Source organism: Gemmata obscuriglobus (assembly GCF_008065095.1).
Lineage (GTDB): Bacteria > Planctomycetota > Planctomycetia > Gemmatales > Gemmataceae > Gemmata > Gemmata obscuriglobus.
In genome coordinates this window covers 111,612-169,282 of record NZ_CP042911.1, presented here as the reverse complement: position 1 = coordinate 169,282, position 57,671 = coordinate 111,612, and the positions used below count along the sequence as shown (strand labels likewise).

Genomic DNA, 57,671 nt, shown 5'->3' with positions numbered 1-57,671 from the left:
ACGGTGATCGTCTTCTGCACCGGGACGCGCTCGGTGACGCACCGGTTCTCGACCACGTTCTCGGTGACCAGCTTGTTGACGGTCACCTGGCAGGTGATCGTCTCCGGGACGCACTCCCACTTGTGCGCCGTGTAGGTCTCGGTCTTGGTGACCGGCTTCATCACGGTGACCGTCTCTTCGACGTACGTGGGCACCCACTCGGTGACCTTGACCTTCTGGGTAGTCGTGGCCGGGGCCGCCGGGCCGCAGCCGGGGGCCGCGCACGGGTCGGCCGCGGCCGTCGCGCACGGGTCGCAGGCGTCTTTCTTCTTGCCGAACAGTTTGCCGCCGAACGCGTGCGCGTCGCCGACGACCAGACCGATCAGGGCCGCACAGGTGGCGGTCATGACCCACGCCTTCAAACGCATAACGCTCATGGTGACCCTCTCTCGAACTCCGGGTTTCAGCCCACCGCTGCCGCCGTCACGACCATCCATTCGTCGCGGGTTCCGGCCGCTGCTCTCAGTGTGCCTGCGGTAGATATGACAGCGCCCCGCAACTTGGGAAAGCAAACCAAGCTCGGTAAGGCACGGAAACCCGTTAATTTGCGTGGCGATCTGCGGGCTGGCGAAAGAGGTACAATTGTGCCGACTCTGCGAGTCCGAGAAAGGCGCCTGATGGCACGGGTTTTAGATAGACAACACCGTCCCAAGAGCCGTCACCAATCGACACGACCCGCACAACCCGAGCCCGGCCGTTTCGGCCCAAATTCACCATGATTTGCGACCGGAATGGACCCCGCGAGCCGAAAAGTTCGCGGCGCGGGCCGAAGCACCCGGGGGCGTGCCGACAGGCGAGTTACACGCGCACCGACAGACGAGGCCGGGTTGTGCCGATTGTTCACTCTTCAGCGCGGACCGGCGGGCAGCGCGACACTCCGCATCAGCAGCGGAAGTTACCCGCTTGCGGCGCCCTACGACCGTGGGCCAACAGGGCGGCACCAGCGCGAGCGGACCGGGCCGCCGCGCAACTCGTGGCAACTCGTGAAACTTGCTACTTGGCCCGGACCGACACGTGGGTTAGCATCGCGGGTTCTCCCTCCTTGCGCGAATAAGGTCTTTCGATGCCTCTCGCCTACGTTCAGAACCTGGACCCGCTCGGGTTCAAGGTCCTCTCGACTGTTGTTGCCGCGTTGCCGGTGCTGGTGCTCTTTTACCTGCTCGTGGGCCGGCGGTGGCTCGCGAGTTGGGCCGGCGCCGCGGGGGCCGTCTTCGCGATCCTGCTCGCCTGGCTCGTTTACCGGATGCCGCTCGGCATGGCGGGCGCGTCGTTCGTGTACGGGGCCGCGTTCGGGCTGCTCCCGATCGGCTGGACCGTGTTCGCCGCGATGCTGCTGTACAACGTGACCGTTGAAACGGGGCAGTTCACCGTCATCCGCCGCTCGATCGGCGGGCTCAGCCGGGACGCGCGCGTTCAGGCGGTGCTCATCGGGTTCGCGTTCGGCGCGTTCATGGAAGGGGCCGCGGGCGCGGGGTCACCGGTCGCGATTTGCGGGGCGATGCTGGTGGGGCTCGGCGTGCCGCCGTTCCGCGCCGCGGTGATCTGCCTGATCGCGAACACGTCGCCGGTGTGCTACGGCGGCCTGGGGGTGCCGATTATGACGCTGGAAACGTCCAGCGGCGTGTCCGCGGACAAGATCAGCATCATGTGCGGGCACCAGTTGCCGCTGCTGTCGTGCCTGATCCCGTTCTACATGGTGAAGTGCATGTGTACGTGGCGACAAACGTTCGCCATTTGGCCCGCGCTCGCGGTCGGCGGCGGCTCGTTCGCCGCGTTCCAGTTCTTCTTCTCCACCGCGCACGCCTACGGGCTGCCCCCGATCTGGCAACTCACCGACATCGGCGGCGGACTGTTCTCGCTGCTCACGCTGGCGCTGTTCCTGAAGTTCGTGTGGAGGCCGCGCGACGAGTGGCGGTTCCCGGAAGAAGCGCCCGCTCCCGTACCCGCCGCACAAAAGCCGCACGACCCGCAAGCCGAGCACGCGAAGGAAGAGGTCGCGGCCCTGCTCGACGCGCCGAAAACGCCCGAAGCGGAGAAGCCGCTTACGGCCGGGCTGGTCGCTTGGGCGTGGATGCCGTGGCTCCTGATGGCCCTGTGCCTCGTTGTCAGCGGGTACATCAAACACCTGGAAAAGCAGAAGGGGGCGGCGCTCGACCTGGGCGGTATCCAGAGCTACTACGACGTCGAAATACCCGGGCTGCACAAGCAGGTCGAGCGGGCAAAGGAACTCATTCCCCCGAACACGCCGGACGAGAAGAAACTCGAAGCCGCGGTGTTTAAGTTCACCTGGCTGACGGCCCCCGGCACGCCCGTACTGACGGCCGCTCTGCTCTCAATGCTCTTGCTGAAAATGTCGGGGTTCCAAGTAATTACGGTGTTCCGCAAGACGGTCCACCAGATGCGCATCCCGATCCCGACCATCGCGTTCATGCTCGGGCTGAGTTACGTAACCAAGTACGCCGGAATGGACGCGACACTCGGCGTGGCGTTCGCGGCAACGGGTGTGTTGTACCCGTTCTTCGCAGCGATGCTCGGCTGGCTCGGCGTGTTTCTCACCGGCACCGACGCCGGCAGTAATGCGCTGTTCGGGGGCCTGCAAAAGATCACGGCGACCGAGGTGTGGACCGCGCACTCGGCCGGCGCGATGAGCAACTTGACGCTGGAGCAGGCTCAAACGCTGATCTGCACCGCCAACAGTACCGGCGGGGTGATGGGCAAGATGATCGACGCGCAGAGCATCTGCGTCGCGACCGCGGGCACGAACCAGGTGGGCAAGGAGGCCGACCTCTTCAAAGCCGTCATCTGGCACAGCATCCTGCTGGCCAGCATCGTCGGGCTGCTGACCGCGCTGCAAGCGTTCCTGCCGCCGTTCACGCTGATGGTGCCGAAGTAGCGAGCCCGCCCGCGAACCGGTCCAGCGCGGCGCGTTGGGCGCGGTTCAACCGAACCCCCGGGCGCAACCCGCGCAGGTGAGCAACCGCCTCCTTCGCGCTCGTCACCGTTCCGGTCGCGAGCAGATACGCCGCAGCCACCAAGGCGCTGCGCCCGTGCCCGAGGGCGCAGTGAACGTACACCGGGCCGTTCGCGGCGCGGTCCTTGACCCAGCCGACCGCCTCGCGCAGCACGGCCTGAGTCGGCGCGGTCGCGTCGAGCAGCGGCAGCGACCGGTAGTGAGGGGCGGCGCGCAGCACCGGCGGGTCGGTAAGCTCGCCGGCCAAATCGAGCACCGCCGGCCATCCACCCACCCGCCGCGCCTCTCGTTCCGTAAGGCGCCGGCCGAGGAACACGTTGGGCACGATCTGAACGAACGCGCCTTCACGCGAGCCACAAACCGCGAGCCGGTAGGACAGCGCGACGAGAACGAAGTACGGCCCGTGAACCGGCCACGCCCAGGCGCCCCGGCGGCCGCTCGCCCGTTTGCACAGGAGCCGCGGGCCGGCCCCGAAATACGCGACCGCGACGACGAGAAACGACACCGCTGCGGCGGCGCCTGCCACCTGAACGGGCCACGGCGCCGCGGCCGTCACAAGCGCCGCGCACGCAGCGAGGATCAAAAACACGAAGCCGTAGCCCGCCGACATCACTTCGTGCTCTTGAACGCTTCAAACGCCTCCGCAACCTTACCGGTCTTCACGTCGCCGGTGTGCGCGTAGACCGCGTATTTCAGTTTCATCTCACTGCCCTTGTCCAGTTTCAGCAGCGGGCCGGCGCCGTCCTTTTGCGACGGGAACCCGCTGTGCGCGCGGGCGAACGGGTTCGCCGCGTTCAGTCCGTAAGCGCGAACGTGCCAGTTCGATTTCGGGTTACTCGGGTGGTCGAACACCGCGACTCCGACTTCCTTACCGTCGAGCTTACCCGAGTAGTCGATCCACTGCGCCGGGTGCCCCCAGATCGACATGTTGTCCTTGACCGGCGGCGCCACCACCTTGCCCTCGGCGGTGGTCACGACCGCCCCGGTCTTTTCGGTCGGGCGCAGCCCGTCGTGAACCCGGATGCCGAACGAGCCCTCCTTGGTGTCGCCGAACGTGATCGGGCACACGGTGGCTTTCAGCGTGATGTCGAACGCGAACGTCCGGCCCTCAGCGCCTTCAAAGAAATGGATGACGCGCACCTCGTCCATGATCTTCACGCCGTCCGGGGTGAACCATTCGTTGTGCGTCTCGACGCTCGCGTGGTTCTTCGCGTGCTGCTTCGGCTCGCCGACCTTCACGCACTTGATCTTCCCGTGTCGCGGGCCGTCCTTGTCCCTCGCCTCGCTCCAAAAGTCCACCCCCTTGTCGGCCTTATTTACGGACTTGACCTTCAGTGCGATCCCCTCCGGAATCACATCGCCGTGGCAGAACCACACGGACTTCTGGTGAACGTGATCCGAGGTGGCCTCGCCCGGCAGCCCCTTCTCGACGGGCCACGCCCGGGTCACACCCACGCCGTTGGGTGCCAGGACCGGGTACAGGTACGGCTTCGCAACCGACTCCGCGGTGGCGTACCGGGCCACGACCTGCGTGCCGGCTTTGAACTCGACGGCGCTCTTGCCGACGGTGACGGAAACGTCGGCGGCGCGCGTGACCGCCGGCAGTATGAGCAAGACGAACAGTGGCAGCGTGCGGGGCATGGCTCACTCCGGAGAGGGGCAAAACGGTGGATGTAGTGTCGGCCGGCGCCGCGCGCGTGTCAACCGCCATCAACCCGGTCCCGCGCGCTGCGCAGCGGAACCACCCCCAACCGGTTAAGATGCCCCCATGAGCAAGAAGAAAAAGGTGCGCGTCGAACTCCGGAAGAACCGCGAGAAGCCGCCACGCGAGAACGACATCACCCGCGACTTCAAGGAAGGTGACGGCCGCGCCGACGACGCCCGAACCAACGAGCGGGTGCGCGCGAAGGGCGCGATTTCGCGCTACCGCACCGTCGTTCAGGACGAGGCCGCGAACGGCACCGCCATGCCCGCGGTGAACGTGGGCGAGTGCCTGCGCGGGCGCGTGCTGCGGGTCCACGGGCTCGCGTCGGTCGTGGAAACCGACGACGGCCGCGTCTTCCGCTGTGCCGTGCGCCGGCTGCTCAAAAGCCTCGCGACCGACGAGCGCAGCGTCGTAACCACCGGGGACGTGGTGTGGATCCGGCCCGCGGGCACGGGCACCAGCGGCCGGGCTCCCGCGCCCAGCCCGACCGACGACGCCGGAAACGGCGAGCCGGACGACGCCGCGCCGCAGCCGCCAACGAGCGACGGCCTGTCGGCACCTCAGGAAGGCATGATCGAGCGCGTCGAGCCGCGGCACGGGGTGCTCACCCGCGCCAGCCGGCGCCGCGAGCACGTGCTCGTCGCGAACGTCGATCAGCTCGTCATCGTGATGTCGCTGGTCGAGCCGAGCCTGAAGCCGCACCTGATCGACCGCTACCTCGCGGCGGCCCAGCAGGGCGGGCTGAAACCCGTACTGTGCCTGAACAAGGCCGACCTGCTCACCGACCCCACCGAACTTCAGCCGCTCATCGGGCTGTATGCCCAGATGGGCGTACCGGTCTACCTGTGCAGCGCCCGCACCGGCTACGGCATTCCCCGGTTACAGGAACAGTTGCGCGGCCGCTCGACCGTATTCTCCGGGCAATCGGGCGTGGGCAAGTCGTCGCTCCTCAACGCGGTGCAACCGGACTTGGCGCTGGCGGTCAAATCGGTCAGCGAGGTCAACCAAAAGGGGCGCCACACCACCACTTATTCGCAGCTCATCAAACTCAACTTCGGCGGGTGGGTCGTGGACACGCCAGGTGTGCGGCAGCTCCAGCTCTGGGACGCGCGGCCGGAAGAAATGGAAGGGTACTTTCCCGAGTTCCGACCCTTTGTACCGCTGTGCAGCTTCCCGGACTGCACCCACACGCACGAGCTAAATTGCGCGGTGAAGGACGCCGTAGCCCGGCGGCTTATTACCTCTCGTCGGTATCACAGCTACTTGGGTTTGTTCCACGGCAATGCGGACGAGTAGGCGCGGGGCCGCACAACCGTGCTCAACGATACACACGGATAGCCAGTCGACTCTGCCGGTCAGGAAGACGGATCGGTTTACGTGAAGTGGGTCATCTACATCTGCCGAAGCAAACGGGGTAATCGAAGCCGTTCGGAGATCCCGTTCCGCCCGTTCGCCCCCGGTCGCGCCGGGGATCGCAGGAGAAACAACTGATGACCCGCTCCGTCCGCATACTTGCGTTCCTGCTCGTCACCACCCTCGGCGCCTACGGGTGCATGAAAGCGCCGGATACCCCGAGCACGGCCGCAATCCAGAACACGAAGCTCGAAAAGCTGGAAGAAGAGTACCGCAGCGCGATCACCACACGCGAGCAACTGCGGCAAAAGCTGCTCGCGGCCGAACAGAACGTAGCCACACAAAAGAAGGCGCTGGCAGACGCCAACTCGGCCGCTGCGGCCGAGCGCGACGCACTCAAGGCAGAAGTGAAAGCCCGTACCGGCGAGCGGGACGCCCTTCAGGGGCAGTATGACACGTTCCGCAAAACGCTCCGCGACATGATCGGCACAGCGGACACCGCGGTGACCAAGCTGAACCTGCCGGCCCCCACAGAGTCGGCCGCCACGAGCCTCAGCAACCGAAACTGATCGACATCTCGATCAACGTAAAAACCGGCCCGCTGCGGTCGCGACTCCGAACTGCGGAGCCGCGACCGCAACGGGTCGGTGTGCTTTTACCTGGCCGGATCTTTGCCGTTCAGCCACGGCCCGGCCAGCGACTGATAGGACGGCGGCTGTACGACGCCACCGTCACCGCCGCTCCAACCGAAGATCTGATTCGGCTTCGCGCGCTGGCGGCTCCGCTGCTCTCCGCGCTCGGCCCAACTCGGGTCGGCCGGTACGATCTGCCGCTTCTCGTTGTCCCAGAACAGCGCCGAACCCGTCCGGTAGCTCTCCACCGCCATCGCCGCGGTCGTGACCGCAACCGCACCCAGATCCGGCGGGCAAAAGGTGCTTTGCCGCCGCGTCTGGATGCACTCCAGGAAATTGCCCCACATCGCTTCGGTGTCGTTGCGCGGCGGCTCGACGGCCACAAACGACGACGGTTCCGGTGCCGATTCCATCCGCGGCGGGAAGCTGGCGCCGCGGGTCGGGTCGTCGCGGAACACCTGGAACCCGCCCTTCACGAACTTGATCGCGCCCAGCCGCCCGCGGATCACATCTTCCATCGGGTAGCCGCTCAGGGTGGTGGCGGTCGCCACGAGCTGACAGCCTTCGTCGTAGTCGGCAACGACGGTACTCACATCGGGCACGTCCCGCCCGTCGGTTTCGAGGTACAGCCCGCCGCCCGCGGCCACCCGCGCCGGGAACCGCACGCCCATCGCGGCGTTCATGCGCGTGAGGTAATGCGAGAGCATGTCGGTGAACGGCCCGCCCGAAAACGGCCACTGGCACCGCCACTGGGCGAACGTGGCGCGGTCGAACGGCTGCTCCCGCGGAGTCGGCCCGACCCGCCGGCCGGCGCACTCGAACTGGTGTCCAAGGAACAGGTCCCAGTCCACGGTCTTGGGCGTCATCTGCTGCGCGAGCCGATAGAACCGCCATTGACCGCGCACGTCGTTACGGAAGAACCCTGTTTGCGCGTGCGCCACGTGCCCGATCGCGCCCGTCCGGATCGCGTCGAACGCCCGCATCCACACACCATCGGCCATCGACTGCGCGCCCACGGTCACCACCCGCCCGGTGTGGCGCCACGCGTCCACCACAGCGACCGCTTCCTCGGCGGTGCGGGTCATGGGCTTCTCGACGTACACGTCCTTGCCGGCGGAAAGCGCGTCGAGCGTCATGCGCCCGTGCCAGTGGTCCGGGGTCGTGATGCACACCGCGTCCACGTCGGCGCGGTCCAGCACGACCCGGTAGTCCTTCGTGACGTGCGACTTGTCCGCGCGATCCAGACCGCACTTTCGGGCGGACGGGTGGAGCCCCTGCGCGTACCGGCGCCGGGTGGCTTTCCCGCCGAAGTGAACCTCGTACTCGTCTTCCAGCCCGTCCCACACGTCGCACACCGCGACCGCCTGAACGGGCTTCCCCTCCGCCGCGAACTTGTTCACGAGGTCGATGTGCGCTTGCGCGCGCCCGCCGCACCCCAGGAAGCCGACCCGGACGCGCGCGTTGCTCCCCGCGACGTTCGCGTAACTCGCCGCCGACAGCGACAGGGCGGCGGCCGAACCGAAGAACTTGCGGCGGTCGAGTGGGGTCGGCATGGCTTCGCTCTTCACCGTTCCGGCCTTCCGGCGAGGGGCCGAGGGCCGTCGTTTCGACGTTCCGGGGGCGTGAATCGTTCCCGTTATGATATCCGATCGGTCGCCCCGTCCGTATCATTCATCTAGTTTGCGCCGCTTTACCTCTAGAGAGACGAATAGCAGCACATGCACGCGAAACTGGCTCTGGCGGACGGAACCGTGTTCACCGGTCGTGGGTTCGGCGCGACCGGCGAGACCCTCGGCGAGGTGGTGTTCAACACCTCCATGGCGGGCTACCAAGAGGTCCTCACCGACCCTTCGTACACCGGACAGATCGTCACGATGACGTACCCGCTCATCGGGAACTACGGCACCACCGCCGACGACGAGGAGTCGAACGCGGTCCGCGTCGCCGGGTTCATCGTCCGCGAGCTGACCCGCGTGCCAAGCAACTTCCGCTCCGACCGCGACCTGGACAGCTACCTCAAGGCCAGCAACGTCGTCGGCATTGAGGGCATCGACACGCGGGCGCTTGTGCGCCGGCTCCGCGTCCGCGGGTCGATGAACGGCATCCTGTCCACCGCCGACCTTGATGACGCCTCCCTGGTCGCGAAGGCGCGGGCCTTCCCCGGCATGGAGGGGCGTGATTTAGTTTCCGAAGTGGTACCAAAGCAGTCATTCAAGTGGGACAAGGGGTTCGGCGCGTTCGCGGACCACGTGCTCCCGCACCGCCCGGCCACCAAGAAGGTCGTGGCGATCGATTACGGGATGAAGTGGAACATCCTGCGCTGCCTCACACAGGTCGGGTGCGACGTGACCGTCGTCCCGGGGACCGCGAGCGCGGACGAAGTGCTCGCACACAACCCGGACGGGATCTTCCTCTCCAACGGCCCCGGCGACCCCGCCGCGGTGGGCTACGCCATCAACACGGTCAAGCAACTGATCCCGAAGAAGCCCCTTTTCGGAATCTGCCTCGGCCACCAACTCTTGGGCCTCGCGCTGGGCGCGAGCACCTTCAAACTGAAGTTCGGTCACCGCGGGGCGAACCAGCCGGTGCGGAACGAGCTCACGAAGCAGATCGAGATCACCACGCAGAATCACGGGTTCGCGGTGGACCCCACCACGCTCCCGAAAGACGTGCAACCGACGCACATCAACCTGAACGATAACACCCTGGAAGGGTTACGGCACACGACGCTGCCGGTGTTCAGCGTACAGTACCACCCCGAAGCGGCAGCCGGACCGCACGATTCGAGCTACCTGTTCGAGGAGTTCCGCAAGCTCATGGATTAACCGACGTGAACCGCCGGGACCGGGCGCGGTCGTGTGTCGCGCACCGGTTCCGGTACCCGACCGCGATCCCGTTTCGGGCGCTTTCCGTTCAGCAACACGCCGAGTCGCGTGTGCCGCACACCCAACTCGTAGCTCGCCAGTGACACCGCAAGTGTGAACACACACACAAGCAAGAACTCGGCGACCACCGGCAACGTGGTCGGGGCGAACCACACCTGAAACGCCGCCTGCACCGGGAACCCGATGAGGTAGCACCAGTACGACGCGTCCGCCAGGTACGCCCACCGCGGCCCGCCCGCGGCGAAGTACCGCTGAAACAGTCCGATCAACCCGCCGATCATCAGCCAGGTGTACAGCCCGCCGACGAATATCGCGACCGCCTTCCACACGGCCAAGCGTGCCGGGTCGGTGTCGCGTTCTTCTTCCGCCCAGTTACCTGTAACGGTCAGTTTCAGCATCAGCGGGAGCACCACGACGTTCGCAACAGCGAGCCGAACCGCCCACCGCCGACCGACGGTCGCGAGCATGTCCCGGTGCCGGTGGAGAAGCGCCCCAACAAAAAAGAACCCGAGGTAGTACGCCAGCACCGTGATGTCCGGCCCCCAGCCCTTCGGGGTGTCGATCCACCACGCCGGCATGTCCCACAGCACCGGAACCGCAATAGCGGCGACAGCAGGCACCTTCCACCGTGAAGCGAGTGCGCGCCGGGCTAACGCATCAAAGGCGCACACGATGCCAAACGGAAGGCGCAATCCGATGGAACGGATCGCGACCCACACCGCACAACACATCAGCAAGTAGTACAGAAACCACAAATGAAAGTTCGGGCCGACCCAGCCGCCGGCCCCGTCAGCGGCCCACGTGGCCCCGCGGGTGGCGGTGTGCGCAGCAAAAATCAGGTGCAGCGCCGGGCACAGAATCAGTACCGCGAGGGCCAGCGGCAGGGCGACACGCGCGAGCCGGTTCCGGACCAGTTCACTGGCCCCGCGCCGGGACGCCAGCGCGCACGCTCCGAACCCGGCCAACAAGAAAAACAGTTGCATACGAAAGTCGTGGACCGCGAAGAAGCACACGTCGGCGGCGGCGTGCCGGGTGTGATCGCGCACCGGAAACCCGATCAGACCGGTCGCGGTGTACGGCAGCACGCCGTGCGTCACCAGTCCGAGGAACATGGCGACAACGCGTAGATTGTCGAGGGCGGCAACTCGAGACGACGAGGTGTTCGGTTCGGCCATCATCCGTGCCGTTTCCGGGCGAGTCCTTTCACCGGAGGCGAGGGGTTGGGCGCCGAGCGGAGAATGTTACCGCCGGCGTCAAGTCCGTTGCAACCCCATCTGCCGACGCATTGCCGTTGCGGCCCCGGCGGCGAGCGGGTATGCCCCTGCCCTCCGACGAACTCGGACGGGGGCGCGAAGGACCGCGCCGCTCGTCGTTCGCTCTCACGGGTGCCAACGGATGTTGCGGCGCGTTTTGCTGGGCTGTGTGTGCGTGGTGTCAGCGGTCGGCGCGGTGTCGGCAGCCCCGCCGGGGTTGCAGCCGCGCCCACACGTCGAGGGGCGCGAAATCGACCCGGTGACCCGCGACCACTTCCTCCCCGAATCTCCCGCGGTCGTGAGCGAACCGCCCGCGTCGCCGGCACAGCCCCGCACCGAGGGCGACGCATTTTGGGCGCTATTGTTCGGCGCACATGAAGCGGTGCTGAACAAGTTCACGATGCCGTTGGGCACCGCGCGTTTCGGTGACATCTGATACCGAAGCGGTCACCGGGCGCCTCATTCACGGTCCGATTGCTGGCGCCCGTTTTTGGCTGATGTTTTTGTGACACGGACACTCCGGTCTATGCTGGGCGAAAAAGCCGCACAGATAGGAGTGTCCGTGTCACAAGAAACAGACACAATCAGCCCAGACCGTGGCGCCCAGTGTCCGCACTATTCCAACGTTTCCGGCACCGGGAACTGCGCATCTTTCGGCCGACGCACGTTCAACCACTTCGCAAAAATGCTCGCCATCGCTTGCGGCGTGGTCGGTTCCGTGCGAGCCCCGCCGCGAATCCCCGGACCGTACACCAGCAGAGGCGCATGCGTGTCGTAGTTGAACGGCGAACCGTGCGTTGTGCCTGTCGGGGTACTCCCGGGTAGCGCGTACGGCACCAGGACAATCGCCAAATCACCACAGCGCGATGGATAAAACGACCGCTTCATGCGGGTCGCGATCACGTCCGACTCCGGGACCGTACCCGACAGTTCTTCGGCGGTCAGGGTGCGCAGCACGTGCTTGTGCCCGCGGAGCGCCTTGGCGGTTTCGGCAACGACTTCGGACTTCGGGCGCCCGCTCGCCTTGACGACCCGCTCGCTCAGGTGGAGCCACGGGAACTGGATCGACTCCACCCACCGCGCGTCCTTGTCGGTCGCCGAGATCAGCGCAGGGTACTTTTTCGACAGGTGCGCGTTGACCAGTTTTGTAAGCTCCGTGGTACTCACCCGGGGGGCGCCGGTCCGCTCCGGGAGTGGGCAAACGCCGTGGTCCGCCGTGATCCCCATCAGGTACTGCCCCTTCCCGACTTTCTCATCCAGGAATTCGAGGAAGTCCGCCATGAGCGCGTCCGAGCGGAGTGTAACGTCGAGCACCTCCTGCGAGTCCGGCCCCCAGGTGTGCCCGATCAGGTCGTTCGACGAAAAGCTCACCACGAGCAGGTCAGGGGTGTCGTCGGTGCCGAGCCCCTCGGCGCTGATGCAGGACTTCGCGAACTCCAGCAACAGATCGTTGCCGTAGGGCGAGTTGGCAAGCGCTTCATAGTACTTCGCCCCGAGCACCGGCCGGCCGCCGGTCGTCGGGTGCGGGAACGCGCCCCCTTGCCCGACCCCGCCGCCCTCACCGCGAACGTCGTCCGGGCCGCTCCAGCGCACGTAATCCAGGGTCGGACGGGACCGCTCCCATGGGTGCCCGAACCACCGGTCGGCGACCTTCGAGGCGTTGAAATCCGCAACCCACTTGGGCACACGGTCGCCGTAGTAGGTCGAGGTGCCGAACGTGCCGTAGAACCAGAACGCGCCGTCCGGCCGTTTGCCGGTCGGGAGAATCGCCGACCGGTCCTTGAGCGACAGCCCGAACACTTTCGCCTTCGGCCCGTGCGCCTGTTTCAGCACGTCCGCGACCGTTTCGCTCAGCAAGCGCTCGGGCGTGCCGACCGCCTTCGGCTTGGGTTTGGCGGGCGGGTTCTTCGGTTTCTCGGTCGGATCGGCCGGGAACTTCGGCGCCGGGGGCACGAGATCGTACCGCTCGCTCCCGGCACAGTACACCTCCTGGCCCGACTCCAGCCACTCGTTGTTAACGATGCCGTGGGTGTCGCCGCACGTCCCGGTCAGTATCGAGGCGTGACCGGGGCCGGTCACCGTGACCCCATACGGATAATGGCAGCGGGTGAACCACGCCCCGTCGCGCTGGAGCCGGGCGAACCCGTTGGGGCCGAACAGCGGCCGCCAGCGTTCGAGAAAGTCCCCCCGCATCTGGTCGAACACGACCAGCACCGCAAATTTCACCGGTCGTGTCGGCGGCGCGGCCGGGGCGGCGTGGTCGACCGGTTTCGGCGCGACGAGCCACCCGATACTGCTAACGACGGCAAACAGTCCGACCAACGAGCCGAACGCGGAGAATGGGTTCATCGGCGATGAGTCGCAGAGGCTGGGGTGGGTGCAGAAGGTGGTTGTATCGCCCCACACGGAACGTTGCGATAAGTAACGTGTGAAAGATTCGTCACATCGGTGTGAAGAAAGCCGGAGCGGGCGAGCCGATTTGCGGAAGCGGTGCGGGTCCCGAACACGGAACGGGCCGAGCGTTTTCCGACCTACTCAGCGGCGGACACGTCCGAGTCGGGCACGGCAAATTTCTTGGCGTACTGCTCGATCGCGCGCTCCTGGTCGAGTGTTTCCACCGACCCGGGGCGCAGCTCCCGCACTTTGCGCAGCGCGTCGCGTGCGCTCAACCCGGTGCTCACGAAGTACGCGGCCAGGACGGTCCCGGTGCGCCCGAGCCCGGCGGCGCAGTGAATCGCCACCCCCATTTGCGAGTCGTGCGCCCGCTTTAAGGTAGCCAGAACGTGGTCGAACTGGCGCTGGCTCGGAGGCTCCATGTCGGGAACCGGCACCGACACCGCCAGAAGTCCGGCGTCGTTGAGCCAGTTCCGCGGCAGTGGGTTCTCCGTGAGCGACACCAGTACGTCGATCCCGTGGCGGCGCAGCCAGAGCAAATCGTCCGCCGACCGCGGGCGGGCCAGCGCCGCGAGTCGCGGTTGGTCGATCCAGGAAAAGCCCGGCGGCATCGAATCACCCGAGCGGAATGGTAGGGTGGCCGGCGCCCGAGGCGGGCGCCGGTCTTCACACACGATACACAACCACCGACGCGCGGCCCACCCGATTCCGTGAGCGGCACGACGCAACCGGCGCTCGCCTCACCGCAGGGCTTTGTGTCCGTGAGCGGTACGAAGCCGGTTCGCCTCCTGCCACACTTTCGGGTCGGTTTGCAGGAAGTCGATCAGGTTACCGGTCGAAACGCCGAGCAGAGTCGCGGCGTCCGCGGCGCGGGCCTCGACCGCCGCGAACACATCCAGCGCCACCCCGACCGCCAACCAAAACCGCGGGTTCTTTGCACTCAGGTTGAGGCGGCCGTCTGCGCTGCGTGCGTCAGTGTAGTCGGGGAGGGCCGCGATCTGTTCGGGCGTGGGTTCGGGTGGCAGGGGGTCGCGCAGCTCCAGAAACAGCGCGTGCCACAGCCGCTTCAGGGCTTTGGCTTTGTTCTCGTGCTGCGACCGGCTCTCCTCGGCGATCACAATGAGACCGGTCGGGGCGTGCCGCAACCGCACCGCGGAGCTGGTTTTGTTGCGCTTCTGGCCGCCCGGACCACTCGCCCGGTAGGTGTCCACCTCGCACTGCCGCAGAAGTTGGTCCTCGGTGAGGTGCGCCCACGTCGCTCGCGGCAGTCCGTTGGTTGAAGGCGTCGGGTGTGACACAGCAAGCTCTCGCGGCGCGAACGGGCATTCGACAGACACCAGCGGTCGGGGCGCGGTTCGGCAGAACACAGGCTCGTTTGCCTGCGGAATTTGTGGGTAGCACCCACCCAGCGAGTTGGTAGTCGGACGGTAGCGGATGCCCAGTCCGCGACCAGTCGCGATACCACCGGCGTGGCGCTGTAACCCTCGTTACAGCGCCGCACCAACTCGCCACCGAACGACCACCGGAATCAGTAAGTCTGATCGCAGACCATGCAGTACCGCGACCCGGGCCGCCCCGGGTTCTTGCGCCCGCAGACCGGACAGGCGTCCGGGTCGCGCGTGGGCGGCTTGGGCGCCGGCGCGGCCGGTGGCGTCGGTACGGGCGCGACCGGGGGGCGGGCCGTCGGCGACTGCGGGGCCGGCGGACGCCCCGCCAGCGGTGGAGCCGACGGGCGCGGCGGCACCGGCGGAGGCGCGAACGGGGTCGCAGCACGCGGGGCGGCGGGCGGAGGCGAAGCCGGCATTGGGAGCGGAAGCCCGTCGTCCTCGTCGAGATCCAACGGCTTCGGAGCCGGCTTCGCCTTCGGAATCGGCGGCGCGGCGGGGCGCGGTGCCGGGGGCGCGGGCGGCCGGGCGCCGCTCCCCGTGCGCACAACCACGGTCACGTTTCCGACTTCGCGGGTGTCGCCGTTCGTGACCTCCGCCTCTTCGCGCGCGGGAACGTCGGTGCAGATCACCCGGCCGTCCCGAATGAAGTACCGCAGTGCGACGGCCGCGGCCCCGCGCGCCCACACGGTGCAGGCCCGCGCGTCGCCGCCGATCTTGACCGGTTCCGCACCGAGGTTCACCGTCACCGTCTCGCGCGGGCCGTACCGAACTTCGAGCCATGCGCTGCGGAAGGCCGCTTCGACCACCGCGACCATCAGCCCGATGCAAAGCCCCAGCGCCAACCCGCCCGCGAGCCGGCCCAGAACCGCGCTCGCCGCCGACGCGACCACGATGTACCCGATCGCCCCGGCCGCACCGCCCGCCGCACCGCCCGCCAACCCGTATTTGGGTTTCAAGTTGGGAACGAAGAGCGACAGCCCGGCGCCCGCCAGTGCGCCCAGGATGGTCCAGCCCAACACACGAAAGATGACGCCGAGTATGGGGTTGTCGGGAGCGAGCAAGAACAACCCCTGGCCCGCGGCGCCGCCGACGAGCCCCACCGCCGCGCCGCCCGCGAGCCCCGCGACCGCTCCCCCGGCCGATGGCAGCGTGCCGCGCAGGTAGTGCTGCTGTCCGCCCAGGAGGAAGAGGCAAACGAGGGCCGCAATCGCCCCGGTCCACACGCTCACCGCCAAAACGAGTTGCCCGGTCGAAGCGGCGTCGTAGGTTTGGTTCGATTGTACCGCCTTGATGGTCTTCAGCTCGGGCGGCGCGACCTCTTGCTTGGGCAGGTCCGGCCGACTCGTGGGCTTCGCCTCGGCCGCCGCGATAACCGCCTTGGTCATCTCGGGCAGCAGCACGGTCGTGAAGGCCGTGGCGTCGCTGGCGGTGCGGTCGAGGTTGAACACCTTTCCGCGCCCGCCGCCCTTCTCGCCGGGCACCCCGAGGGCCGATCGCTGGAGTTCCACGTACTCATCGTGCCCGGGAGAGTTGATAACCAAGTGCAGCAGATCGACTTTGTGAGCGGCCAGCGCGTCGGACGCGGACCGGAGGCTCGCTCCCAACCCCTGCACGCTCTTGGGCGCGGCGTCGGTGATGAGGATGAGTGTCCGCACCGCCCCCTTGCGGAAGTCGAACTTGCTCGCCTCAATAATCGCCTCCAGGCTGCTCTCGGGATCGTCGCCGCCGCCCGCCGCACGCTGCCGCCCCACCGCGGCGGCGAACTTGGCCGCGTCCGCGGTGAAGGCGTCGCCCTGGAACTTGAGCACCTGGAGCGACGGATACGTGACCGGGTCGCGCTCGGGCATCGTCAAGTCGCGGAAAGCCACGCAACCGAACCGGGCGTCCACTTTGGCGCGTTCGAGGTCGCGCGAGAACGTGCCGATCCCGTTCTTGAGCCCGTCGATCTGGTTCTGCATGCTGCCGGTCACGTCCAGCACGAACACGATGTCGGCTTGTGGCATCGGGGAGGCCAGCGTCGTGATCGGGAACGGCGCCGACTCCGCTGTGACCGTTTTCTCGCCGGCCTTTGCGGTCGCGACCACCTTCAAGTTTTGCGGCCCGGCACCGACTGCACCTCCGAACGCGGCGGCGAGTTCGATTTCGCCGTCAGTCCGATTCGCGGGTATGGTGACGTCCGGGGCGGACGCACTCACCCCGGGGGGCAGTCCGTCGATGCGAACGGCGACATCGCCCTCGAACGCGTCGCGGGCGATCTGCACCAGCACCTTGTTCGTACCACCCTGGTAAATCTGAACGGCGGTCGGCGCGCTCACCGCGAGCCGCGGTTCGGGCGGCGGCGGTAGGGCGGCGGTGGCGATTTTGGGGCCGAGCGCCAGCATGATGAGTTCGCCGAACAGCAGCGCCCCCAGCAACCCGCCGACAGCTCCGTACAACCCGAACAGTACCGGCTTGGGCAACCCGGACAGCATCTTCGGCGCGGGCATGCGGGAAGTCCTTGGCGGTCGAGAGCGAACAGGAATCGGGTATGAGGCGAGCGATCGTGCTGCGGTTCAGCCCTCGCAGGCCATCACACCGTCAGAACGTGCGGCGGCACGGCCTACATTAGCGGCTGCGGTGCGGGCCGTATACCACACTCTGACGGCGCCAACGCGGGGCGTCCGGCCGGACCGGCACCGCGGGCCGCAGTCGCCCGCGGCGAGTGGGGCGGGAACGGCGTGCCAGGAAGAAGCGCAGACGTGGTGGGGGCCGCGCCGCTTCGCCGACCGCGCGTGTGCCAACCCGCCGGGCGTTCCCAAGAGCGCAAAGGGGGCCGGGAGAGGAACGGGGCCGGTCATACGGTTGCAACCTCACGCGGGCGGACGTTCATAATGGCACGCCGACAAGCGGCGGTCCAGAGTGGCGCAGTGGAGCAACGAAAAGCGACACCCGCTCGGGGGTTCGCGTCTCTGTGATCCTGGACACGGACCCGAACGACAACAACAAGGCGCGCGTACCGCGCTTACCTGCACTCAGTGACTTGGAAGTGGTTCGGGATTCAAACGCAGAACACGAGCGACCCGCTCTCGAAGTGGCCCATTGAAGAGACAGACCCCAACACCATGTTCAAGCACGTGAAGCAACCGAACTGATTACTTGGTGACTTTGCAGTCGTCGACCCGGATGTGAAATTCGAGCCCCCGAACCATTCGGGACTTCCCGTCGTTGACACGACCGGCACAAGTGCCGACGATGGTGACCACTTCGCCGAGCTTGAGCGCCGCGACTTCAGCCTCTCGGTCTTTCGGGAACACGTGGTAGATGATCGGCGGGTCCGGCCGATCGGACCCGTACACGGAACCGATGTACGGCTCGCCAGACTCGGTGCGGCCCGTTTTGCGCACATCGACTTTGGTTTCGACGAGTTTGCCGCGGTACTTCGCGTCTGCGGCAATCTCTCGGTCCTTGTACTCGTTGATAAGTTTCAGAGTGTCCACCGGAATCGGTGGCGAGTTGTCGGGGCTCTTGAGAATCTGCTTGGGTTCGGCAACGACCTCTCGCGGCGCCGGCACCTCGCCCGCCGGCGCGTTCTGCACCGATCCGCCCGTTGTCGGGCTCGCCTTCTTCCCGCAACCAATCGCCGCGGTCAAAACCGCCACACCACACCGCACGCATCTCTGCCCCTCCCGCACCGCCTCACGTCCGTTGGGCGATGCGAAGGAGTATCGCTGATTGCGGCGGTCGCGCCAAGTAGTGAAGGGTTACTGTGGCTGGCGAGGCAGAGTGCTGGTCGGGAGAAATACACCCGGATGCACCTTGAAAATACCGGCCAGCGAAGCCATTTGTTCTGGCGTCGGGCGGCGCTTGCCAGACATCAACGCCGACACCGTCGAAAGGGCAATACCGGCGCGTTTGGCGAGTTCGGTCGCAGTTAAGTCGTTGGCCGACACCAGCTCGCGCAGCACTTCGGCAGGAGTCGCCCCCGGAATCGCGTGGTGCTCACGCTCGTAGGCGTGGACTAGCGCCGTTAGCGCACTCAGATACGCCTCGCCGCCCTCGTCGAGTTCTTGGGTAAGAAGATCGTCGATGACCATTAACGCGGCATCGAGTTCGCTGTCGCTCGTGGGGCAGAGCAAAGGGAACTGCCGAACGAGCCCAAAGTACGAATCGGGCATCGACTTTTGGTTTGCCGCGGGCATCGGTTAGCTCCCCTTTTTCTTGGGCGATTTCTTGACCGGACGCGGCCCCTTCGGCGGTGCCGGCTTGTGACACCCGCAGTCCGCCTGCCACTTTTCCTGATCATCGTACTCGGCGTGCGTCATGACCCGCAGCACGAACACCGTGCGGGTCTGATACCTGATGCGAGTGACGAGTCGGTACTTGTTGCCCCCGCTGTTGAACACCACGCAGCTACCGACGATGCTCGCGTTCCCGAACGTGGCTCGCACGTCGGAGAAGTTCGACCAGTCCGCCGCTTCGGTCGCCGCGTACCACACCCGCAACGAGGTTTCGGCGTCGGGGTGACTCTCCCAGAAGTCTCGCAGACGTTTGAGAGCGATCACTACCACGGTCCGGCATCCACCACGGGTTCGACCTCACACCTAATATGACACTTCGCAATTAGCGAAACAACAAGGCAGAATTTCGCAATTTGCGAAGTCGCCTGATGATGTTCGGCGGTGCGGCGGCCGGGCCGAAGGCGGGGGACGTGAGGAGCCAGAGGCGTAATTGCGGGCGGCCTAAGCCATCGTCTTCGACGTTGCTGCAGGAATGTCTGTGCCACAAAGACATGAGCCGAAATCGTGCGCTCCAACGAAAGCGGCCCGCGAGCAGCGCTCGCGGGCCTGAAGGTTGTCACGCTAACGGCATTCCGATCAGTTGCCCAGGCCGCGACCGCCCTCGGTCTGGAAGATCTCTTCTTCCGCGTTGATGATGATGCGCGGGGTCACCATGATCATCAGGTGCGTGGTCTCGCGGCCCACGCCGACGTTCTTGAACAGCCGGTTCAGGTACGGGATCTTCGACAGGAACGGCGGCCCGAACTCGTTCCGGCTCTCGCTCAGCCGCTTCAGCCCGCCCAGGAGCACCGTGCCGCCGTCCGGGCACACCACGGTGGTCTGGATGTCGAGCAGCGTGAACGACGGCTGTTGCAGGAACTGGGTGAACGGGATCGGCTGGCCCTGGCTGCCGCCCTCGAACACCGGCGTGATGAACGTGGTGATCGGGAACAGCGGCACCGCGGCCCCGGCCTGCACGCCCAACTGCACCGGCAGGTTGAGCCGCACGAACCGGCGGTCCGCCGACACCACCGCCTGCACCGTGATGCTCAGCGTGCCCTGCCCGCTCGACGGGAGCTGCTGCTGCTGCGGGATGAACACGATCTGGCCGTTCACCGAGACCACCTGCACGTTGGTCACGAAGAACTGCGTCTCGGCCACCGTCAGGGTCGCGGTCTGGCCGTTGAACATGGTCAGCTTCGGGGCCTGCATGATGTTCGACCGCTGGTCCCCCTGCGCCATTTCCAGGAACGTGTACACCTGGATGTCGTTGAGGAACGCGAGGCCGAGCGAGATGCCGCCGTTGTTGCCCGGCGTGTTCGGGTAGTTCCCGAACCCGGGGATCGCGCGGTTGAAGCTGGTGGCCCGGATCGGCACGTCCAGGTCCGGGGTGAACGACCCGGCCGGCGTCAGGCCGACGGTCGTGCCCTTGTTGTTGATGTCGTTGATGTACGGCTGCGGGCGGAACGTGCCGCTGGTCAGCGCGGGCTCGAAGCTGCTCGTGTTGGTCTTGATGTTCACCGAGAAGTCGACGCCCATCCGCTCGAAGAACGACTCGGCCAGCGACACGATCCGGATCTCGACCGCGATCGCCAGGTCCTGCAGCCGGCGGAGCGCCTCGAGCAGGTCCGACACTTCGACGATCACGTCGGCCGTCTGGTTCACCACCAGCGCGCTGCCGAGGTCGAAGAACTCGACCTTGCCGCCGCCGCCGGCCCCGTCCCACGTGTACGGGCGAATCATGCTCGTGATGAGCTTGATGAGCTGCTCGTGCTTGCTGTTGGACCCGTTGACCACGTTCGAGGACGCGCCCAGCGGGTTCGTCTGCATCGTGCCGCCCGGACCGAACGGCGCCCCGCCCTGGATGCCCGGGGTGGTCGCCAGTTCGCCCTTCAGGCCCGCCGGGACCCCGCCGCCGAGCCCGCCGGCCATGCCGCCCGCCGGCATGTTCACGCCCGACATCATCAGGTTGCCGGTGTTCAGCGGGTTCTTGTTCAGCATCTTGTCGAAGTTCGCGTAGTCGGGCAGCGCGAAGTTCGGCACCGGGGTGACCAGGTCGGCCACCGAGAACACCTTCGTGTAGAGCCGGCCCTTGGCCTTCTTCGTCGTGGTGATCTTCACCACGTCGTTCTCGATGACGTAGCTCAGCCCGGCCGACTCCAGGACGCACAGCAGCACGTTCTTGGCCGCGAGCGCGGTGCCCACGTCGAAGTTGACGGGCTGCACCTCGCTGATCTGCTCGGCCTGGAGCGCGTTCACGTCGAGCCACATCGGCACGCCGGTGAGCGTCTGCAGGTTCTTGATCGCCTGGTCGAGCGGGGTCTGCCGGAACTCGGCCGTCACCGGCTTGTCCAGGCGCATCTCGATCTCGTACGCGGCCGGCGTCCGGGTCTTGATGTGCAGGTCGTTGCCGGACCCGCGCAGGCTGGCCCGCTCGAGCCGCTTCAGCTCGATCGCCACCGGGTTGTCGGTAGTGACCAGCCGGCCCATCTTCTCGCCATCGTCCAGCCCGTACTTGAAGAACGTCTCGCGGTCGGCCTTCGCCTTCTCCGCCTCCTTCACCCGGCGGTGCAGCTTGATCGTCTCGTACAGCGCGGACACGGCCGGGTCGTCCGAGTCGAGCTGCTTGGCCTGCAGCGCGAGCTTCTCGGCGCCCTCGTACCCCTCCGGGGTGCCCTTCTTCATCAGCTCGTTGGACCGGCGGACGAGCTGCGCGACTTCCTTCTTGCGCTCCTCTTCCGCGATCCCGCGGCCGACGATCCGCTCCTTCGCGTCCCGCTTGTCCTTCTCCTGACGGGCCTCGGCGTCCGTCCGGCTCTTGAGCAGCCGGAACGTGTCGAGGCGGGCGTCCACCGGGCGGAGCAGCAGCGCGGCGCTCGAGGTGTCGAGGCCGGAGGCCCGGACGCGGTTCGAGTAGTCCACGAGCATCTGCATGGCGAGGTCGGTCTCGCCGCGGCCGAACGCGGCCTGCGCGTCCGACTGGACCTTCAGCCCGTCGCTGCGCAGCTTCTGGAACTGCACCTTCTTGAGCGCGTCGGCCGAGCCGGCGCTGTCGGACCCGACGCGGGCGGTGCCCGGCGGGTTGGTCGGGGCCGGGCTCACCCCGCCGGGGAGCGGCTCGGCCGCGGGCGCCCCCACGTCCGGCGGCTGGACGCCGCTGGCGAGCGCGACGCCGCTGTCGAGCTTGTTGCCCTTGTCCAGCTCCGCCTTACAGGCGGTCATCATCCGGTCGCGGTCGGCCTTCAGGTCCGCCGTGAGCAGGTTGCCGTCCACCAGCACCAGCACGTTGAACGTCTGCTTGTACTCTTTGTTGGCGAACGCGGCCTTCGCGTTCGCCATCGTGGCGACGGCCTCGCGCTTCTTGCCGGCCAGCTTCTCGCTGTCGATGCTGTTGAGCAGCGCGCGGGCCTCGTCCTGCACCCCGCCCAGGTTGTGGGCCTGGACCGCGAGCCGGTGCGCGGTGTCGTACTGGCCCTGCTTGAACTCGTAGGCGGCCTGGTCGAGCAGTTGCCGCCCGGTCGCGGCCCCGCCCGGCGCGGCCGGCTTGCCGCCGTACACGGTCGCGGTGCCCGGCGGGACCGCCGGCGCGGTGTCGCCGACCGGGCCGGCGGGCACCAAATACTCCGGCCCGCCGGCGGCGACCGTGCCGCCCGGCGCGGCCATGCCGAACTGCCCGTTCGACGCGACCCACAGGGCCTGCTTGGCCTCCACGATCGGCTTCGGGAACAGCCCGAGGGTGGCCGCGACGGCGGTCGCGTTGGTCAGCGCCGCGTTCGCCTTCGCGAAGTCCTTCTGGGCGCTGGCGGCCTGCGCGTCGCGGACCAGTTGGTCGATCGCGGCGGTCCCGCGGGCGTTCAGGTCTTGCAGCGCGAAGCCCGGCGAGAACTCCTTCGCGTCGAAGCTCGCGCCGACCCGGTCGGCCTCGGCGAACTTGGCCTTCGCGGCCATGAAGTCGCCCTTGTCCGCCAGGGCGCGGCCCTCGGCGAGCAGCTTGGTCGCGGTCTGCTTCTTGCCCGCGTCCGCGCCCCCGGCCGGGGTGTAGGCGGCGCTGGTGACCGGCGGCAGGGCGCCCGTCCCGGCGGGCCGGGCGGCCGCGGCCCCCGCCCCCGCGGGCTGCGCGCCGGCGACGGCGGTGCCGCCCGCCGGGGCGACCTTGTACTTGGCCCGGGCGGTCTGGAGCTCCTTCACCAGCTTGTCGGCACGGTCGCCGAGGTCCCACGACGAGTACGGGCCGTGGAGCTGGTCGGCCTTCTTCGCCATCTGGATGGCGAGGTCCAGGTTGTAGGCGCGCTCGGCGTCGTTGGCGGCGGGCTTGGCGGCGGTCGCCTTCGCCTGCTTCACGAGCTGCTCGGACTGCGCCCTGTTGGCCTTGGCCTGGCCCGACTCGATGTCCTTGCGGAGGGCGGCCGGGGTGTCGTCGAACAGCCCCCACTTGCCGCCCGGGTTGTGCGCCTCGGCGGCCTGCGCCAGATCGCGGGCGTCCGCGAAGCGCCCGTCTGCGAGGGCCTTCCGGCCGTCCTTGAGGAGCTGCTTCGGGTCGCCGCTGGCCGCGGGCGCGCCCCCGGTGCGGGCCGGTGCGCCCATCGCCGGCATCTTCGGCGCGTCGGCCCGGTCCTTGCCGAACTGGGCCTGCACGATGGCGACCGTCCCCCCGGTCAGCACCGGCACCAGCAGCAGGTTGGCCGCCACCCGCTTCCAGTTCCACTTCTTATCCTGGAACACCAATGGCCTCCTTTGCCCCTGCGCTGGGAAACGGGACGCCGGCACAAGCCCCCATGCGCCGCGGACCGTCCCGCGGCGCCGCTGCCGGCGCGAGTGCGCCCGGAACCGCCCCAGCGGCCCCGAGCTTTCCGTCTCCTGGGGCCGTTGGGCCCCGCGTAGAGTGTGTGTGAGAAAGCGGGGCGGCTATAACTCCGCTTCCGCCGAGAGTCAAGCGTTTTGGCTCAAGTTTCAGGCGTCCCGCGCGCTTGAAGCTGCGCGGTGTGAGCGGCCCGAGAGAAGAGAAAGAAGGTGGGGGACGGCGGACGCTCCGGCGCGTCACCCGACGAGGCGGCGGAACGCGGCGACGGTCTGGCGGGCGGCGGTGTCCGCGTCGGGCAGCGGGAGGATCTCGGCCGACAGGTAACCCGCGTACCCGATTTCCACCAGCGTCGCGACGACCGGCGCGAAGTCCGTATGGCCCAGCCCGGCGGCGCGGCGGTTGGAGTCGGCGAAGTGGACGTGCCCGATCCGCGAACCGGCGCCGCGGATCGCGTCGGCGAGGTTCGTCTCCTCAATGTTCATGTGGTACAGGTCGGCGAGGATCTTCACCCGCTCCGCGCCGATCGCGTTCAGCAGGGTGACGGCGTCGGCGAGCGTGTTGACGAGGTTGGTCTCGTACCGGTTCAGCGGTTCGTAGAGGAGCGTGGTGCCGAGGTCGGCGGCGTGCGCGTCCAGCTTGAACAGCGCGTGACCGAGGTACCGGAGCGCTTCCGGCTTGGTGACGCCGTCGCCCCAGCGCCCCTGCATCGAACCGATGATGGCGGGCGCCTCGAACCGCGCGGCCAGGTCCATGATCGACTTCACGAACGCGATCGCTTTGTCACGAACGGTAGCGTCCGGTGAGGTGAGCGAGAGCTTGTGCTTCACCCACCCGGCCCCGGTGCCCACGGCCGCGAGCGCGAGGCCGTGTTCGTCGAGCAGGGAGCGGAGCACCAGGGGGTCGACCGCGTCCGCGCCCGGGGGGAACACCTCGACCGCGTCGAACCCGCGGGCGGCGGCTTCGCGGCACCCTTCGGCCAGGTCGTCCCAGTACACAAAGGGACCGCCGCGGGCTTCCGGCACGAGCGAGATAGTGACGGCGGAGAGCATGAGGTACCAGAGTTTTTGACAGGATGAACAGGACACACAGGATTGAAGACAAGACCGAGTTCTGTCTTGATCCTGTGTGTCCTGTTCATCCTGTCGAAAAGTGCCTTGTTCGGCCGCCCGATTAGCTTCGCACGAGCGCAGAGTAATCCGCGATCATTTGCTGTGTGATCGGGCCGACCTCGAACTCCTGCTTGTCGATCGCGCTCACGGGCTGCACCTCGACGGCGGTGCCGGTGAGGAACACCTCGCTGGCCTTGGCGAGTTCGTCCGGCCAGATCTCGCGCTCGACGACCTTGATCCCGCGCTTGCGGGCCAGTTCCATCACCGTCTGGCGGGTGATGCCGTTGAGGATGGTCTCGGTGGTCGGCGTGTGCAGCTCGCCGTTGATGGCGAGGAACAGGTTCGCTCCGGTCGCCTCGGAGAGGCGGCCCTTGTAGTCGTGCATGAGCGCGTCCTGCACGCCGGCGGCGAGCGCCTCGTCCTTGGCGAGCGTGCAGATGATGTACAGCCCGGCGGCCTTGCTCCCGGCGGGGGAGCTTTCCGGGCTGGGCCGCTTCCAGCGGCTGGTGACGAGCTTGATGGCCTTCTGCCCGTAGTACGCGCCCCACGGGAACGCCGCGATCATCACGTGTACCTTCGTGCCGATGGCGGACACGCCGATCACCTCGGCGCCGCGCCACGCGAGCGGCCGGACGTACCCCGAGTCGAGCTTGTTCTCCTTCACGACCAGTTCGGTCGCGCGGTCGAGCTCTTCGACGCTGTAGGGCAGCTCGTAGGCCAGCATGTTGGCCGACTTGTGGAGCCGCTCGGAGTGCTCGCGGAGCTTGAACACCTTGCCGTTGTAGATCCGCTCGCCCTCGAACACGGAGTTGCCGTAGTGCAGGCTGTGAATGAGGACGTGGGCCTTGGCCTCGCGCCACGGGACGAGGTTGCCGTTGTACCAGATGACGCCGTCGCGGTCGTCCATGGGAAGTGCGGGGCCGGCCATATCGCGTACTCCGTCGGAGCGAGAGAGGAACTCGTTCCTGTTTAGTGTATCACTGGGGATCAGAGTTGGGGCGCGGGTGGCGTCCCGAAGTGCATGGGCCGATCGGTCTTCTGTCGCTGGCTCGGTGAGGCCGGCGCGCTACGGGCGGTATCGCCGGCCTCACCGAGGCCAGCGACAGAAGTAACGAAGGTCGCTCAAGTGGGTTCGGCGCGCGGCAGGTCGGGCGTCCAACACCCGCAAACGTGTTCGTCTCGGAAAGAATGCCTTTCCCCTGGGACCGCGGGCGTCCCGCCCGCCTGGGTGTCCCTGTGGTATCGCTCGGCGGACGACCGCCAAGCGACGCCATGCGAGCAGCAGCGGGCGGGACGCCCGCGGTCCCAGGGGAAGCGAGCCGAAGGCTACTCGGCCTTCGCGGTCTCGGCGTACTCCTTCAGCGCCTTCTCGTGCTTGACCAGCTCGGCCTTCAGTTCGCGCAGGCGCGTCTGGCGCTTCTCGATCTCGGTCTCCTGGTCGTCGAACTTCTTCAGGTACCGCTTGAAGGTCTCCGACTCCTTCGGCGCCCGCTCGATGTTCTTGCGGAGCCGCTCCTGGTCGTCAGCGATTTCCTTGAGGGCCGCCTGTTCCTCCGCGATCCCCTTCTGCACGTCTTCCACTTTGCCGCGCAAGTCCAGCAGTTTCTTGAATACCTCGCGCACCGCCGGCTTCGCGTCTTTCAGGGCGGCGTAGTCGCGGAGCTGATCGCCGCTGGCCGCCGTGAGGTTGCGGTTCTCGGTCCCGGGCGCCTCTTCCGTGACTTCCAGCGTGCCCAGCGCCCCGGCCTTCACGGGCACCTCGAACCGGTAAAAGCTCCGGGTACGGTCGTCCGGCTTCGCGGGGCTGACGAGCTTCCATTCCGTGCCCACCGGGTGCTCGACGATGACCACACGGTCCCGCGGGTTGCGGTTGCGGACGAGGTACGTCGTCGTTTTCTTCTGCCCGGAGCGGATCGTCAGGAACCCGTCCGCGACCGCGGCCGACAGGACCGTGCGCTGGATCGGAGCGACCTGCGGCACCACTTCCGTACCGAGATCGATGGCGTAGCTGATGAGCCGCGTCTCGTTCGGCTTGATGTCCGGGAGCCGCGCGTCGCCGGCGAACGTGCCGCCGTCGTACACCGTGACCGGCCCCTGCGCGAGGTGCAGCTTCGTCTTGTTCACGAGCTTCAGCCCCAGGAGCGGGTACTTGGCCAGCGTTTGCGCGTTGTAGATGCTCACCCGCGTCCCCTCGACCGCCTCGTTCACGAGCGGCACGAGCGCGGACTTTTGTTTCGCGAGCGTGATCGGCTCCTCGATCGTGTACTCGAACATGTCGCCCAGCGCGCCGTCGGCCACGGCGAGCGCCCCGGCCTTCTTGTCGAGCGGGTCGCGCACCGTCTGCTGGACGGGTTGGTCGGGATCGGGCGGGGTCGGGTTCCCACGAACGCGGTTAACGTACTCGGTGTAGGTCAGCCGGTCGCCGTGCAGGTTGCGGATGTTGGGCCGCGGCACCCGCGTCGGGTAAACGCCGAAGTTGCCGAGCTGGTTACCGCCCTGGATGCCGAACTGGCCGCCGAGGTTGCCGAACTGGCCGATCTGGCCGCCTTGGATGCCGGTGAACCCGCCGCCGAATTGACCGCCGAGAACGTTCGCGCCTCCCTGAAAATTCCCGGCGAACCCGCCGCCCGGCCCGTTCGCGTTCTGGCCCATCGCCGGGTTGCCGCCGTTGTTGCCCATCGCCATGCCCATCGGGTTCGCGAGCGGGTTCAGCCCGCCCTGGTACATCGGCGGGCGCAGCGACGCGAACAGGTCCGGTTCGACCATCGGGCGCGGCACGAACAGCGGGTCGTACAGGTCCATCTGGAACGACATCGGCCGGCCGGCCACGAGCCCGATCTTCACGTTGTTCCAGTCCTCGTCGGTGGTGTTCTCGACGGTCGCCCAGCCCTGGATGCGCGTGGCCCCCTTGTCCTCGACCGACAGCCGGTAGCTCGGCTTCCAGAGCGGCGCCTCGGCGACGTAGCCCACCGCGACCTTGCGCTTGCCGGCCCCGCTGAACATCACGGACACGGCCTTCTTGTTGTCGCCGCGGGCCGTCGCGAGCAGCTCCAGCGCCTTCTTGAACTCCGCCTGCATTTCGGCCCGCACGAACTTGATCCGCTTGAGCTGCTTCAGCTCGGCGGTTTGCAGCCCGTCGTCGGTGAGCAGGTTCATGATCTCGCCCGGGTCCGGCCCCGTCGCGGGCACCGGCTGGCGCTCGACGCTCACGATCTGCCCGACGGTGACGACCCCGCCCTTGTCCGCGACCTCGACCTTCTCGCCGCGGAGCTGGTGCATGAGCTGCCCCATCGTCGGGTTCTCGGTCACGTCCACCGCGAGCCCCTTCAGGGTGACTTCGAGCGGCAGCCGGTTGTCGTAAGTCACTGCGCGGACCTTCCCGCCGTCCTTGTCCGTGAGCACCAGACTCTTGAGCAGGTCGTTGACGTCGCTCTCGTCGAACCGCAGATCGAGGCGGGCGTCGCCGTTCACGTCACCTTCGCGGTGGAAGTACGCCACCCCGGCGCTGAACAGCACGACGCGGGTGACGGGCAGGCTGGCCGGGGGCGGCAGCTTCGGGTCCGTGGCGGCCGGGGCAGGCGTCAGCCGCGCCGCGGGCTGTTTGGGTTGTTTGCCGTCCGGCTGACCGCCGCCGCGTGCGAGCGGCGCGAGGGCCATCAAGCCGAACGTCAGCCCGACGACCGGCAACAGGTGGGAGGGGCGCATCACATCGATTCCCGTGTGAGAATGGGGAGGGCCGAAAGCCGACGCGAGTGTAACGGAACGAACTCGCGTGCGTTGGTCGAGGCGCGGAAATGGCGCGGCCCCGCGCCGGCTAGCGGCGCGAGGCCATCGACCCACAAGCTTAATGGAATGCGCAACCTGCGACGACTTGCGCGGCTTAGCCGATTACGGCATCATGGGCCGGGGAGGGGCTCCCGGTTGGGCCGGCAAGGAGGGGATGGTGGACACGTCGATCGGCTGTCCGGTGTTCGGGTCGATCGGCGGGTGCTTCTCGTTGAGCACCTCGATCACGCGGGCGGTGATGTCCGCTTCCGGGGCGACGTAGAACGGCTGGGCCGCCGGGGGCTTCAGTTTCAGCTCCTTGATGTACGGGCTCTTCAGCTCCTCAGCCGTCGAGGCGTCGGGATACGCGAACACGATCTGGAACCCGTTCTTCTTGGCGGTCGTGTCGACAGCGGCCTTAATCATGTCGTACAGATCAGTAATAATTATGCTAGCGTCATCATTTGTTTGTTTATCAAGCTCGCGGTTCTTGTCCTCGATTTGGCGGGCCAAGTCCTGCACCTGCTTGGTCAGCTCGCTGTCCTTCGGTTGGTTCAGTTTCTCCCTGAGCTTGGTCTCGAGTTTGGCGTGCTCCTCGCGCAGGGCCTGGAGCGGCTGATGCCGCTCGCTCCTTTTCTGGTTCAGCACCCACACCTGATATTTCGCCTGGTTGAAGTCCCGCATGACCGAGGCCATGTTGAACACCGCGCTCTTCTGGCCGGCGTCCGCCTTCGTTTCGTCCGCGGGCTTCGCGTGTGAGGAGGGGGACGCACCGGAAACAACGACCGCTCCCAGGATCGCGCCCGCCGTGGCCACCAACACATACCGGCTGTTCATGTGTACCCGTCCGTGGTGTCAAGCTCCGAAACCAGTTGAGATGGTACCGGAGCCACGGCAGGCGCCAAGAAAAATCGTTCGCGCCCGCCGTGCGGCGCCACGGTCTCACTGCCCGTCCGTGAGCATCGCGCGAAGCACCTTGTAGTCGGTCTTCCCGGTGCCCAGCACCGGGAGCGCATCGAGCTGTTTCACGTCGTCGAGCCGCATCACCCCGCGGTGCCCCTCGCCCTGTAACAGCGCGTTCGCGTCGCGCAGGGAAATGGGTTCGGTGGTGAACAGCACGACGCGGCGCCCGCCGGGCGTTTCGATCCCCTCCACCGCGACCCGCGGCCCCTGGTCCGTCGGCGGGTACTTCTGCGCGAAGGGCTCCTCCAGCGCCGGGAGCGAAATCATCTCGCCGCCCGCCTTCAGGAACCGCTTCAAACGGCCGTGGAACACGATCTCGCCGCGCTCGTCGATCGCCGCGAGGTCGCCCGTGACGTACCAGCGATTCCCGTTGATCTCCTCGAACGGCGGCGGGCCGTCGTGACCGATGTACCCGCCGAACACGTTGGGACCGGCGACGTGGAGCATCCCCATCTGGCCCTGCGGCAGCACGGCCTTCGTTTCGAGGTCGGTGACGCACACCTCCACGTTCGGGAGCGGCGGCCCGATGGTGCCGTGCCGGTGACTCCCCGGGCGCACCACCGACACCACGGGCGCGCACTCGGTGATCCCGTAGCCCTCGATGATTTCCGCGTGCGGCGCGACCTGCTTGGCCTTCTCGAACAGTGTGTCGGGCGCCTTCTCCGCGCCCACCACCACGAGCCGGAGCGAGTCCAGTTCGCCGGGCTTCGCGCGGTCCAGAATGTAGCTCACGAACGTCGGCGTGCCGGCCGCGAGGGTCGGTTTGTACGCCGCGATCTTGCGGGCCAGCGCGCCGGCGTCCGTGGGGTCCGGGTGGTGAACCACGCGCACGCCCACGAACAGCGGCAGCAGGCCGGTGATCGTCAGCCCGAAGCTGTGGAACATCGGCAGGAAGCCGAGCACCGAGTTGTTGCGGTCCACGTTGAGCGCGTCGAGGCAGCCCCTCTGGTCGCTGATGATGTTGGCGTGCGTGAGCGGCACCGCCTTCGGAGCCTTCTCGCTGCCGCTGGTGAACAGGATCACCGCGGGCCGGTTCGGGTCGCTCGGGATGCGGCCGAGCAGCGCCGACACGGCCCACCGGCCGAAGTACCGCACCGCAATCAACCGGCGGAGCAGCCCGAACTTTCCGAGCGAAGCGCGCACCTCTTCAAGAAAGAGGTATTGCGTCCCAGGCACTTCCACCCGCGTCCGGTCGATGAACGCCTTCGAGGTGATCACGTGCGTGAGGCCCATCAGCTTCGCCGCGTGCGCGAGGTTGCCCGGGCCGGTGGTCCAGTTCAGCATCACCGGCAGCTTGCCGGCGAGGTGCAGCCCCAGGAACGCGAGGTCGCACGCCACCGCCGCGGGCAACATGAGGCCCACGTTCGGCGCGTCGAGGTCGCGGAACTTCGACGCCATCGCCCAGGCGCCGACGATCATCTTCTCGTAGGTGACGCCGCCCGCGAGGTCGTCGGCCGCGATCACCTGTTCCTTGCGTCGTACGGCCTGGTTCAGGAACGCCGCGGGGAGCGTTTCGCCCAGAATTTCGAGCTTCGCGCCGTCCGCCGGCGGGGCGAACCAGCCCGCGGGCGGGGGCTTGGGCGGCGCGCTCTGCTGTAACCCCTCGGCCAGCGCCCACAGCCCGCCGACGGTCGTGGGGACGGTGTCGGAGCTGAACCCGAACCGCTGCTCCACCTGGAGCGACACGTCCATCGCGTCGAGGCTGTCCACCCCGAGCTGGTTCAGGGTCGCGTCGCCCGCGCTCTCCTCCGGAGAGAGGGGGCGCTTCAACTTCTCTTCCAGCAACTGAGCGACCGCGGCCTTGGTTTCGGGCTTCACCTTCGAGAGGTCGAAATCGGGCGTCTCGACGATCGGCGGAGGGAAGGTGTGGGTCCGCTCGCCGAACAGGAAGTGCCGCGGCACGAACGTCGGCTCCTCGCGCGGGGCGTCCGCGTTGAACCACGCTTCGAGCCACTTGTTGACCAGCTCCCGCTTCGGCTCCGGGCGCTGGTCGGGGGTGAACGCTTCGAGCGTGAGCGTGACCCGGCGCCGGGGGGCCAGAACGAACAGGTTCGCGACCCACAGCCCGACGCCGCGCGTGACGCCGCGCGTGAGCGACGGCTTCCCGTCGGCCCAACTGAACATGCTGCCCCACAGCCCGCGGGTGCGGACCAGCACCACGGTCGCGTTCGGTACGGCCGCGAGCACGTCGGCGGCGGTGCGGGCGCCGCCGAGCCGCTCGGTGCCGTCGCGCGAGAGCCGCCCGCTCGGCCACAGGATCACGTTACCGCCGCCGCGGAGCGTCGCGATCACCTCGCCCACCGCCTCCTCGGCCCGCCGCCGGTCCTCGACCGACGCCTTCACGATGTCCGGCATCTTGATCCCGCGGAGCAACCACGCGATCGGCGCGAACAGGGGGCCTTTAAAGTTGGACTCGAGCAGGAGCGGCCGGACCTTGAACCGCGGCCACAGGCGCACGAGCAGGTTCGGCGGGTCCGCGTACGCCGGGTGGTTCGGCATGAAGAGGTACGGCCCGGGGCGCTTGAGCACGTCCTCGGTACCGACCAGCGTTAGCTTGTAGCGGAGCGACAGCAGCGCTCGCAGGAACGCCCACGCCACCCACCGAACCGCCCACAGCATTGGTTACCCCTTGGTCCGCTCCCGACTCAGGTTCGCGGCGCCGGTCAACGGCTGCGGCCCGCTCGCCGCTGGTTGGGAACCTGAAACTCGGAACCGGTACTCTCGTAACGTAGCCCGTTCGGATTTGGAACGTGGAACGTGAGGCGGCCCCGGCAGACCAGCGGCGCCGCGGCCCGCCATGAAGCGGGCGTCGCGCGTGAGATTAAGTTATTGACACGCCGCTCCGCGAGTGAGAACGTGAACCCGCTGTCCCCGACAGGAGTTCCGATGCGCGCAGCGGTTCTGGCTCTCGTCACGGCCGGGCTGATCGGTTCGCCCGGCACCGCCCGGGCGGCCGACGACCACAAAGAACTCGTCGTTGGTGCGTGGGAACTCGCCTTCAGCGACGCCAAGGATGTACCCGTCGGCACCCGGCTCGAATTCACCAGAGCCGGCAAGGTGAAAATGACGGTGCGAGCCGACGGCAAGGACACCACCGCCGAGGACACGTACAGCGTTGAGAAAGACGTTCTCACGCTCGGCGGCCCGGACCGTAACAAACGGAGCGGCGACTCGGGCCGCATTTGTCTGCTGAACAAGACCACACTCGTGCTCCACGACGAGCGCGAAGACAAGGTGCTCGTGTTGAAGCGCCTCACCTCCAAAAAGTAGAGCCGACCCGATGAACCGCCGCGACCTGTTCCGGGCGTCCGCACTGGGCGCGTTCTCGGCCGTTTCGGGGGCCGCATGTGTGCCCCACGCCTTCGGCGCCGAGGCCCCTTCGGGCGACGAAGCGGTTCGCAAGTATCTCGCGGGGGAAGCGAAACGGATCTCCGTCATCGGCCTCTCCGGCGCGACCACGCGAGCCGAATGGGAGAAGGCCCGGCCGCGCCTGAAGCGCGAGTTCCTCGACATGCTGGGACTCGACCCACTGCCGGAGAAGACCCCACTGAAGGCGACCGTGACCGGAACGCTCGACCGCGGCACCGTGACCGTCGAGAAGTTGCACTACCAGAGCCGCCCGGGGCTGTACGTTATCGCGAACCTGTACCGCCCGAAAGACGTGGCACGGGGCACAAAACTCCCGGCAATCCTGTACGTGTGCGGGCACTCCGGCCGGGGGCGCGACGGCAACAAGACCGCGTTCCAGGACCACGGGCTGTGGTTCGCGTCCAACGGGTACGTGTGCCTTGTCGTGGACACGCTCCAGCTCGGCGAGATCGCGGGCAAGCACCACGGCACCTACAACCTGAACCGGTTCTGGTGGCACTCGCGGGGCTACACGCCCGCCGGCGTCGAGTGCTGGAACGGCGTCCGCGGGATCGACTATCTTTGCTCGCTCCCCTACGTCGACGCCGAGAAGATCGGCGTGACGGGCATCTCCGGCGGCGGCGCGACCACCAACTGGGTTGCCGCGGCCGACGACCGCGTAAAGGTGGCGGTCCCGGTTTCGGGCGTCAGCGATCTGGAGTGTTACGTCGGTGACGAAGTCATCAACGGGCACTGCGACTGCATGTTCTTCCACAACCTTTACCAGTGGGAATGGACGACCGCGCTCTCACTTTTCGCCCCCAAGCCGCTACTTTTCGCCAACAGCGACGGCGACGCGATCTTCCCGATGAGCGGCAACAAGCGCATCATCAAGCGGTTGCGGAAGTGCTACTCCCTGTTCGATGCCCAGGAGAAGGTGGACGAACACGTCTCGAAGGGCGGCCACGACTACCGGCCGGACCTGCGGATCGCCACCTTCAGCTTCTTCCACAAGCACCTCAAGGGTGACAACACGCCCGTCACGGACGCCGATTTCCCGAAGATCGACGGAAAGGACTTGCGCGTCTTCCCGGAAGACAAGGACCTCCCGAAAGACGCGATCAACGCGACCGCCGACGAGGTGTTCGTTCCGGTCGCGAAAGTCGAACTCCCGACGGAGAAGAACTTCACGGACTGGAAAGCCGGGTTGCTGAAGCAGCTTCGCGAGCGGGTGTTCCGCGCGCTGCCGGAGCGGGTGCCGGAGATCCGTACCACGCGGGCTTGGAAGTCGGAGATCTCCGTCGCAGAGGACTACGCGCCGTTCTACGGCTTCACGCTCAGCGCCAAAACGGACGGCGACAAGGTACTTACCCTCCTCGTGCTGAACCCCGAAGAGGAGCCGGACCAAGTTGAGAGCGGATGGGGCAACCGGTTCGTGAATAGTGCGTTGCGCGTCGCCGTTGCCCCGCGCGGCGGGTTCGGGTCGGCCTGGACCCGCAAGAACCCGCCGAACACCGTGGAGCGATCGTTCGCGCTGCTGGGGCGCACCGCGGACACGGGCCGCGTCCTCGACGTGATGGCCGTGCTGTCTCACTGGAAGAAGTCAGTGACCGACGCCGACAAGCCGCTTCAGGTGCGCGTGGCGGGCCGCGGCCCCGCCGGGGTCATTGCGGTCTACGCCGCCATACTTGCTCCGGGCACCGTTCAGGAAGTCGTGCTGATCGACCCGCCCGTTACGCACCGCGACGGCCCACATTTCCTGAACGTGATGCGGGTGCTCGATGTCCCGGACGCCCTCGGACTGCTCGCCCCGACTGTGCGCCTGACCCTGGCCGGCGAGCGCGCGAAAGATAAAGCGTTCGAGCGCACCGCAGCGGTTTTCGCGGCGGCTGGCGCCAAAGACAAATTGAAGCGCGAGTAGCGCCGTTTTTACATTTTCGCTCAAGTTCTCTTGCGGCCGGCGGGTGCGGCGTTATAAGGCCGACCGCAATCACGCCAAAACGCGGAGGGAACACGGTATGGCGCTTCTCAGTGGTCGCCGGTTGGTGCGGGGGCTGGCGTTCGCCGGCGTTGCCGCCACGGGGTACGCGTTCGGGGTCACCAGTGACCGCGCCGTGGCCCAGCCCCAACCCCAACCCGCCGGGCTGCCCGGCACGCCGACGCTGCCGTCCGGCCCGGGGGCTCAGCCGCTGCCGAAAAGCGTCGCCCCTCTCCCGCAGGCGGAGCCGGACCGTCGGGTGGTCGCGTACATCCACGGCAACATTCCGATCACGCGCGGCGAGTTGGGCGATTTCCTGATTGCCCGCGGCGGACACGAGAAGCTCGAACTGCTCGTCAACAAGCGGATCATCGAACTGGAGGCCGAGCGCCGCAAAATCACCCTCACGACGGTCGAGATGAAGGCCGCCCTCGAAGAGGACGTGCGTGGACTCGGCATCTCCAAGGACGACTTCGTCAAGCACATCCTGCCGAAGTACGGCAAGTCGCTGTACGAATGGACCGAGGACGTGATCCGTCCGCGGCTCCTGCTGACCAAGATGTGCCAGAGCCGCGTCCAGGTGTCCGACGAGGACATTCAGAAGACGTTCGAGAACCGCTTCGGCGAGCGCCGCGCGGCGAAGATCATCACCTGGAACGAGAACGACTTCCGCACCGCTCAGAAACAATGGGACGAGGCCCGTAAGAGCGACAACGACTTCGACCGCATCGCCCGGATGCAGGCAGACCCGACGCTGGCAGCGGCCGGCGGTCAGGTGCGGCCGATCGGCAAGCACTCGGAAACGGAAAACGATGCCGTTCACAAGGAACTGCACAAGCTTCAACCGGGCGAGCTCAGCGCCATCTTCAAGGTGCCCTCCGGGTTCATGTGCATCAAGTACGTTGCCCCGGTGCCGCCCGAAGCGAATGTGAAGCTGGACGAAAAAATGAAAGAGGCCCTCCGTAAGGAGATGTTCACCCAGCGGCTGGAGCGAGAAATCCCGAAGTGCTTCAAGGAACTGAAGGACGCGGCCCAGCCACAGGTGTACCTGAAGGGGCCTCCCAGCGCGGCCGAATTTCGTGAAGGGGTGAGCAACATCATCAACCAGGCCGGCGGCGTGCCGACGCTACCGGCGGCACCCACCCCACCCGCGCCGAAGCCGTAAGCTCGCACGAAATTGGCGGCGAATGATCGTAGGGCCTTGTTCGCCCCGTGCGGCACCCGGCGCGCTAAAGACAAATTTGACAGGATTAACAGGATAAACAGGATCGAAGACAGATTGATTTGAAATCCTGTTTATCCTGTCAAAACCTGCCTACTGATCGTGGGGCCTTGTTGCCGCGTGCGTGTTACAGCTTCACAAAGACAGATTTTGACAGGATCGACAGGATAAACAGGATCGAAGACAGATTGATTTGAAATCCTGTTTATCCTGTCGATCCTGTCAAAATCTGTCTGCTCAAAAGACTCGGGGCTCACGCCCCCCGCCCGCCTTCACTTGATCTTCTTTCGCTCCTTCAGATCGTACTTTTCACCCACGGTCACCTCTTCATAGTCCTTGTCACCGTCGGTAGCCTTCTTCGTGTCGTAGAACGCCACCTTCGTCCGGCCGATCACCTCGGCCACGCTCCCGCGGACGACCAGCGCGGTGCCCTCGTCGATCCCGATGCCCAGGTACTGCGGGTACCGCTTCATCAGCCCGGTCATGTCGGCGGTCCGCTTGCGCGCGAAGAAGTGCTGATCGACCGCGCACCCGGGCAGGAACCCGAACCCGCGCTCGTAGCCCTCGGCGGCCATCACCGTGTTGCCCAGCGGGTGCCCGCGCGGCATGAACTCGCTCTGGATGCTCGCGCCCGCCGAACTGCCACCGATGACGCCGCCCCGCGCGAGCACCTCACGGAACCGCTTCTCGGTGAGCGTGCCCTCGTAGGCGTCCACGAACCGCCACTGGCGGCCGCCGCTGAACCACACCCCTTTCGCCTTCGTGAGCACGTCCGAAAACTTCGGGTCGTCGGCCTCTTTGCGGTCGCGGGTGTGCAGCGCGACCACGTGCTTCGCCCCGTTCCTCTTGAGTGCCCCCTCTTCGACCGATTCGGGCGCGAGCGGGTCTTCCATCGCGGTGGTGACGACCACGAGCGTCGAGTCTGGGCCGCCGGCCAGGTCGATGAACTTTTTCCAGATGTTCGCGCCCGCCCCGCCCCCGCCGACGATCACCAGCGCGCCCGTCTTCACGTCCGGGGTCGGCGGCTTCGCGGGCGGGAACGGCTCCTTTGCGGCGCGGTTGAGGGCCGCGCGTTGGAGTTGAACGAGGTCGAGCAGCGAGCCGGCCTTGTACTCGTCGCTCGCGGCGGCCCGGCCCGCGCCCTTCGCGATACAGACCGTGACCGTCGAATCGCCGATGACCCGCGCCACGCGCCCGCGGACGAGGACCGCCGTGCCTTCGTCGAGGCCCAACCCGACGCGCGTCGGGTGTGACGCGATCACCCCTTCGAGCCGCTTCTCGCGCTTCCGGGCCACGAAGTGCTGATCGACCACGAACCCGGGGAGGAACCCGAACCCGTCGCCGAGTTTCGCGGTGTCGGTACCGCCGGCGATCATGAGGTCGGTCATGACCGCGGCGCCGGCGGAGGTGCCGCCGATGATCCCGCCGCGCGCGTGCAGCCGGTGCAACTCCTTCTCGACCAGCGTGCCCCGGTACGCCGCCGTCAGTTTGCTCTGATCGCCACCGCTGAACCAGACCGCGGTCGCCTCGGCGAGCGGCTTGACGAACGCGGGGTCGTTGGCCTTCTGCGCGTCCCGGGTGTGCAGCGCCACGACCGATGCGGGTTTCAGCTGCTCCCACAGCTTCAGAAACGAGTCGGCCTTTTTCGGATCGTCGGCGTCGGCGCTGGCGGTCGGAATCACGACGATCTTCGCCCGGTCCTTGCCGGCAACGTCCACGAACGCCCGCCGCGCGTCCGCGGGGAGCTTCCCGCCGCCGACGATCAGTAACGGCCCGGGCAGCCCGCGCGGGTCGAGCGGGGCCGGCGGCGGAACGCCGGCTTCCGACGGCACCGGGGCGGCGCCGAGATTGGACGTGAGGGCCGTGAAAAGCAGAACGAGCGCCGCGGCGCGAGCGGTCGGCATGCGGGCCTCCAAGGTGGTTGGTGCGGTCACAGCCCGATCACGCCGGGCCGCTTCCGGAGCTTGCGCACGAGCGCGGGCGGGAGCTTGTTGCTGCTCAGCGAGCAGGACGCGAGGTTCGGGAGCGTGGCCCGGTCGCCGAGCGCCGCGGGGCCGGTCTTCAGCCGGTTGTCGTCGAGGTCCAGTTCGATCAGGTCCTGGAGCGCGGGCGCCGCGAGCAGCCGGGCCACGGCCGCGTCGGTGAGCCGGCACTCGCGCAGCCCGAGCCGGCGGAGCGGCGCGAACTTCGGGTCGGCGAGCCGCCGCACGGCCGTCGGCCCGACGGGCTGCCCGGACAGGTCCAGGTGCCGCAGGTCGGGCCAGTTCAACTTGGCGAGGAACCGATCGAAGTGGGTCGTGTTCAGCGCGCCGGGGCCGCGGTAGCCGGCGAGCCGCAGCGACCGCAACCCGGCCAGGGCGGGGTTGGCCGCGAGCCCCGCCAGCGCGGCCGGGCCGAACCGGCTGTTGTGCGACAGGTCGAGTTGCTGGAGGGCGGTGAGCCGCCGGCACACGGCGAGGGCCTTGAGGTCGCCCGGCGGCAGCGCGGTCCAGGTGAGCTTGAGGACGCGGAGGGCCGACGCCCACGGGGCGGCCGCGAGGGCCGCGGCCGCCCCCGGGCTCAGCCCGCACGCGGTGACGCTCAAGGCCCGCAGGGCGAACCCGGTCGCGCCGGCGAGCGCCTCGAACCGCCCCTCGGTCATCATGTTGTACTCGCACTTCAGGTCGGCGAGCGCCGGGAACGTGCGGGACCGCGCGAACGCGTCCCACGCGGCCGGGGGGGCGGTGCTGCCGGCGAGCGTCAAGGTGTGCAGCCGCGGCAGCGGCGGGAGCCCGCACAGCTCCTCGAACACGTCGGCCGGGAACTGCCCGCCGACCGACAGCACGCGCAACTGGCGGAACCACGGTGCCGCGGCCAGCACGCGGAACCCGACGGGCGACAGGTCGTTGCACGGCCCCGAGAACGTCTCCAGCCCGCCCCACGGGGCGGCCGCCAGCGCCTCGCACACCGCGTCCTCGAACCGGGACGCCAGGAACAGCCCGCGCAGGTTCCGCAGGTGCGGGCACGCGGCCAGCGCCCGCACCGCGTCGTTCGTCTCCTCCACCGCCCCCGGGCGGAACTGGATCGTGAGCCGCCGCAGCCCCTCGAGCACCGGGTACTTGAGCAGCGCGAGCAACTGCTCGGGGCTGACGAACGTGAGCACCAGCCACCGGGTCGGGACCCGCTCGAAGGCCCGCGCGAGGGCGGCGGCGAGCGGGCGCACGGCCCGCACCCCGGGGTGCCGGTCGCCGTCGAACGAGAGGAACCGCGAGAACCCGCGGTGCGACACCCACCAGTGCGACTCGTCGCCGCCCGCGGCCAGCCCGCCGCCGAAGTCCGGCCGCGACTCGGGCGCGTGGGCGGTGAGCCACAGCCGGAGCTCCTCGTCGCGCTCCAGCAGCTCCGGGTACTCCGGGTCCTCGGGCGTGGCCGCCGCGAGCCGGCACTGGGTGCGGATGAACTCGCCCTGCTCCGCGCGGCCGTTCTCCTGGAGCCAGTCGGCGTACACGAGGCGGGCGGTGTCGTCGTCCGGGTTGGAGACGATCGCGCGGAGCAGGGCGTCGGCGTCGGTGTCCGTCATGCGGCAGTGGAGCGGCGCGCGGGGCCGGTTCTCGGGAACAAGTATCCTGAGCGGGGGCGCCGACCCCCGTACCACGCGCGATCCGGGCGAGTGCTCGTCCGGACCGGGAGACGCGTGTGGTTGTGGAGGCAGTTTAGCGTTTGCGCCGGGAGGGGGATATCGTGAACCGCCGGCGTTCAGAAAATTTTACCGCGCGGCGCGGCGGCGGCTGGCGCGATCACACCCACAGCCCGGGCCGCTTCCGGAGCTTGGCGAGGGCCTCTTTCGCGACCCGGCTGCCGCGCAGGTCGCAGTACCCGAGCCGCGGGAACGTTTTCGAACTGGCCAGCTTGACCGGCCCCTTGCCGCCGTTGTTGTTCCCCAGGTCGAGGAGTGTCACGTCCGGCAGGCCCTCGGACTCACACAGCACGCGCGTCCCCGCCTCGCGCAGCCCGCACCCGTTGAGGTCGAGCTTCGTGAGGCGCGAGAAGCCGCCGGCCGCGAGGGTCCGCGCCCCGGGCACCCCGACCGGCAGTTCGTCGAGCATCAGGTGCCGCAGCTCCGGCATGTCGAGCGCCGCCAGAAACGTCTGCACGGTGCTCGCGTTGAGCGGGCTCTTCGGGGCGTTGCACCGGTTCAGGTTGAGCAGCCGCAGCCCGCGCAGGTGGGGGCCGCGAGCGAGCGCGGTCAGCCCGCCCGGCCCCACCGGGTTGCCGCTCAGGTTCAGGTGCTTCAGCCCGGCGAGCACGGGCGCCGCGGCGAGCGCCTGGACGCTCCCGACCGTGACCCGGCAGCCGCTCAGCTCCAGCACGCGGAGCGAACCGGCGAAGCCCGCCTTGACCAGCGCCGCGACCCCGTCCTTGCGCAGCTCCACGCCCTCCAGCGACAGGTGCCGCAGCGGCCACGGGGCGCGTGCCAGTGCGTCCAGCGGCAACCGGAGCTGGTTCAGCTCCAGCCGGGCGAGCCGCGGGAACGAGTCGGACGCGACGAACCGGCGGCTCGCGGCGGCCGTGGGCTCGACATCGCCCACGAGCGCGAGGTGAACCAGGTTCGGCATCGGCGGCAGCTCGCCGAGGGCGCGGAACGTGTCGCGGCTGTTCATCCACAGGCACAGCGACCGCAAGTTGCGAAACCACCCGGCCGCGCCCAGCGCTTTCAGGCCGGCGTAAGTGGTCTCACCGAGCAGCAGGGCCTCCAGCGCGCCCAGGTTGGGGGCCTTCGCCAGCACACGCGACTCGTCCGGTGTGAGTTCGAACTCAAGGTCCAGTCGGCGCAAGTTGGTGAGGTGCGGCGAGCCGACGATCCCGCGCACCGCCGCGGCCTCGTCCTCGTCCGCGAAGTAGTCCAGCGACAGCCCGCGGAGCCGGGCCGCGAGCGGGCCGTTGACCACGCCCGCGACCTCTTCCCCGTAGGCGTCTTCGAGCCGCAGCGTGCTGATGGTGGCGCTCCGAAACGCCTGCCCCAGGGCGGTCGTGATGCGGTCGATGTTCTCCTCGGGCTCCTCGTCGTAGTCGGTGTACTCGACCTCGTCCGGGAACCCGCGGCGGTACGCGCCGTCGCCGCCGTAGGAGAAGCTCCGGCCCCACTCCAGATCGGCCGGCAGTTCGGGGTGCGTGTGGTCGGCGTGCGCGTCGAGCCACCGGGCCAGCTCCTCTTCGAGTTCGAGGAGGGCGGGGTACTCCGGGTCGTCGTAGGGCCGCTCGGCGAGCCGGCACTGCACCCGGATGTAATCGGCCCGCGCCGACGGGCCGCGGGCCGGGGACGGCTTGCCGTCGGGCGCGTGCTCGTCGAGCCAGTCGGCGTAGGCGAGCCGCGGGGTGTCCTCGTCGGGCTGCTCGCGGATCGCGTCCAGCAGCGCGGCCTGATCGCTCATGGGTCGTTCCGTTCGGTGCTACACCAGCCACCCGCGCGCGCGGTGGAGCGCGGCGCGGTCCGCGGGCCTGATCGGGTTGACGTCCAGGTTGAGCGCGGCGAGCCGGGGGAGCCGGTCCGGAACGAGCAGGGCCGCCGCCTTTTTCAGCGTATTGTTGTACACGCTCAGTTCGAGCAGGCCCTGCAGGTGCCGCGACCGGGCCAGCGCGGTGAGCCCGCGGTCACCGATTCCGCACCCCGCGAGGCGCAGGCGGGTCACGTTCGCGAGGTGCGGGTTGGCCGCAAGGGCCTTCGCGCCGGCGTCGCCGAGCGGCCACCCGCCGAGGTCCAGGTACCGAAGGCGCGACAAGCTGAGCCCGGCCGCGAACCGGGCCAGCGCGTCCGGCCGCACGCGCGTGTCGCCGACGGACAGGTCGAGCGTGAGCGCGGCGAGGGCCGGGAACCGCGCCCCGTTGCCGAGCGCGGCGAGCCCCGCCTTCGTGAACCAGTTACCCCACACCTTGAGCACGCGCAAGCGGGGCGCGGCGGGGCTCTTTGACAGAGCCGCGGCGCTCGCATCGGTCAGGCTTCCGCCGGACGAATCGAACGTGTGCAGTTGCGGGAACCACCGCGCGCCGAGCAGCGGGGCGAACGTGTCGTCGTCCAGGCCGGAAATCGTGAGATCCGCGAGCCGCGGAAACCGGCCCCCGGCGAGCCGGGCCGCGATACGGCCGGTGTCATCACAGAACTCGAACGTGAGCCGCGCGAGTTCGGGAAACCCGGTGGCACTCCCGAGCGCCTTGAGCGCCGTCGGCTGGAGGTGCCAAACGGTCAGCGATTCGAGCCGCGGCGCCCCCGCCAGCGCCACAAGCAGCGGCCCTTGTAGCGGGCGCTCCACGCGCCTCATGAATACGTCCCGCAGTCCGCGGAACCACGCGGCTCGCGCCAGCGCCGGAATATCTTCCCGGCGCCCGGACAGCGCCGGTAGGTCGAGCGTGCGGAACCGGTCGGGGTTCGCGTTCAGTGCGGCCAAGCCGGCCACCGTGCTGGGGGTGGCCAGGTCCAGGTGTTCGAGGTTCGCGACCACCGGCGAGCGGCCGATCACGCGAATGAGCGCGTCCCCGCCCTCGGCGTCGGGCTCGACCGGGCTGACGGTCAGACCGGTGAGCACCCGCGCCGCCGGTTCTGCGAGCACGCGTGCCAGCACGTCTGGAGTCATCCGTTGTAGCGCGAGGTGGCGAACGGTCGTGTTCGCAACCAGATCGGGCAACGCGGCACACACGCGGTCAACCTGCTCGTTGCCCGGCGGAACACGACCTTCATGATGGGGAACTGGATCTACCTCCCAATCGGCGACGGCGAAGTGCGGAAACCCCCGCCGGAACTCGCGCTCGTGCTTGAACCCCGACGGCAGTTGTGGCGCGGTGAGCCGCAGCGCCAACCCGAACCGCAACTCGACCTCCGCGGCCCGTTCGAGCAACTCGGGGTATTCCGGATCAGCGATAGAACAACTCGCGAGCCGGCACTGTGTGCGGATGAACTCCGCCTGAATCGGCGCGTCGTGCTCGTCGAGCCAGTCGGCGTACACGAGCCGCGGGGTGTCGTCCCCCGCGTCCGCGATAACGGCTTTCAGCAGGGCGTCTTCCTCGCTCATGCCGCGATCATAGCCGACGGCCAAATGTCACGCGAACGCGGGAAGCGAAAACGCGCGCCGGCGGTCCGCCGCTTGACCGCCCTCGGGTGCCGGTTTACGATACCCTGTAATCCCACCCAACCGCGCACGAACCCGCCCTACGGGCCGGCGCACCCTCGCTCGACCAGCCCACCGCGTCAGGCTCCTTCGGAGGCCCCCATCATGCGCCGGTTCACGTTCGGCCTCGCGGTCCTATCTGTGATGGCCGGGAACCTCTCGGCCCAGCAGCCCCCACCCGGGCTCCCGTCGGCCCGCGTGCAGCACGTGTTCCCCGCCGGCATAAGGGCCGGCGCGTCGGTCGAAGTCACCGTCACCGGAACCGACCTGGAAGAGCCCGAAAAGCTGCTGTTCGCGCACCCGGGACTGAAGGGCGAGTGGATCAAGCCGCCCACGGAACCAACACCGGACCCCAAAGACCCGAAAAAGACCACCCCGCCGCCGAAGACCAACCCCGCCGGCCCGCACACGTTCAAAGTGACGGCCGCGGCCGACGTGCCGCCCGGCGTGTACGACTTGCGGGTCGTGGGCAAGTGGGGGGCGAGCAACCCGCGCTCGTTCGTCGTCGGCGATTTACCCGAGGTGAACGAGAAGGAACCGAACAACGACGTTCCGGACGCGCAAAAGATCGAAATCGGCACCACCGTCAACGGAGTCATCGCGAACCCGACGGACGTCGATTACACCACGTTCGCCGGAAAGAAGGGGCAGCGGGTTCTGGTCTCGTGCCTCGCGACCAGCGTCGACAGCAAGGCCACGCCAATGATCGAGGTCTACGAGGCCACCGGCCGCAAACTTGCCACCAGCCGCAACTACCGCGAGTCGGACGCCCTCACCGACGTGGTGCTCCCCGCCGACGGCGAATACCTGATCCGGCTGTTCCAGTTCACATACACTGCCGGCGGCCCGGACTACGTTTACCGCCTCACCGTGAGCGCCGCCCCGTGGATCGACGCGGTGTTCCCGCCCGTGGTCGAACCCGGCAAGCCGACTCCGGTGACGCTGTACGGCCGCAACCTGCCCGGCGGCCAACCGACGGAATACACCGCGGACGGCCGCGCGCTCGAAAAGCTCACCGTGTCGGTCACCCCGCCGGGCGTCCCCGCCGCGGTCACCCAGCTCGCGAGCCGCGCGCACGTCGAACCGACCTGCGCCCTTCAGGACGGCTTCGGGTACAGTCTGAAAGGGCCGAACGGCACGTCGAACCCGGTCACGATTTACTTCGCCCGCGACAAGCTGACCGTAAAGACAAAGTCTGCCGGCGGGCCGGACGCTGCGGAAGTCGTCCCGACGCCGGGTGAGGTCGCCGGGTTCCTCGCCAGGAGGGGCGAGCGCGACTGGGTCGCGTTCGTCGCGAAGAAGGGCGAGAAGGTGACCATCGACCTCGCCGCGGAGCGGATCGGGGCGAGCGGCGACTTCTTCTTCTCGGTCCGCGACGGCAAAGACCCGAAGCGCGACCTCAGCGGCGATCAGGACGACGACAACGACACGCTCCACCCATCCGGGTTCTACACCCGCACCACGGACCCGGCCCCGTACCAGTTCACCGCGCCCGAGGACGGCAGATACCTGATCGCGATCGGCTGCCGCGAGTCGAGCTACTTGAACGGCCCGACGGCGGCCTACCGGCTGCGCATCGGGCAACCGCTCCCGGACTTCCGCGCGGTGGTGATGCCGTACAGCCGCTTCTACCAGACCGGCTCCTCGGCATGGCAGGGCGGGACGCAGGCGTACCACGTGTTCGCCCACCGCACCGACGGCTACAGCGGCGCGATCGGGGTCACGGTTGAAGGCCTCCCCGCGGGGGTAACCGCTCAGCCGCTCACCATTGGCCCGGCGGCGCGCTGGGGCGTGCTGGTGCTCGATGTCGCGCCCGGCGCCGCTCCGGCGAACGCCGCAGTCACGGTCAAACTCACGGGTACCGACGCCGCCGGCAAAAAGCTCGAACGGGTCGCGCGCCCAGCCTCGGTCGTGTGGGGCACGAACCAGCCGGACCAAAACGTGCCCGTACTCGCCAAACTCGACCAGTCGCTGGTCGTCGCGATACGTGCCGAGAAGGCGCCTTTCAGCATCAAAGCGGACATCCCCAATGCGGTCGTCAAGCCCGCAAGCGGAAAAGACAAGGAAGAGAAGGTCAACGGCCCCGTCGTCGTGCTGCGGCAGGGAGACAAGGCGACCGTGCCGGTGAAGGTGAGCTGGACGGTCCCCGAGAAGCCGAACGTCACACTGACGGCCGAGCCGCTGGCGCAGAACCAGCAAGGTCAGCCGGTGGCGGTCCAGTTCGCGACCCAGCCGACAAAAGACAAGCCGGACGTGCTGGTGAACATCGACGCCAAGACCGGCAGCGTGCCGGGCACGTATACGATCGTCTTCCGCGGCACGGCCCCGGTGGCGTTTGCAAAAGATCCAACGGCGAAACAAAAGCCGAACGTTCCCGCGGAGGCGTTCGGCACGCCGATCACGGTCCTCGTGGTGCCGTCGGCTCTCGGGCGGTTCACCACCGGGCCGCTGCCGAACAACACGCTCAAACTCGGCACGAGTACCGATCTGCCGATCAAGGTGGAGCGGCTCCACGACTTCGCGGGCGAGTACAAGGTGTCGTTCGTGCCCGCAAAGGACGCGACCGGGGTGACCGCGACAGACGTTGTGATTGCCGCGGGCAAGGACGAGGTGAAGCTGCTGCTCAAGACCGCTCCCGACGCCAAGCCCGGCGCACTGGCCGGCACCGTCGTGGTCACGGCCCTCTATGGCGGGAAACACCCCGTTACCTACGAGAACAAAGTCAGCTTCAACCTGGCGAAGTAATAAAGCTCACCCCCCTCCGAGAAAGAATTGGAGCGGGGTTCTTCCGACCAATTCAACCGCAAAGGAACCCTCTCAATGCGCCGGCTCGCTGCGCTCGTGTTCGTGCTGCTCGTCGCCCGGAGCGACGCGCAGGACAAGAAAGACGACCTGTACCCGCCGATCCCGACCGTCGACCTGAAGCGCAAGGAGCCGGTCGAGTACGCCAAGGACATCGAGCCGATCTTTGAGAACAAGTGCATGACGTGCCACGCCGGCGGCACCCTGCGCGGCAAGTACGACATGAGCACCTACGAGAAGGTGATGAAGGGCGGCAAGCGCGGGGCGAAGATCATCGTCCCGGGCAAGGCGGACGAGAGCTTCTTCTTCCGCGCGTGCGCCCGCCTCGAACAGCCGATGATGCCGCCCAAAACCGACGAGCCGCTCAACTCACAGGAGCTTTCGCTCATCAAACTGTGGATCGACCAGGGCGCGAAGGCCCCGACCAGCGTGCGCGTCAAGGAGCGGCCGCTCGTGAACTTGCCGCCGGTGCTGGTGAAACCGGTGCGGGCGGTCGCGGTGGCGCCGGACGGCAAGAGCATCGCCGCCAGCCGCGGGAACCAAGTTCACCTCTTCGAGTTGAAGACGGTTCCGGCCGCGAAGAAGGGCGACAAGGATAAGACCGAGTGGGCCTACGCCACGTCCCTCTTCGACCCGCAGCTCAAGACCCCGGACAGGAAGCCCGCGAAGGCGGCGCACATCTCCCTCGTGGAGTCGATGGCGTTCAGCCCCGACGGCAAGACGCTCGCCACCGGCAGCTTCCAGGAGCTGACGCTCTGGGACGTCGCGAAGGGCGAACCCCGGCAGCGCGTCGGCGGGTTCGTGGACCGCGTGTGCACGATCGCCTACTCGGCCGACGGCAAGCGGTTCGCCACCGGCGGCGGGGCGCCGACCGAGGACGGCGAGATCAAGGTGTTCGACGCCGGCACCGCGAAGCTGTTCGCGGAAATCAAAGCGGGCCACAGCGACACGGTGTTCGGGGTCACGTTCAGCCCGGACGGCAAGCTGCTCGCCACCGGCGGCGCCGACAAGTTCGTCAAGGTGTTCGAGTTACCCGCCGAAGTGGGGCAGCCGGCCAAGTTCGTGAAATCGTTCGAGGGCCACACGCACCACGTCATGGGCGTTGGCTGGACCCCCGACGGGAAAAAGCTCGCATCGTGCGGGGCCGACAACTTCGTGAAGGTGTGGGATTACGAGAAGGGCGAGAAGATCCGCGACATGCAGGGGCACCAGAAGCAGGTAACGGCCCTCGCGTTCGTGGGCAAAACGTCCCAGTTCGTGACCGGCAGCGGGGACGCGAGCGTCCGCATGTGGAACGCGGACAACGGCGGCAACGTGCGATCGTTCCCGGGGGCCAGCGACTTCGTGTACGCGGTCAGCGCGAGCCCCGATGGCGAGGTGGTCGTGAGCGGGTGCGAGGACGGCACCGTTCGCGTGTACAACGGCAAGAACGGCACGCTGCTGAAAGCCGCCCTGCCGCCCGACGCGGAACCGAAGAGCGGCGAGAAGAAGTAGTGCCCGGTGATGGTACCGCGTTCTGACGAGACCGCCAGGGAGCGGGGTACGCGGCACCACCGCCGAACCAGCTCAATGCAAGAGCCACTCCATCACTGCCACACACCGAACGGTAGTCAATCCGGAGCAGAGACGGTCTCTCCCCCGGACCGCGTGGCGAGAGCCGACAGGATCGCGTCGGCCTCGTACCGGACGAACTTCACGGACCCGTCGCAGAACGCAAAGTGTGCCCCGCCCGAGTGTCGGCTCCAGAAGTGGTAGGCGTGGCAAACGCTCGTCAGGTCGCCATCCGTGAACGAATACGGGCCGGGACCGCAGGACCGGTACGCCGCTCCGAGTGAGCTCACTTCAGGTTCGCCACGCAACGCCTGCACGGGGAGGAAGGCCTCACTCGCGGTGTGTGCGTAACCCATGTACCACCAACCGCACAAGTAGTCCGGCGTTGGCGGGCGCTCGCCGAAGAGCAGCGTGTTGGTCGTGCCGTCGGTCACGTCGGTGATGCGCGTACTCGACCCGCTGTAAATCACCCCCGACGGGCTTTTCTCGTCGCCGACACCGGAAACGCCGAGGTAGCCGGTGAGGGCCACGACAACACCGTTTGGTGTGCGGTGCAGCCACCCCTGCCGATCGTCCGCCGGGCATTGATAGGCTTTCACCAGCGTCCGCAGCCCGACGTGCGGCGGGGCGAGGTGGGTGATGGGCATGCTCGCACAGTCGGCTTGCGCTTGCCGGTACACCGCGTCCTGCTCGAGGTAGGGGAGCAGCGCGACGTGCGCGTTCAGGAAGTACAACGGGTCGGGGGGCGGGATGTCACCGGGGGGCAACGCGCCACGGGCCGATTCGTAGTTGTGGCAGGCAATAGCGATCTGCTTGAGGTTGTTAGCACATTGTGTCCGGGCCGCCGCGCCGCGCACCTTCTGCACCGCCGGGAGCAGGAGGCCGATGAGGACGGCGATGATGGCGATCACCACCAGGATCTCAATCAGCGTGAATGCGGAGCGTTTGCGCATGGCCCCCCCCCTTACGCTTGCGACCGTTTGCGACGAACCCACCACGTCAGAAGGACGGAAAGAGCGATGCAGGACACGCCGATTCCGCCCCACAAGCGCCAGTTGAACGGGGGGCGGTCTTTGTAAACGTCGAGAACCGGCGGCGGAGGCAAGTAATGCTCCAGCCGAAACTCGTCCGGGGAGGCGCCTTGTGCGGGGTACGTGTACCGAACCTTGGTCGTGTTGTCGCTCGTGGCGGCGGGAGTTGAGGAGAGCACCTGACTCACTTCCGTCACAACGGGTCGCCCATTTCGGGAGGTGAACTTCCGAGTCACCACACCGCGGTAGAGCGACGACGTATCCCCCGCCTTCGTAATCAACTCGTACTCAAATCGGGTGAGCAGGTAGTGGTTGTCTGTCGAAAACGTCAGCGCCCCCCGATCAACCCCACCCTCCCCTTGACCGGGGAGGGGACGAGAGTAGCGGAGCGTTACCAGGCCAGCCTCGCCGCGAGTGACCGACTCCGCCTTGAACCCCGCGCGGTCGAGGACGCCCAGTACGGTGCTCGATTGAACGGCAGCAGTGAGCGGACGGAACAACAGGTGACTTTTGCCGGCAGTCGTGTGAAAAAGCTCCTCCGGCTTGTTTGCGCTTTGGAAGACGAGGGCGTATTGGCCGGAGGCCGGCGTCTTTTCGACAACGAATGCCTCGTTCGGGGTCAGGCAGTATCGGCGTGTTCCTAATGCCACAAGGGTGGAGCGCTCATGGTGAAAAGTGGCGAACGTGCTCTTATCGGTCTTCCCGCGGATAGTAAACTCGCGTTCGGCTTGGACCGCCGGGATTTCCAACTCCCAATTGCGTAACTCCGCTTGCCCGGCCCGAACGCGGGTGAGCAGGTCCTCGACTTCGCCAGCGGTGGCACCCTGAGCACAACCGAATACGAGAGCAAGTAAAAACCAGTGTCGTTTCATGCCGCTGCTCGACTCGAATGAGTTGTGACCTTGCTGGTAGATGCAGCGGGGCCGTCAACGACAGCGGTCGAACGGCCCACCGCCGTCAGTTACCGGCCATAGCTTTAGCCGCCGTGCGATTATCATCCATTATCAAGTGACATACCCTATCACATCGCACAAATCAACGATTTTCTCGAATCTAAAAACGCACACGTGTAATAGCAAGCCGTTGCAGCACCGTGCTTGAGGACGTGTTCAGCCCGGGCGGCACGCAGCCCGGGGCTGAACATGGGAGATTGTGACCGATGGCGGAGGTGCGGAAACGAGACGACGGCGGGACGGCACCAGTTCAAGGCTCACAGCCGCACAGCTAGCGGAACCAACAAAAGACGGGAAGGGCCATTCTGGCCGAGGACGAACCGAGCGAGGTTCACGCGCCCGTGTCGGTTACCACAGCCAGAATCGCCCGCTCCCGCGTCGCGAGCCAGTGCCCCTCCCACGACAACACAACCCGGTAGACGAGCCCCGTCACGGCCAGAACGAAGAGCGACAGGAGCAGCGACACCGGGTACCCGCGCACGTCGGCCAGTTCGGCCAACAGCACTTCGGCCGCGAGCGGCACCAGCACCGGCAGCAGTACCAGCGGGAGCACCGACATCAGCACCAGTTGGAGCAGAACCGGCCCGAACTTGACCCGCGTCGGCTGGAGCGTCCCCGCCGCCATCGGAAACGGGGCCAGGATGGATTGCGCGTTCGCCAGGAGACAGAACAGAAGGTACGCGGCGACCAACTGGGCGAAGACCGCCGGGTAATGGTCCGCCCGCATCGGGTAGACGGCCCCGACGATCGCCACCATCACCCCGCTCAGCCCCAACCCGATCGGAGCGACGGCCAGGTTCTTGCCCAACAGGATCTCGCGCCGCGGAGCGGGGGACAGCACGTACGCCCGGAACCCGGCGCGGTCGTAACCGAACTGGTTTCCCACGAGTTGGAGCCCGCACAGCACCAGCACCAGCACCCCGCCCCCGAGGACCAGCAGCGGGCGGTACTCGCTCGGCACCACCGCCCGAGAACTCATCGCGCCGCCGAGCGATACACACAACAGGATCAGCGGCGTCAGAATGGCCATCTTCACCTCGGGCGCCCGCAGCAGCCCCCGGAACGCCGCGGTGGCGACCGCCGATGCGTGCTCGGAAACCCACGGGAACCGCCACTCCGTCAGCCGCAGCCGGTTTGGGTCGGCGGGCGCCGGCCGGGCCACCTCCGTCCGCCGCGATCCGGTGAACGCTCCCGTGTAGAGCCGGAGCGTTGTCCGGTACGCGCGTCGCAGGCTCACGCCCCCAATCAGCCCTAACCCGGCCGTCCCAAGAAGGGCCGGCGCCACGGCACCGTGACCGAGATCCGCCGCCCCGAGTGCCAGCCAACCCGGCGGGAACACGGTGCAAACGGTCCGAACCACGCCGGCCGTGCGGTCCCGCGACTCGCGCCTCTTTTCGTCACGCTTCTGTTTCTGTTCAACCTCCCACTGCGCTCGTTCTTCCGGCGTCAGATCGGGCTTGGGCTGAGGCTGGTTCCGCTGATCCGCGGCCCCAGTTCGATCGGCCCAGGGGCGCGTCACGTTCAGCATGTTCGGCACTTGAGCCAGCATGATAAACCCGGCGGTCAGGGCCATGACGATCGTCCGCCGCCGGCGCGGGTTCACCATCAGCGCCGCGAGCCAGCCCTGAAACTGGTACGTGACCGCCGTCACCGCCAGGACGAACGCGGCGAGCAGTGGCAACGCCAGCAGCGCGGCCAGTGACCCGGCGCACACCTGACCGAGGATCAGCCCGACCATACCGGGCACGAACACGACCAGGTTTACGCTGAACAGTGAGCTAAGGTAGTTGATCAGGAAGGCTCCGGCCGGGGACACCGGCAGGTGGAGCACCCGGTCGAGCACCACCCCTTCGGCGCGCTGGAGGTCACTCAGAAGGCCGATCACCCAGAAGAACAGGAAAACGGCCCCCGCCCCGGCCCACACGACCAACCGCACCGCCGGGGACGCAGAAGGCAGCGTCTGAAACCCGACGAAAAACCCGGCCACGAACAGACCGAGCGCGGCGCACAGCGCAAGCGCCGCGAACACGAAGAAGATGACCAGGTTGATCGGGCCGGCCTTCCGGAACTGGTTCACCCGCAGCCGCCAGCGGAGCCACAGGAACGCGCGAAACTGCTCGGTGTTCACTGGGCAACCTCCAGCCAGGCGAGTTTCGGCGCCGCAACCGCGTCCGCACCGGCCAGTTGGATGAACCGGTTCTCCAGCGTGTCGCCCTGGCGGATCAACTCCAAAGACGCCTGCTCGACCAGCCGACCGCCCGCAATGATCCCCACGTGCGTGCAGAGCCGCTCCACGATCTCCAGAACGTGCGAGGTCAGGAACACCGTCGAGCCGCGGGCCACGAACCCGGCCAGTAAGTCGCGGATCACCCGAGAGGTGATCGCGTCCACCCCCTCGAACGGTTCGTCCAGGAACAGCAGGTCCGGGTTCGGCAGCAGTGCCGCGGCCAGCGCGAGCTTCTTCTTCATCCCGTGCGAGTATTCAAGGGAGAGCTTCGTCCCCTCGTCGGCCAGCCCCAGCAGGTCGAGCAGTTCGTCGGCCCGGGCGCGGACCGTGGCCCGGGGCATCAGGTGCATCCGGCCGACGAACGTCAGGTACTCGCGGGCGGTCAGGTTGTCGAACAGGGACAGGTTCTCGGCGATCACCCCGATGTGCCGCCGCGCGTCGAGCGCCTGCACGTGGTCACTCATGTCCCGGCCGAGCACGCGCACGGAGCCCGCGCTCGGGGCGAGCAAACCGGTGAGCATCTTGATGGTCGTCGACTTACCGGCGCCGTTCGGTCCCAGGAACCCGTAGAAGGTTCCGCCTTCCACCCGCAAGTCGAGGCCGTCCACGGCACGAAAATCGCCGAAGTCACGGGCCAGTCGATGGGTCTCTATGGCCAGGCTCATGTTTCCCCCGGTTAAACGGCGCGATACCGCCGAACGGTTCAACAGTGTCTTCGCCAGCGGTCCCAGTTTATCAGCAACGCAGACGGGGAATCGGTCCGACCGGGCACGGCCTCAGCAAAACGGCGACGGGAAGCGGCCCTTTCACGGCGCTCACGAGTCGGGCACCATCGACAACGGGCTCGAATGGCGACGAAAGTTGGCACCGGCGCGCAAGAAACGGCACGGGGACTCGTCGGTATAATGGTTGCAGGCCGCCTGCCTTGTCCGGGGCGCGCGCGCCGCTATCAGTAACTTTACCTCTCCCTCCTGCCGCCCGTGCGTGCCCACCGGAGCTTGTAATGTTCAGCGAGAACGGCGAATACGTCGAAGCACAGTTCCGCCGGTGGCAGCAAGACAAGAACTCGGTCGACCAGACGTGGCAGGCGTTCTTCGCGGGAATGCAGTTCGCCGGCACGCTCCCCGGCGGGGCCGCGCCGGCCGGCGGAAGTGGAAGCGGGGCCGCGAGTTCGGCCGACCTTCGGGTGCAAACGGGCGTCACGCGGCTCGTGTTCTGGTACCGACAGGCCGGACACCTCCAGGCCGACGTGAACCCGCTCGCCAGTGACCCGCCCCCGCCCTGCCCCCTTCTCAAACTCGAGAACTTCGGGCTCTCGGAAGCCGACCTCGATCGCACCATCGACGGCAGCATGTACTACGGGCTGAACGGCCCGGCCACCCTTCGCGACCTGCTCACCACCCTCAAAGCCACCTACTGCGGCACCACCGGCATCGAGTACATGCACATCGACTCGCTCGACGTGCGCTCCTGGATCGCCTCCCGGCTGGAACCGACCTGCAACCGGCCGATGCTGAAGCTGCGGCAGAAGTACCGCATCCTGCTCACCCTGCACCAGGCCGAGCTGTTCGAGAAGTTCCTGCACACCAAGTACGTGGGCCAGAAGCGGTTCTCGCTCGAGGGCGGCGAGACCCTCATCCCGGTGCTCGACGCGATCATCGAGAAGGGGCCGTCGCTCGGGGTGAAAGAGGTGGTCATCGGGATGGCCCACCGCGGCCGCCTGAACGTGCTCGCCAACACGCTGCACAAGCCGTTCAGCGAGATCTTCAACGAGTTCGAGGACAACTACCTCCCGCTCTCGACGCACGACGGCGACGGCGACGTGAAGTACCACCTCGGGTTCTCGGCGGACGTCGAGACGGCCGACGGCGGTACGGTCCACCTCTCCGTCACCCCCAACCCGAGCCACCTGGAGATCGTGAACCCGGTGGTCGAGGGCCGGGTGCGGGCCAAGCAGCGCAGGCACGGCGACAAGGAGCGCGTCACCGGCGTGCCCGTGCTCATCCACGGCGACGCGGCGTTCGCGGGCCAGGGCGTCATCATGGAGACGTTCAACCTGATGAACCTCGCCGGGTACCGCACCGGCGGCACCATCCACGTCGTGGTGAACAACCAGATCGGGTTCACCACCAACCCGCGCGACAGCCGCAGCACGCAGTACTGCACCGACATCGCGAAGTTCATCCAGGCGCCCATCCTGCACGTCAACGCGGAGGACCCGGAGGCGTGCGTCGCCGCCGCGGAGTTCGCGCTGGAGTTCCGCCAGCAGTTCAAGTGCGACGTGGTGATCGACCTCGTGTGCTACCGCCGGTGGGGGCACAACGAGGGCGACAACCCGGGCTACACGCAGCCCCTCCAGGCCAAGGTGATCGCGCAGAAGAAGCCGCTCTCGACCATCTACGCGGCGAAGCTCGCCGGCGCCACCGAGGACCCGAGCGTCACGGAGGCCGTGGTCGCGGACATCGTGCGCGAGTTCGACCAGAAGCTCTCCGAGTCCCTGCGCGACGCCGAGGCGGTCGCCGCGGCGTACCGCAGCCAGCTCGAGGCGGCGCACCAGCAGGTCAAGGAGATGGTGAAGAAGGGCGAGACCAAGAAGCGCGGGATGGAGGGCTTCTCCGGGCGCTGGAAGGGGTTCACCAACCGCTACTCGCACGACCCGGTCGCCACCGGCATCGGGGACGCCGTTCTGGACCGCATCGGGACCGCCCTCGGCACGTTCCCGGACGGGTTCACCGTCCACCCGAACCTGTTGAAGATCCTGCTCACCCGGTCCGAGAACATCAAGAAGCGGGGCAGCGTCGATTGGGGGACGGGCGAGGCGCTCGCGATCGGCTCGCTCGTGCTGGAAGGCGTCCCCGTGCGGCTCAGCGGTCAGGACAGCCGCCGCGGGACGTTCACGCAGCGGCACGCGGTGGTGGTCGATTACGAGACCGGGTACGACTACTACCCGCTCACGACCCTCGACCCGAAGCAGGCGCCGTTCGACGTGATCGACAGCTCGCTGTCGGAAGCCGCGGTGATGGGTTTCGAGTTCGGGTACTCGCTCGACGATCCCGAATCGCTGGTGATGTGGGAGGCGCAGTTCGGCGACTTCGCCAACGGCGCCCAGGTCATCATCGACCAGTTCCTCACGTCCTGCGAGTCGAAGTGGAACCGGTCCAGCGGCCTGGTGCTGCTGCTCCCCCACGCCTACGAGGGCCAGGGGCCGGAACACTCTTCCGCGCGCCTGGAGCGGTTCCTCCAGATGTGCGCCGAGGACAACATCCAGGTCGCGTACCCGACCACCCCGGCGCAGTACTTCCACCTCCTCCGGCGGCAGGTGAAACGGGGCTTCCGCAAGCCGCTCGTGGTGATGACGCCCAAGAGTCTCCTGCGCCTGCCCGCGGCCGTGTCGCCGGTGAGCGAGTTCGCCGGAAGCACCCACTTCCGCGAGGTGCTCGACGACGACCGGAGGGGGTCGCAGGGGGAACCCGCGGGGGGTTCCCCCTCGCACGAAGGCAGCGCGGACCTCGTCACCCGCGTGCTGGTATGTTCGGGCAAGGTCTACTACGACCTCGTGAAAAAGCGTGAGGAGCTGAAAACGCAGGCGGTCGCGATCCTGCGACTGGAACAACTGTACCCGTGGCCGGAGGCACAGCTCTCCGCGGCGCTGAGCAAGTACCGCCGCGCCCGCGAGTTCCTCTGGGTGCAGGAAGAGTCCCAGAACATGGGCGGCTGGTCGTTCGTGGAGCCGCGGCTGCGGGCCATGAGCTTCCCGTTCGAGTACGTCGGCCGCGACGCCAGCGCCAGCCCCGCCACCGGCTCGCACCACGTTCACGAGCTGGAGCAGAAGCTGCTTGTCGACGCGGCGTTCGCGCCGACGCCGTCGGGGCCGATCGGGCCGGGCTGGGTCGGGTGGAAGACCGCCGCGACCACGATCAACGGCGCGCACGCGAACGGGCACACCGGCGCCGCCGAAGACAAGACCGCGATAACCGGCGTGAAAGCCGGCGCGCCGGGGGCCTGAGTAAAATTGGTAGCGGGTGAGCGTGCGCCGCGCCCACGGATGCGTCCGTGGGCGTCTTCATACAGGGGTCGCGAATGGCAATCGAGCAGGTGGTGATGCCGAAGGGCGGCGAATCGATCTCCGAGGGCACACTGAACCGCTGGTTCAAGCCGGACGGGGCGTTCGTGAAGGCCGACGAGCCGCTCTTCGAGATGGGCACCGACAAGGCTTCTCAGGAAGTGGTCGCCCCGGCCGCCGGGGTGGTCAAGCACCTGGTGAAAGAGGGCGAGACGCTCCCGGTCGGCGCCGCCGTCGCCCAGATCGACACCGACGCGAAGGCGCCCGCGGCCGGGGCAGCCCCCGCGCCGGCGAAACCGCAAGCGGCCGCGGCGGCGCCCGTGTCCAAAGACGGGGCAATCCCGTCGCCGGCAGCGGCGCGCGTGCTGGCCGAGGCGGGCGTGAGCGCCGCGGACGTGAAGGGGACGGGGCCGAACGGGCGCATCCTGAAAGAAGACGCCGTCGCGGCCACGACCGCCAAGGCGCCCGATACGAACGGCCGGACCGCGGCGGAAGCGAAGCCGGCTCCGGCCGCCCCCAGCGCGCCCCCGCGGGCGCCGGGCGAGCGCGTCACGCGCGAGCCGATGTCGAAGATCCGCAAGACCATCGCCAACCGGCTGCTCGACAGCCAAAACACCACGGCCACGTTGACCACGTTCAACGAGGCCGACATGACCGCGATTCAAGACCTTCGCGCGAAGTACAACGACAAGTTCGAGAAGAAGTTCGGGGTGAAGCTCGGGTTCATGTCGGTGTTCGCCAAGGCAGCGGTGGAGGCGCTGAAGTCGTTCCCACTCGTGAACGCCCGCATCGACGGGGACCAGATCGTCCACCAGCACTTCTACGATATCGGCGTCGCGGTCAGCACCGAGAAGGGGCTGATGGTGCCGGTGATCCGCGACGTGGACAAGCTGGGGTTCGCCGACATCGAGAAGTCGATCGCGGCCGTGGCGAAGAAGGCCCGCGACGGCAAAATCACCTACGCCGACCTCGAAGGCGGCACGTTCACCATCACGAACGGCGGCATCTTCGGGTCGATGATGAGCACGCCGATCCTGAACCCGCCGCAGGTGGCGATTCTGGGCATGCACAGCATCCAGAAGCGCGCCGTCGTGGTGAACGATCAGGTCGTGGTCCGGCCGATGATGTACCTGGCGCTCAGCTACGACCACCGGCTGATCGACGGCCGCGAAGCGGTGCAGTTCCTCGTGCGCATCAAGGACTGCGTGGAGAACCCGGAACGCATCCTGTTTGAAGTTTGAAATCCAGATTGGCCACAAAAAAGCACAAAGGGCACAAAAGTAAGCGAAGAGAGAGAAACGGTCTCTCTCTGTCTTGGTTTCCTTTTGTGCCCTTTGTGCTTTTTTGTGGCCATCAATCTTTTTGTTGGGGCATTCGATGGCGGACAGCTACGACCTCGTGGTGATCGGCGGCGGACCCGGCGGGTACATGGCGGCCATTCGGGCGGCGCAGCTCGGGCTCAAGACCGCGTGCGTCGAGAAGCGGTCGAACAAGGCGCTCGGCGGAACGTGCCTCAACGTCGGCTGCATCCCGTCGAAGGCGCTGCTCGACTCGTCGGAGGCCTACGAACACACGCTGCACAAGCTCGCGCGGCACGGGGTGAAGGTCGGGAGCGTCGCGCTCGACCTCGACACCATGCTCAAGCGCAAGGACAAGGTCGTCGGCGACCTCACCGGCGGGGTCACGTTCCTGTTCAAGAAGTATGGCGTCACACCCGTTTACGGCTCGGGCAAGCTGTTGAAGGGCAACAAGGTCGAGGTAACTGCCGCGGACGGCGCGAAGAGCACGCTCGAAGCGAAGAACGTGCTGCTCGCCACCGGCAGCGAGAGCATCGAACTCCCGT

General features: G+C 67.5%; 39 protein-coding genes (2 of these 39 cut by a window edge). 13 read left to right on the top strand and 26 right to left on the bottom strand.

The genetic code is table 11. The annotated features are described in order from the left end of the window. Positions 1 to 416, bottom strand: partial view of a hypothetical protein gene (locus GobsT_RS00770; protein WP_148087558.1) — the start only. Its footprint begins 817 nt before the window's first position; only the first 416 of its 1,233 coding nucleotides appear in the window; its start codon is at positions 414 to 416; the stop codon falls past the left edge of the window. Positions 417 to 1,102: 686 nt separating this feature from the next. Between GobsT_RS00770 and GobsT_RS00765 the strand changes: the two genes are divergently transcribed. Further along, complete coding sequence (locus GobsT_RS00765) at positions 1,103 to 2,932, top strand: L-lactate permease (RefSeq protein ID WP_010041396.1); 1,830 nt, start codon at positions 1,103 to 1,105, stop codon at positions 2,930 to 2,932. Here GobsT_RS00765 and GobsT_RS00760 read toward each other — a convergent pair. Beyond that, the gene (locus GobsT_RS00760) at positions 2,910 to 3,620 is read right to left on the bottom strand and encodes a dual specificity protein phosphatase family protein (RefSeq protein ID WP_010041397.1); all 711 of its coding nucleotides are present in this window, start codon (positions 3,618 to 3,620) and stop codon (positions 2,910 to 2,912) included. The two genes, GobsT_RS00765 and GobsT_RS00760, sit on opposite strands and share 23 nt — an antisense overlap. Then, positions 3,620 to 4,651: a DUF6807 domain-containing protein gene (locus tag GobsT_RS00755; RefSeq protein ID WP_010041398.1), complete on the bottom strand. Its 1,032-nt coding sequence runs from the start codon at positions 4,649 to 4,651 to the stop codon at positions 3,620 to 3,622. Before GobsT_RS00755 ends, GobsT_RS00760 begins: the two co-directional genes overlap by 1 nt. A 127-nt stretch (positions 4,652 to 4,778) precedes the next feature. Here GobsT_RS00755 and rsgA point away from each other — a divergent pair, with 127 nt between their 5' ends. Both rsgA and GobsT_RS00745 read left to right on the top strand, forming a co-directional pair. Continuing rightward, entirely contained in the window at positions 4,779 to 6,011 is a 1,233-nt protein-coding gene (rsgA, locus tag GobsT_RS39240) for a ribosome small subunit-dependent GTPase A (protein WP_010041399.1), read from the top strand. Between the two features lie 194 nt (positions 6,012 to 6,205). After that, on the top strand, positions 6,206 to 6,637 hold the full coding sequence (locus tag GobsT_RS00745; RefSeq protein WP_010041400.1) for a hypothetical protein: 432 nt from the start codon (positions 6,206 to 6,208) through the stop codon (positions 6,635 to 6,637). Positions 6,638 to 6,723: 86 nt separating this feature from the next. Here GobsT_RS00745 and GobsT_RS00740 read toward each other — a convergent pair whose 3' ends face one another. Then, on the bottom strand, positions 6,724 to 8,253 hold the full coding sequence (locus GobsT_RS00740; RefSeq protein WP_033198488.1) for a Gfo/Idh/MocA family protein: 1,530 nt from the start codon (positions 8,251 to 8,253) through the stop codon (positions 6,724 to 6,726). Between the two features lie 165 nt (positions 8,254 to 8,418). Here GobsT_RS00740 and carA point away from each other — a divergent pair, with 165 nt between their 5' ends. Next, the gene (gene carA / locus GobsT_RS00735; RefSeq protein WP_010041403.1) at positions 8,419 to 9,525 is read left to right on the top strand and encodes a glutamine-hydrolyzing carbamoyl-phosphate synthase small subunit; all 1,107 of its coding nucleotides are present in this window, start codon (positions 8,419 to 8,421) and stop codon (positions 9,523 to 9,525) included. Here the strand turns inward: carA and GobsT_RS00730 are convergent. Beyond that, entirely contained in the window at positions 9,522 to 10,760 is a 1,239-nt protein-coding gene (locus GobsT_RS00730; protein WP_261344336.1) for an acyltransferase family protein, read from the bottom strand. The genes carA and GobsT_RS00730 overlap by 4 nt on opposite strands. Before the next feature lie 220 nt (positions 10,761 to 10,980). Here GobsT_RS00730 and GobsT_RS00725 point away from each other — a divergent pair, with 220 nt between their 5' ends. Beyond that, on the top strand, positions 10,981 to 11,274 hold the full coding sequence (locus GobsT_RS00725; protein WP_010041406.1) for a hypothetical protein: 294 nt from the start codon (positions 10,981 to 10,983) through the stop codon (positions 11,272 to 11,274). A 179-nt stretch (positions 11,275 to 11,453) separates the two neighbouring features. Here the strand turns inward: GobsT_RS00725 and GobsT_RS00720 are convergent, their stop codons facing one another. From GobsT_RS00720 to GobsT_RS00660, 13 genes are all read right to left on the bottom strand, one after another. Further along, the gene (locus GobsT_RS00720; protein ID WP_010041408.1) at positions 11,454 to 13,187 is read right to left on the bottom strand and encodes an alkaline phosphatase family protein; all 1,734 of its coding nucleotides are present in this window, start codon (positions 13,185 to 13,187) and stop codon (positions 11,454 to 11,456) included. A 182-nt stretch (positions 13,188 to 13,369) separates the two neighbouring features. Next, complete coding sequence (locus GobsT_RS00715) at positions 13,370 to 13,843, bottom strand: phosphatase domain-containing protein (RefSeq protein WP_010041410.1); 474 nt, start codon at positions 13,841 to 13,843, stop codon at positions 13,370 to 13,372. Between the two features lie 129 nt (positions 13,844 to 13,972). After that, the gene (locus GobsT_RS40895) at positions 13,973 to 14,530 is read right to left on the bottom strand and encodes a peptide chain release factor family protein (protein ID WP_010041412.1); all 558 of its coding nucleotides are present in this window, start codon (positions 14,528 to 14,530) and stop codon (positions 13,973 to 13,975) included. Positions 14,531 to 14,760: 230 nt separating this feature from the next. Continuing rightward, on the bottom strand, positions 14,761 to 17,106 hold the full coding sequence (locus GobsT_RS00705; RefSeq protein ID WP_010041414.1) for a vWA domain-containing protein: 2,346 nt from the start codon (positions 17,104 to 17,106) through the stop codon (positions 14,761 to 14,763). A gap of 645 nt (positions 17,107 to 17,751) precedes the next feature. Beyond that, positions 17,752 to 18,258, bottom strand: coding sequence for an OB-fold protein (locus tag GobsT_RS00700; RefSeq protein ID WP_010041417.1), 507 nt, complete (start codon positions 18,256 to 18,258; stop codon positions 17,752 to 17,754). Positions 18,259 to 18,360: 102 nt separating this feature from the next. Then, the gene (locus tag GobsT_RS00695; RefSeq protein ID WP_010041418.1) at positions 18,361 to 18,798 is read right to left on the bottom strand and encodes a helix-turn-helix domain-containing protein; all 438 of its coding nucleotides are present in this window, start codon (positions 18,796 to 18,798) and stop codon (positions 18,361 to 18,363) included. A gap of 3 nt (positions 18,799 to 18,801) precedes the next feature. Beyond that, positions 18,802 to 19,161, bottom strand: a complete 360-nt coding sequence (locus tag GobsT_RS00690) for a type II toxin-antitoxin system HigB family toxin (protein ID WP_010041419.1) — start codon at positions 19,159 to 19,161, stop codon at positions 18,802 to 18,804. A gap of 312 nt (positions 19,162 to 19,473) precedes the next feature. Next, positions 19,474 to 23,598 carry a type II secretion system protein GspD gene (locus GobsT_RS00685; RefSeq protein WP_010041420.1) on the bottom strand — a complete coding sequence of 1,375 codons (4,125 nt, stop codon included), beginning with the start codon at positions 23,596 to 23,598 and terminating at the stop codon, positions 19,474 to 19,476. Positions 23,599 to 23,913: 315 nt separating this feature from the next. Further along, positions 23,914 to 24,726: a sugar phosphate isomerase/epimerase family protein gene (locus tag GobsT_RS00680; RefSeq protein WP_109571363.1), complete on the bottom strand. Its 813-nt coding sequence runs from the start codon at positions 24,724 to 24,726 to the stop codon at positions 23,914 to 23,916. Between the two features lie 121 nt (positions 24,727 to 24,847). Beyond that, positions 24,848 to 25,714, bottom strand: a complete 867-nt coding sequence (locus GobsT_RS00675; protein ID WP_010053537.1) for a branched-chain amino acid aminotransferase — start codon at positions 25,712 to 25,714, stop codon at positions 24,848 to 24,850. Between the two features lie 398 nt (positions 25,715 to 26,112). Next, positions 26,113 to 28,491: a DUF4139 domain-containing protein gene (locus GobsT_RS00670; protein WP_010047851.1), complete on the bottom strand. Its 2,379-nt coding sequence runs from the start codon at positions 28,489 to 28,491 to the stop codon at positions 26,113 to 26,115. 183 nt (positions 28,492 to 28,674) lie between these two features. Continuing rightward, entirely contained in the window at positions 28,675 to 29,388 is a 714-nt protein-coding gene (locus tag GobsT_RS00665; protein WP_010047853.1) for an OmpH/Skp family outer membrane protein, read from the bottom strand. Positions 29,389 to 29,493: 105 nt separating this feature from the next. Beyond that, positions 29,494 to 32,133 carry an AMP-binding protein gene (locus tag GobsT_RS00660; RefSeq protein ID WP_010047855.1) on the bottom strand — a complete coding sequence of 880 codons (2,640 nt, stop codon included), beginning with the start codon at positions 32,131 to 32,133 and terminating at the stop codon, positions 29,494 to 29,496. Between the two features lie 267 nt (positions 32,134 to 32,400). Here GobsT_RS00660 and GobsT_RS00655 point away from each other — a divergent pair, with 267 nt between their 5' ends. From GobsT_RS00655 to GobsT_RS00645, 3 genes are all read left to right on the top strand, one after another. Next, positions 32,401 to 32,784 carry a hypothetical protein gene (locus GobsT_RS00655; protein ID WP_010047857.1) on the top strand — a complete coding sequence of 128 codons (384 nt, stop codon included), beginning with the start codon at positions 32,401 to 32,403 and terminating at the stop codon, positions 32,782 to 32,784. Between the two features lie 10 nt (positions 32,785 to 32,794). Beyond that, positions 32,795 to 34,783 (top strand): alpha/beta hydrolase family protein, encoded by a 1,989-nt coding sequence (locus GobsT_RS00650; RefSeq protein ID WP_010047858.1) that lies wholly within the window; start codon positions 32,795 to 32,797, stop codon positions 34,781 to 34,783. 97 nt (positions 34,784 to 34,880) lie between these two features. Next, on the top strand, positions 34,881 to 36,005 hold the full coding sequence (locus GobsT_RS00645; RefSeq protein ID WP_010047860.1) for a peptidylprolyl isomerase: 1,125 nt from the start codon (positions 34,881 to 34,883) through the stop codon (positions 36,003 to 36,005). A gap of 329 nt (positions 36,006 to 36,334) precedes the next feature. Here GobsT_RS00645 and GobsT_RS00640 read toward each other — a convergent pair whose 3' ends face one another. The 4 genes from GobsT_RS00640 to GobsT_RS00625 form a co-directional block, all read right to left on the bottom strand. Continuing rightward, positions 36,335 to 37,966 (bottom strand): cyanophycinase, encoded by a 1,632-nt coding sequence (locus tag GobsT_RS00640; protein ID WP_010040828.1) that lies wholly within the window; start codon positions 37,964 to 37,966, stop codon positions 36,335 to 36,337. 26 nt (positions 37,967 to 37,992) lie between these two features. Next, complete coding sequence (locus GobsT_RS00635; RefSeq protein WP_148087557.1) at positions 37,993 to 39,621, bottom strand: TIGR02996 domain-containing protein; 1,629 nt, start codon at positions 39,619 to 39,621, stop codon at positions 37,993 to 37,995. 217 nt (positions 39,622 to 39,838) lie between these two features. After that, the gene (locus GobsT_RS00630) at positions 39,839 to 41,473 is read right to left on the bottom strand and encodes a TIGR02996 domain-containing protein (RefSeq protein ID WP_010040838.1); all 1,635 of its coding nucleotides are present in this window, start codon (positions 41,471 to 41,473) and stop codon (positions 39,839 to 39,841) included. Positions 41,474 to 41,491: 18 nt separating this feature from the next. Next, positions 41,492 to 43,105: a TIGR02996 domain-containing protein gene (locus tag GobsT_RS00625; protein ID WP_010040840.1), complete on the bottom strand. Its 1,614-nt coding sequence runs from the start codon at positions 43,103 to 43,105 to the stop codon at positions 41,492 to 41,494. A 201-nt stretch (positions 43,106 to 43,306) separates the two neighbouring features. Here GobsT_RS00625 and GobsT_RS00620 point away from each other — a divergent pair, with 201 nt between their 5' ends. Beyond that, positions 43,307 to 45,946: a peptidase gene (locus GobsT_RS00620; RefSeq protein WP_010040843.1), complete on the top strand. Its 2,640-nt coding sequence runs from the start codon at positions 43,307 to 43,309 to the stop codon at positions 45,944 to 45,946. 75 nt (positions 45,947 to 46,021) lie between these two features. Next, positions 46,022 to 47,497 (top strand): WD40 domain-containing protein, encoded by a 1,476-nt coding sequence (locus GobsT_RS00615; RefSeq protein ID WP_010040846.1) that lies wholly within the window; start codon positions 46,022 to 46,024, stop codon positions 47,495 to 47,497. A gap of 116 nt (positions 47,498 to 47,613) precedes the next feature. On the opposite strand, the gene GobsT_RS00610 is transcribed toward GobsT_RS00615, so the two are convergent. From GobsT_RS00610 to GobsT_RS00595, 4 genes are all read right to left on the bottom strand, one after another. Next, positions 47,614 to 48,507, bottom strand: a complete 894-nt coding sequence (locus tag GobsT_RS00610; protein WP_010040848.1) for a DUF1559 domain-containing protein — start codon at positions 48,505 to 48,507, stop codon at positions 47,614 to 47,616. Between the two features lie 11 nt (positions 48,508 to 48,518). After that, positions 48,519 to 49,457 (bottom strand): hypothetical protein, encoded by a 939-nt coding sequence (locus GobsT_RS00605; protein ID WP_010040850.1) that lies wholly within the window; start codon positions 49,455 to 49,457, stop codon positions 48,519 to 48,521. Positions 49,458 to 49,869: 412 nt separating this feature from the next. Then, the gene (locus GobsT_RS00600; protein WP_010040853.1) at positions 49,870 to 51,666 is read right to left on the bottom strand and encodes a hypothetical protein; all 1,797 of its coding nucleotides are present in this window, start codon (positions 51,664 to 51,666) and stop codon (positions 49,870 to 49,872) included. Continuing rightward, positions 51,663 to 52,430 (bottom strand): ABC transporter ATP-binding protein, encoded by a 768-nt coding sequence (locus GobsT_RS00595; protein ID WP_010040856.1) that lies wholly within the window; start codon positions 52,428 to 52,430, stop codon positions 51,663 to 51,665. The genes GobsT_RS00600 and GobsT_RS00595 overlap by 4 nt, the downstream gene beginning before the upstream one ends. 338 nt (positions 52,431 to 52,768) lie before the next feature. Between GobsT_RS00595 and GobsT_RS00590 the strand changes: the two genes are divergently transcribed. From GobsT_RS00590 to lpdA, 3 genes are all read left to right on the top strand, one after another. Continuing rightward, positions 52,769 to 55,771: a 2-oxoglutarate dehydrogenase E1 component gene (locus GobsT_RS00590; RefSeq protein WP_010040860.1), complete on the top strand. Its 3,003-nt coding sequence runs from the start codon at positions 52,769 to 52,771 to the stop codon at positions 55,769 to 55,771. Between the two features lie 74 nt (positions 55,772 to 55,845). After that, entirely contained in the window at positions 55,846 to 57,069 is a 1,224-nt protein-coding gene (odhB, locus tag GobsT_RS00585) for a 2-oxoglutarate dehydrogenase complex dihydrolipoyllysine-residue succinyltransferase (protein ID WP_010040862.1), read from the top strand. Positions 57,070 to 57,205: 136 nt separating this feature from the next. Then, positions 57,206 to 57,671: the beginning of a dihydrolipoyl dehydrogenase gene (lpdA, locus tag GobsT_RS00580; RefSeq protein ID WP_010040864.1), read on the top strand. Its footprint extends 950 nt past the window's final position; 466 of the gene's 1,416 nt are visible here — the first part of the coding sequence; its start codon is at positions 57,206 to 57,208; its stop codon lies off the right edge, out of view.

Excerpts from the sequence above, each read along its gene's own strand:
- GobsT_RS00765 (WP_010041396.1), top strand. The coding sequence starts at position 1,103 with ATGCCTCTCGCCTACGTTCAGAACCTGGACCCGCTCGGGTTCAAGGTC.
- GobsT_RS00760 (WP_010041397.1), bottom strand. The coding sequence starts at position 3,620 with ATGTCGGCGGGCTACGGCTTCGTGTTTTTGATCCTCGCTGCGTGCGCG.
- GobsT_RS00755 (WP_010041398.1), bottom strand. The coding sequence starts at position 4,651 with ATGCCCCGCACGCTGCCACTGTTCGTCTTGCTCATACTGCCGGCGGTC.
- rsgA (WP_010041399.1), top strand. The coding sequence starts at position 4,779 with ATGAGCAAGAAGAAAAAGGTGCGCGTCGAACTCCGGAAGAACCGCGAG.
- GobsT_RS00745 (WP_010041400.1), top strand. The coding sequence starts at position 6,206 with ATGACCCGCTCCGTCCGCATACTTGCGTTCCTGCTCGTCACCACCCTC.
- GobsT_RS00740 (WP_033198488.1), bottom strand. The coding sequence starts at position 8,253 with ATGCCGACCCCACTCGACCGCCGCAAGTTCTTCGGTTCGGCCGCCGCC.
- carA (WP_010041403.1), top strand. The coding sequence starts at position 8,419 with ATGCACGCGAAACTGGCTCTGGCGGACGGAACCGTGTTCACCGGTCGT.
- GobsT_RS00730 (WP_261344336.1), bottom strand. The coding sequence starts at position 10,760 with ATGGCCGAACCGAACACCTCGTCGTCTCGAGTTGCCGCCCTCGACAAT.
- GobsT_RS00725 (WP_010041406.1), top strand. The coding sequence starts at position 10,981 with ATGTTGCGGCGCGTTTTGCTGGGCTGTGTGTGCGTGGTGTCAGCGGTC.
- GobsT_RS00720 (WP_010041408.1), bottom strand. The coding sequence starts at position 13,187 with ATGAACCCATTCTCCGCGTTCGGCTCGTTGGTCGGACTGTTTGCCGTC.
- GobsT_RS00715 (WP_010041410.1), bottom strand. The coding sequence starts at position 13,843 with ATGCCGCCGGGCTTTTCCTGGATCGACCAACCGCGACTCGCGGCGCTG.
- GobsT_RS00705 (WP_010041414.1), bottom strand. The coding sequence starts at position 17,106 with ATGCCCGCGCCGAAGATGCTGTCCGGGTTGCCCAAGCCGGTACTGTTC.
- GobsT_RS00695 (WP_010041418.1), bottom strand. The coding sequence starts at position 18,798 with ATGCCCGCGGCAAACCAAAAGTCGATGCCCGATTCGTACTTTGGGCTC.
- GobsT_RS00680 (WP_109571363.1), bottom strand. The coding sequence starts at position 24,726 with ATGCTCTCCGCCGTCACTATCTCGCTCGTGCCGGAAGCCCGCGGCGGT.
- GobsT_RS00675 (WP_010053537.1), bottom strand. The coding sequence starts at position 25,714 with ATGGCCGGCCCCGCACTTCCCATGGACGACCGCGACGGCGTCATCTGG.
- GobsT_RS00670 (WP_010047851.1), bottom strand. The coding sequence starts at position 28,491 with ATGCGCCCCTCCCACCTGTTGCCGGTCGTCGGGCTGACGTTCGGCTTG.
- GobsT_RS00665 (WP_010047853.1), bottom strand. The coding sequence starts at position 29,388 with ATGAACAGCCGGTATGTGTTGGTGGCCACGGCGGGCGCGATCCTGGGA.
- GobsT_RS00660 (WP_010047855.1), bottom strand. The coding sequence starts at position 32,133 with ATGCTGTGGGCGGTTCGGTGGGTGGCGTGGGCGTTCCTGCGAGCGCTG.
- GobsT_RS00655 (WP_010047857.1), top strand. The coding sequence starts at position 32,401 with ATGCGCGCAGCGGTTCTGGCTCTCGTCACGGCCGGGCTGATCGGTTCG.
- GobsT_RS00650 (WP_010047858.1), top strand. The coding sequence starts at position 32,795 with ATGAACCGCCGCGACCTGTTCCGGGCGTCCGCACTGGGCGCGTTCTCG.
- GobsT_RS00645 (WP_010047860.1), top strand. The coding sequence starts at position 34,881 with ATGGCGCTTCTCAGTGGTCGCCGGTTGGTGCGGGGGCTGGCGTTCGCC.
- GobsT_RS00640 (WP_010040828.1), bottom strand. The coding sequence starts at position 37,966 with ATGCCGACCGCTCGCGCCGCGGCGCTCGTTCTGCTTTTCACGGCCCTC.
- GobsT_RS00635 (WP_148087557.1), bottom strand. The coding sequence starts at position 39,621 with ATGACGGACACCGACGCCGACGCCCTGCTCCGCGCGATCGTCTCCAAC.
- GobsT_RS00630 (WP_010040838.1), bottom strand. The coding sequence starts at position 41,473 with ATGAGCGATCAGGCCGCGCTGCTGGACGCGATCCGCGAGCAGCCCGAC.
- GobsT_RS00625 (WP_010040840.1), bottom strand. The coding sequence starts at position 43,105 with ATGAGCGAGGAAGACGCCCTGCTGAAAGCCGTTATCGCGGACGCGGGG.
- GobsT_RS00620 (WP_010040843.1), top strand. The coding sequence starts at position 43,307 with ATGCGCCGGTTCACGTTCGGCCTCGCGGTCCTATCTGTGATGGCCGGG.
- GobsT_RS00615 (WP_010040846.1), top strand. The coding sequence starts at position 46,022 with ATGCGCCGGCTCGCTGCGCTCGTGTTCGTGCTGCTCGTCGCCCGGAGC.
- GobsT_RS00610 (WP_010040848.1), bottom strand. The coding sequence starts at position 48,507 with ATGCGCAAACGCTCCGCATTCACGCTGATTGAGATCCTGGTGGTGATC.
- GobsT_RS00605 (WP_010040850.1), bottom strand. The coding sequence starts at position 49,457 with ATGAAACGACACTGGTTTTTACTTGCTCTCGTATTCGGTTGTGCTCAG.
- GobsT_RS00595 (WP_010040856.1), bottom strand. The coding sequence starts at position 52,430 with ATGAGCCTGGCCATAGAGACCCATCGACTGGCCCGTGACTTCGGCGAT.
- GobsT_RS00590 (WP_010040860.1), top strand. The coding sequence starts at position 52,769 with ATGTTCAGCGAGAACGGCGAATACGTCGAAGCACAGTTCCGCCGGTGG.
- odhB (WP_010040862.1), top strand. The coding sequence starts at position 55,846 with ATGGCAATCGAGCAGGTGGTGATGCCGAAGGGCGGCGAATCGATCTCC.